The organism is Nonomuraea rosea (genome assembly GCF_039539705.1).
GTDB classification, from domain to species: domain Bacteria; phylum Actinomycetota; class Actinomycetes; order Streptosporangiales; family Streptosporangiaceae; genus Nonomuraea; species Nonomuraea rosea.
The window spans coordinates 184,543-238,705 of record NZ_BAABDQ010000006.1 but is presented as its reverse complement, the minus strand read 5'-3'; the positions used below and the strand labels follow the sequence as shown (position 1 = coordinate 238,705).

The window sequence follows — 54,163 nt, the reverse complement described above, 5'->3', positions numbered from 1 at the left end:
CGACAACCGCGACGCCGGCCTGTCCACGCACTTCCACGACGCAGGCGTCCCCACGACGGGGGCGCCGTCGTCGTATCTGCTGGACGACCTGGCGGACGACGCCGCCGCGCTGATGGACGCCCTCGGCTGGCCGGCCGCGCACGTGGTGGGCGCCTCCATGGGCGGGATGGTCGCCCAGACGCTCGCCATCCGGCATCCGGCACGCGTGCTGACCCTGACCTCGATCATGTCCACCCCCGGCCCGTCGATCGCCCCGCCGACCGAGGCCGCGACCGCCGTGCTGATGACCAGGCCGCCCGCCGACCGCGCGGCCGTGCTGGCGCAGGCGGTGAAGACCTGGTCCATCATCGGCTCACCCGGCTACGACCTGGACCACGAGCGGATCTCCGCGCTGGCCGGGCTGGCCTACGACCGGTGCTTCGACCCGGCGGGCACCGCCAGGCAGCTGGCCGCCATCATGGCCTCGGGCGACCGTACGGCGATGCTGGCCGGCGTGGCCGTGCCCACCCTGGTCCTGCACGGGGAGGCCGACCAGCTCGTCCCGATCGCGGGCGGCCGGGCCACGGCGGCGGCCGTTCCTGGCGCCCGGCTGGTCACCTATCCGGGCATGGGGCACGATCTGCCGCGCCAGCTCTGGCCGGACTTCGTCGCCGAGATCACCAAGCTCACCAGCCCCTGATCCTGTGCCGTGGCCGCCCCGATCGGGGCGGCCACGCCGCGGTCAAACCTCCAGCTTCTCCTCGATGCCGCGTAGCTGGTGCCTGGCCAGCGCCAGGTTCGCGCGCGATCGATCGAGCGCCAGGTAGAGGAACAGCCCCTTGCCGCTGCGCCCGGTGATGGGCCGGATGATGTGGTACTGCTGGCCCAGCGTGATCAGGATGTCCTCGATGTTCTCCTTGAGGCCCAGCGAGTCCATCGTGCGGAGCTTGGCCTTGACCACCTCCGTGTTGCCCGCGGCGGCGACCTGGAGGTCCAGATCCTTGGAGCCGCCGAGCGCGCCCAGCGCCATGCCGCTGCCGTGATCGACGATCGCGGCTCCGATCGAGCCGTCGATCGTCATCATCTCCTTGAGGGATACGTCCATGCCCGCCATGTCTCCTGCCTTTCTGTCGGGGATGGTCAGTGCTTGCGTGCTGCGACGGCGGCCACTCCGGCAGCCGTCTTCCTGCCCTCCAGCCGCAGCAGCCCGACGTTCGTGCCGGGCCCGGCCAGGACTGTGAGGACGATGGTGGGGCCGGCGGCGTAGAAGGCCACGAAGCCGGCGGTGCCGGAGACGAGCGTCTCTTCCAGCGCGCCCTGTCCGGTCATGGTCAGCATCCGCCGGCTCATCGCGAGCAGCGCCGCCGACAGCGCCGCGGCCTGCTCGCCGCCTTCTGCGCCGAGGTCGCAGGCGATCGGCAGGCCGTCGACGGTGCAGGCGACGCTCCCGGTCACGTCCGGCGTGCGTTCGCGCAGGAGCGACATCTCCTCCAGAACTTCTTTCCGTAGCTCCATCGATGGCCTCCTCCTGAGCGAGAGGAACCTCACGACAGCTCCTCGAGAGCCTTCTTCAGCCGCAGTAGCAGCGCGATATCGGATGGGTCGCCCGTCATGGCCGGGCTGAATCCCGGCCGGGCGGCACCGGGTTCGTGCGGCGGATGCGCGTACGCCCGTCGCTCCCGCTGGGGCAGGATCTCTCCCGCCGCAGCGCCGTCCTGGTCCTGCGCGGGGTTCTTCCCGTCCGGTGCGGCGGCGTTCGAGTACGGCGCAGGGCCCCTCTTGCCCGGGACGCCGGCGTTCGGGTCCGGCGGCGGTCCTTTTCTGCCCGGGGCTGCGGTGCTCGGGTCCGGCGGCGCGAGCAGCCCGGCCGCGGCCAGCCGCCGCACGGCCAGCAGGACCGAGTACGCGGACCGGCCGATCAGCTTGGCCAGCTCCAGCGGCGTGGCCTTGTGGTCGGCCTGGATCAGGACCTCCCACTGGATCCGGCTCAGCGTCACCCCGTGCCCGGGCAGCCGCGGCGCCGGCCGTACCGGCAGCGTGTCCATGTCGGCCGACGGCCAGACCTGGGCGAGCTGGGCCCGCCGCCGCGCGCACTCCCGCACCAGCCCAGGTACGTCGAAGAACCAGTGCCCGCCCAGCCAGTGCTGCTCGCCGGGCCGGAACTTGGGCCGCGTCCCGCTCAACGGCAGCAGGAAGAAGGCCGCGTCCAGCACCACGCCGAGCACCGCGTACTGGAGCTCGCCCGCCGTGATGGGCCCGTCGGCGAGCAGCCGGTCGGAGCCGCCGTCGGCCTGCAGCTCGCGCAGGGCCGCCTCGGTCATCAGGCCCCTGGCCGTGAGGAGGCGTTCGACACTCGGGGTCTGGGCGCACTCCATGTACGTCACGCGCCCCTCGGACAGGAAGATCGTGCCGTTCCTGCCGAGACGGAGCGCGCCCGTGGACTGCTCTCGGGCGAGCCCGGCCAGGAGTGTGTCGAGCCTGGTCATGGGTCACGTCGTCAGGCGGCTGGAGATGGACTGCAGGCGGTGCCGCGCCAGGGCGAGGTTAGATCGTTCCAGGTCCAGGCGGACGTAGATGACCAGCGGCCCCTCGAAGACCGTCTCCAGCGGCCTGAGCAGATGATGGCCCTTGTCGGTGGTGACGAGCATGTCGTCGATGCGTACGACGTCGCCGGGGCACGATCGGGCCAGGCTGTCGGTGGTGGCGCGCAGCGCTTCCGTCAGGGCCGCGGCCGACCGGTCGGCGTCCACGCCGGAGGAGCTGCTGAAGGCCACCGCCATGCCGCTGGTGTGATCCACCAGCATCGCGTCGAGCGCGCCTGGTATGGACATCACCTCGGCCAAGCAGGTGTCAATTCCGAGCACGTGCCCTCCCTCGCCGTCCTGGACGGAGCAAGCGTAAGAGGAAGGAGTGGAGCAGAATTGATGGATTGCTCGCGCGTTAAGCTTTTATACGGCTGCGTCGGAGAAAAACACCACCGCTGCGGATAAACGTACGATTCATGAGGATTTTTCGCGGCAGCGTAGGATTTCGCCGACATTTTCCTCGGCCCATCGGGCCACCACCGAGACCGGGTCGTGCAGCGATCGGCCGAGCTCCGTCAGCGTGTACTCCACCCGCGGCGGCACCTCCGCGAACACCTTCCGCGTCACCAGCCCGTCATACTCCAGCGCGCGCAACGTCTGCGTGAGCACCTTGGGCGTGACCCCGCCGATCCGGGTCCGCAACTGGGTGAAGCGCATCGGCCCGCCGTCGAGGCTGAGCAACACCAGCACCGACCATTTGTCCCCGATCCGGTCCAGGACCAGCCTGGTCGGGCAGTTGGGGTCGAAGGCATCACCAGTATCCACAAGGTACTTATAGCACGATGAAGTAACCAGTATCTGTTGGATACTGTTGGGCTATGAAGATCCTCGTCTTTGGCGCGACCGGCATGGTCGGGCAGCGCATCGCCACAGAGCTGAGCAACCGCGGGCACGAGGTGACCGGGGTGAGCCGCTCAGGTCCCGTCAAGGGAGACGTCCACGACTCCGCCACGCTGGCCAAGGGTTACGACGCCGTCGTCTCCGCCATCGCGCCGCCGCGCGACGGCACCGAGCCCGAGGCGCCCTTCGTGGCCGCCAACCGCGCTCTCATCGACGGCCTGCGCGCCGCAGGGGTGCGCAGGCTGATCGTCGTGGGCGGCGCGGGCAGCCTCCAGGTCGCGCCCGGCCTCGACCTGGTCGACACGCCCGACTTCCCGGAGCTCTACAAGAAGGAGTCGCTGGCCGGGCGGGCCATCCTCGGCCTCTACCGCGCGGTCGACGACCTCGACTGGACCTTCGTCTCGCCGGCCGCCGAGATCGCGCCGGGGGAGCGTACCGGCGTCTACCGGATCGGCGGCGACACGCTGCTGACCGACGACGAGGGCCGCAGCTTCATCTCCGCCGAGGACTACGCGGTGGCGATCGCCGACGAGCTGGAGAAGGACACGCACCCGCGCCGGCGCATCACCGTCGCCTACTGACCGGTCTCCTCCGAAGGCTCGTCGGGCAGCAGCGCCTTCTCGTCGGGCTTGTGGATCAGAACGTTGTCCACGTACGACTTCACGGCCTCGGCGACGCCCACGTCGGCGCCCGCCTCCTCCGACAGGTACCAGCGGTGGTCGAGGATCTCGTGGAAGAGCTGCGCGGGCTCCAGCTTGCCGCGCAGCTCGGCGGGGATGGCCTCGACCGTGGGCTGGAACACCTCGGCCAGCCACTTGTGCGCCACGATGGCCTCGTCCTCGTGGCGCAGCCCGTTGGCCACCCGGTAGCCGTCGAGGTCGTTCAGCAGCCGCCGCGCCTGGTTCTCCTCCACGTCGAGCCCGGTCAGCCTGAGCAGCCGCCGCTGGTGGTGCCCGGAGTCCACCACCTTCGGCCGGACGATCAGCCGGCCGGTGCCGACCTTGCGCCGCACCATCATCTCGGCCACGTCGAAGCCCAGCAGGTTGAGCCGCCTGATCCGCTGCTCCACCCGGTGCCAGTCCACCTCTTCGATGATCTCGCTCTGGGTGATCTCGTCCCACAGGCGGTGGTAGCGGGCGACGATGTCCTCGGCGGTGTCCATGGGGTCGATCGACGGGTGCAGCAGCCCGCCGGCCTCCAGGTCGAGCATCTCGCCGAAGATGTTCGTGTGCGCGGTGTCGATGTCGCCGAGCCGCTGGCCCTCGCTGATCATCGGGTGCATCTCGCCGGTCTCGGCGTCCACCAGGTAGGCCGCGAACGCCCCCGCGTCCCTGCGGAAGAGCGTGTTCGACAGCGAGCAGTCGCCCCAGTAGAAGCCGTTCAGGTGCAGCCGCACCAGCAGCACGGCCAGCGCGTCCAGCAAACGGGTGAGGGTGTCGGGCCGCAGCGTGCCCGACATGACCGCGCGATAGGGGAGCGAGAACTGCAGATGCCTGGTGATCAGTGCCGCGTCCAGCTCGTTCTCGCGGCCGGTGACGTACGCGACGGGCTCCACGGAAGGCGCGTCGAGCCGGGCGAGGTCCCACAACAGCTGGTATTCACGTTTGGCGAAGCGCTCGCTGATCTCCTTGATCGCGTACACCTTGCCGGAGAGCCGCGCGAACCTCACCACGTGCCGGGAAATACCGCGCGGCAGATCGACCAGGTGATATTGCGGCCAGTCTTGAAGCGGGACCTCCCACGGGAGGCGGATCAGGTCAGGGTCGCCTAGCGCGCCGGTGATCTGCAAGGGCATTTGCTCAGGATAAGGTGCATTGGTGGACGAGTTTCTCAAGTGGTACTTTTCCGACCGTCCCGTCGCAGCCAGCTCCTTGGGGGCCGACGGTTACGATCACACCCTCGGCGACTTCACCGCCTCCGCCTGGACCGCCCGCGCGCGGGAGGAGGAACGCTGGCTCGAACGGCTGTCCGCCACCGAGACCACATCACTCGACGACGCGATCGACAGAGATCTCGTCCGCTCCCAGCTGAGAGGCTCCATCGCGCTCGCGTCCTGGCCCGAGTGGCGCCGCGACCCGGCCGTCTACCTCTCCGCGATCTTCGCCTCGATGTACACCCCGTTCCAGCGGCGGCTCAAGCCGGAGCCCGAGCTGGTCTCCTCCGCCGTCTCCAGGCTGGCCGAGGTGCCCGGCGTGCTGGCCGCCTGCCGGACGAACCTGGACCCGGAGCTGGCCGCGCCGCTGCTGGTCACGCGCGGGCTCGGCCAGGCGCGCACCGGCCGCAACTTCCTCACCCGCACGATCCCGTCCATGGTCGAGGATCCCGGCCTGCGCGCGAAGCTGGCCGAGGCCGCCGAGCCCGCCGCGCGGGCCTTCGACGAGCTCGTCGCGTTCCTGGAGGGCTTTCAGTGCGGCGGCACCTGGCGGATGGGGGAGCGGCTCTACTCCACGCTGCTGCGCGAGCGCGAGCTGCTCGGGTACGGCGCCGCCGAGCTGCACGAGAAGGGCAAGGCCGCCTGGGCGGAGCTGGACGGGCGGATGCGCGGAGTGGCGCGCCAGGTCAACGGCACCGAGGACTGGCGGGCCGCCATGGAATCCCTCATGGACGACCATCCGCCGACCCTGGCCGACATGCGGGCCGAGTACGACGCGGAGACCCAGCGGGCCCGCGCGTTCGTACGGGAGCGGGACCTGGTCACGTTCGCCGACGGCGAGGAGTGCCAGGTGCTGCCGTCGGCCGAGTACACCCGCCCGGTGCTGTCCGTGGCCCACTACCTCGCGCCGCCGCCGCTGACGAGCTCCAGGACCGGCATCTTCTTCGTCCCGTACACACCTGACGACTTCACCCCCGAGCAGGTACGCCAGCGCCTGCGGACGAACTCGCGGGCCCAGATGCCCTCGATCGCCGTCCACGAGGCGTACCCGGGGCACCACTGGCATCTGTCGTACATGGCGGGCAATCCCCGTACGGTGCGGAAGGTCTTCAGGACGCCGTACTTCACCGAGGGCTGGGCCCTGTACGTCGAGAAGCTGCTGCACGAGCAGGGTTACTTCGACACCCCGGCCACCGAGCTCGCGCACCTGGACTGCCGGATCTTCCGCGCCGCCAGGATCGTCGTGGACACCGCGCTGCACTGCGAGGACATGACCATCGAGGAGGCCGAGACGTTCATGGCCACCAAGGCGTCGCTCTCGCCGGGCACGGCCCAGGGCGAGGTGAACCGCTACTGCGCGTGGCCCACCCAGGCGCCCTCCTACCTCACGGGCGCGATCGAGATCGACCGCATCCGAAACTCATTCCAGGGCTCGCTCAAAGGCTCGCTCAAGGAGTTCCACGACCGGATCGCCGGCTCGGGCGGCCTGCCCCTGGGGCTGGCCGAGCAGGCGGCGCTCGCCTAGCGTGGCCGCCGGGGGAACACCGGCGGGTGGAGCGCCCGCTCGACGACGGCGGTGAGCTGGTCTTCCGTGAGGACGGCCGGCTTGCCGACGCCGAGTCCTCTGACGTAGACCTCGCACAGCCATTCCAGCAGCCGGGTCGCCTCGAACGCCTGATCGAGCGAGCCCCCGATGGTCACCCCGCCGTGGTTGGCCATCAGCGTGGCCTGCTTGCCCTCCAGGGCGGCGCGGACGTTCGCGGCCAGCTCGGGGGTGCCGTACGTGGCGTACTCGGCCACCTTGACCACCCCGCCGAGCAGCAGCGCGTTGTAGTGCACGGGGGGCAGCTCGGTCATCGTGGTGGCCACCACCGTCCCGAACACCGAGTGCGTGTGCACGATCGCCGTGGTGCCGGTGGCCGCGTACACGGCCAGGTGCATGGGGGTCTCGCTGGAGGGCTGCAGGTCGCCCTCCACCAGGTTGCCCTCCAGGTCCACGATCGGGCACATCTCGGGCGTCAGCCGGTCGAGCGCGACCCCCGAGGGCGTGACCCCGACCAGCTCGCCCTCGCGCACGCTCAGGTTGCCCGACGTGCCGATGACCAGGCCGAGCTCGATCGCGCGCCGCCCGTACTCGCACAACTGGTCACGAAGGCTCATGTGCTGGGAATGTAGTCGGTCGTCCGAAATGCGGCAATCACAGGCGGTCGAGGGCGCGGAGCATGAGGCGTTCGAGGTCCGCGCGGGTGCGGCTGTCAGGGTAGAGGAGCAGGTGCAGGCTGAGGCCGTCGACCAGGGCCAGCAGGTGCTCGGCGAGGTCGTCCAGGTCGTCGTCCGTACGCAGCTCGCCGGCCGCGCGGGCCTGCCCGAGCAGGTCGCGTACGGCGGTGCGCAGCTCGCCCGCCTCCGTCCGCTGCACCTCGGCCAGCCGCTCCGAGGCCAGGCTCCGGCTCCAGAAGCTGACCTCCAGCCGGGTCTCCTCCGTGCGCTCGGCGTCCAGCGGCAGATTGTCCAGCAGCAGCTCCCGCAGCGCCGCCAGGCCGGTGACGCCCTCGACCTTGCCGCTCAGCCTGGCGCGGATCCGCTGGTGCGACTGGCGCAGCGCGGAGAGCAGGATCTCGTCCTTGTCGGCGAAGTAGTGGGCGAGCACGCCGTTGGAGTAGCCGGCCTCCTTGGCGATGGCCCGCGTGGTGGCGGCGTCGATGCCGTCCCTGACGATCACCCGGCTGGCCGCTGACAGGACCTCGCGCCTGCGTTCGTCGTGATCGACGATCTTGGGCATCGGCTGCCTCCCCTTGGCATTGACTTTTTATTCGGACGTCTGTCTATTTAGACTATGACCGTCGTCACCGTCGGCGTCCACATCGTCGACATACTCGCCAGGCCCGTCGAGCACATCCCCGAGGGCCAGGACACCGTGCTGGTCGATCAGATCCGCCTCACCGCCGCGGGGGCCGCCGCGGGCACGGCGGTGGACCTGGTCAAGCTGGGCCACGACGTGGTCACCATGGGCGCGGTCGGCGACGACGAGCTGGCCGACTTCCTGCTCGCCCTGCTGGCCAAGCGCGGTGTGGACATCTCCCGCCTGGTGCGCAGGACGGGGGAGCAGACGGCCGCCTCGATCCTGCCCATCAGGCCCGACGGCGGGCGCCCCAGCTTCCACGTACCGGGGGCGAACCTCGGGGTGACCTACGCCGACCTCGACCCCGGCGTGCTGCGCGGGGCGCGGGCGATCCACCTGGGCGGCATGGACGTCACGTTCGGGCTCGGCGACCCGGCATTCTTCGAGCTGCTGGACTCCGTGCGCGCGGCGGGGACCATCGTCACGATGGACCTGCTGTCGGAGCTGCCCGACCTGCTGGGCATGGCCCGCGCGTTCCTGCCGCACGTGGACTACGTCCTGCCGAACGAGTCCCAGGCCCTGCTCATGACCGGCGCGTCCGGCGTCGAGGAGGCCGCCGCCGCGCTGCTGGCGGACGGGCCGCGCGGCGTGCTCGTCACCCTCGGCGCGTCGGGCAGCCTCGTGGTGACGCCCGACGGGACGGAACGCGTTCCCGCCCTCAAGACGGACGTCTCCGACACCACCGGGTGCGGCGACGCGTACTGCGCGGGGTTCATCACGGGCCTGCTGCACGGCCAGGACGTGCTGACCGCCGCCAGGTGGGGCACGGCCGCCGCGGCCCGCGTCGCCACCGGGCTCGGCTCCGACGCCGGCCTCACCGACCTCGAATCCACCCTCGCCCTCCTCTAAGGACTCTTTCCGATGACCGACGCAGATCTCCGCCGGCGGGCCTCGCTGGTCGTCCCCGGCGGCATGTACGGGCACCTCAACGCCGCGCTGTTCGCCCCCGGCTTCCCGCAGTTCTTCGAGCGCGGCGAGGGCTGCCGCCAGTGGGACGTGGACGGCCGCGAGTACATCGACTTCATGTGCAGCTGGGGCCCCGTCGTGCTCGGGCACCGGCACCCGCGCGTGGAGGCGGCCGCCGCCAGGCAGGCCGCGCTCGGCGACTGCCTCAACGGCCCTGGCCCGATCATGGTCGAGCTGGCCGAGCTGCTCGTGGACACCGTGCCGAGCGCGGACTGGGCGATGTTCTCCAAGAACGGCACCGACGCCACCACGCAGGCGCTCATGGTCGCCAGAGCCGCGACGGGGCGGACCAAGGTGCTGATGGCGCACGGGGCCTACCACGGCGCCGACCCGTGGTGCACGCCCTCGCTCTCCGGCACGACGCCGAACGAGCGGGCCGACCTGGTCGAGTTCGCCTACAACTCGCTGGAGTCCCTGGAGGCCGCGGCGGCGACCGTGGAGGGGGACGTGGCGGCGATCATCGTGACGCCGTTCAAGCACGACTCGTTCGAGGACCAGGAGCTCGTGGAGCCGGAGTTCGCGCGCGGCGCCCGCGCGCTGGCCGACCGGCTCGGGGCGGCGCTGGTGATCGACGACGTGCGCGCGGGTTTCCGCGTCGACCTGCGGGGATCGTGGGAGCCCTACGGGGTGCGGCCCGACCTGACGGCCTGGTCCAAGGCCATGGCGAACGGCTACCCGATCGCCGCCGTGACCGGCACCGACGCGTTGCGCGGGCCCGCGCAGACGCTGTACTCGACGGGCTCGTTCTGGTTCTCCGCGGTGGCCATGGCGGCGGCCAAGGCGACCATCGAGACGCTGCGCGACACCGACGGCATCGGGGCCATGGAGCGGGCCGGCACCCAGCTCCGCGAAGGGCTGTACGAGCAGGCGAAGTCACACGGGTTCGTGGTGAACCAGACCGGGCCCGTGACGATCCCGTGGCTCAGCTTCGACGGCGACGCGGATCTGTCCACCGCCATGCACTGGAGCGACGCCTGCCTGCGGCACGGCGTGTACCTGCACCCCTGGCACAACTGGTTCATGTCGGCCGCCCACACGGAGGCCGACGTGGCCAAGGCGCTGGAGGGCACGGACCAGGCGTTCGCCGAAACCCGCGCTCATTTCGGCTGACCTGTAATGCATCCGGCCATCCGGACATGGGTGGGACGTAACCGACCCACCTAAGGAGACCGGATGGGAGTCGACCCAGAGAGTCGATTCGAGGAGATCTACGGATCTTCGTACGGCGCGCTCCTCGGATACGCGTTGCGCCGGTGCCCCGACCCCGACGACGCGGCCGATGTGGTGGCCGAGACCTTCACCGTCGCCTGGCGGCGGATGGCGGAGGTCCCCGAGGGGGACGAGGCCCGGCTGTGGCTGTTCGGCGTGGCCAGGAACGTGCTGGCCAACCAGCGGCGCGGCGAGCGCAGGCACGAGCGGCGCACCGCGGCCCTGCGCGCGGAGCTGGCCGCCTCGCCCGTGGTCGCCTCGTCCCTGGCCGCCGAGCTGCCCGGCGAGGATCTCTCGCCGATGGGGCGCGTGTTCCGCTCCCTGTCGGACGACGACAGGGAGTTGCTCGCGCTGGTCGCGTGGGAGCGGCTGGACCCCGGGCAGATCGCCAGAACGCTCGGCATATCCCGCAACGCGGCAAGAGTCAGGCTTTATCGCGCCCGCAAGCGCTTCGCCCGGGGCTTGGACGAGGCCGGGATCGAGCGTCCGCGGGCTGTCGTGATCGAAGGGAGCGCCCTGTGAACATCGCCGATCTCGCCCGCGTACGGGACGAGGACCTGGCCGGGGACCCGGTGGGACAGCCGTCCGGCGCGGGGGCGCGGGCGCTGATGGACTCGATCATGAGGGAGGAGCCGCCGCCCGCCCGCCGGGCCGGCCGGCTGACGCTGCGGCGCGGCCTCGGGCTCGGAGCGCTGACGGCCGGGCTGGCCGCCGCCCTCGTCGTCGGCGTGCCCTTCGTCACCCCCGTCACCGAGTACGCCAACGCGGCCGTCTCCGTCAAAAGCGGCGAGGACTTCATCGACGTCGTCATCAACGATCCCGAGGCCGACGCGGCGACGTTCACGGAGGCGTTCCGCGCCGTGGGGTTCGACGCCGAGGTGAAGAAGGTCCCGGTGGCGCCGCACCAGGTGGGCGAGCTGATCGGCCCCGCCACGACGGGGCAGTTCCCGCCGGGCACGGGCATGACGGTCTCCTACGCGGAGCACTGTGCCTCCGCCTGGTGCGGCAAGGTCTCCATGCCGGTCCACTACACCGGGAAGATCATTTTCGGGATCGGGCGGCTCGCCGCCCCCGGCGAGCGATACGCCAAGTCCGTGCAGCTCATCCCCACGCCGCCGCCGGGGACCCCCGACGCCGTCGAAGGCGTCGAGGGCTTCGACGGCTATCGCAAGCCGGTCTCCGAGGCCCGCGCGGAGATGGAGCGGCGCGGCATGAAGATCACCTACGTTCTGGGGTGGTTCGCGCCCGACGGGAGCGGCAGCGGCTATCAGGTGGACGCCGGCCAGATCAAGGACGACTGGCTGGTCGAGTCGGGCCGCATGGTGGCCTCCGACGCCGTCATGCTGACCGTCGCCGCCCCTGCGGACGTGCCCCAGGACTCCGTCCCCCGGGCCGATGTCCCGCCTCCCCAGGGATGGTGGGAGAACTGAGCTCATGAGCGCCGCCTGGACTCGGCGGCGGCCCAGCTGAAAATGCCCTTCGCCATGAGCGACAGCTCATTGGCCGCCCTGGCGGAAAAGACTTCCGCGCGTACGCGGTGCACCCCCGCGTCGTCGGGAGCCGCCTGGGCGGCCATTTCCGCCAGTTGCCCGGCCAGCCGTTCGTCGCCTGCTGAAAGCGCTTTGAGTGCGGCGTCCGCGAGGGCCGTGGCGCCGCCCGCGAGTTCGGCGACCGAGCGCGCGAGAACCGCTTCGGGGGCGGGCTTCAAATGCGCGGGATTGCCGTCGTACCAGCCGCCGTAGAGCCGCCACAGATTGCGTACGACGAATTCCGGCTCGTCGTAACGGGCACGCAGGTAGGGGCGGTCCGAAAGGCCCTCGGGCGGCCGCACGGAATGCACGATCTCGTCGAGCCGGGCGCCCGCGTTGAGCAGGTCGAGTGTCTGCGCGATGAGCGATTCGAGCCATCGCGCGGTTTCCAGCAGCGCGGTGCGGATGCGGTCGCGGCCGAAGATGGGCGCGCCATGGCTGGGCAGCATGATCTCGGCGTCCATGGCGGCCATCCGGTGCAGCGCCTGCACCCATTCCCGGGGATAGCGCTGCACTTTCTGCGGGTTGCCGCAATTGGGCGTCACCCAGATGAACAGGTCGCCGGGCATCAGCAGTTTGTGCTCGGGGACATAGCCGATGGTCGCGTCGTCGGTCTCGCCCTTGGCGTGCACGAGGTCGAACGTCAGCCCGCCCCGCCGCACGGTCAGGCTGGAGGTGTAGGTGACGTCCGGGTGCCGGTAGTGGGTCGGCCAGCGCAGATTCGGACTCTGGAACTGGCGCTGGTTGATCACCGCGTTGTAGCCATTTGTCAGCAGATAGCGCTCAAACCGGTCAACTACCGCTTTATGGGCATAAACCGTGGCGCGCTGTCCCTCCTCCTCGAACGGCCCCAGCCCGGACACGTGGTCGATGTGCCCGTGCGAATAGACGGCGGTCGTCAGCGGCGCCCGGCTCCAGCGGCGGACGTCTTCGTGCAGGCTCGCCGCCGAGAACGGACTGCTCGTGTCGAACAGCAGCAATTCGCCCTCGGTCTCGAAGGCGATCACGTTTCCGAACCCTGACCACCAGCCCAGTCCGTCCGTTATTGTCTGAACGCCCTTGCCGTCCATGCCCGCGTCCACGATGCTGTCGTCTGATTCACCGCGCCACACGCGGTCGGCGTACTCGACAATCATGTGCCCCACTGTGCTTCTAGAACGGCGTTCTAGGCAAGGGATCACGGCAAGGTCACGTCTCGATTGCGCCCCCTTGACGCGTGTCGGCGGCCATTCGTACGTTGCGGGCAAACGTTTAGGAAACTTTCCTAATTTACGGGAGCCCCCCATGACCCACCCGGGCGAGATCACTCGGCGGCAGCTGCTCCGCCGTATCGGCATCACCGCGTTCGCCGCCGGTCCCGGCGCGGGCCTGCTGAGCGCCTGCGCCACCGCGGGGACCGGGGGCGAGCCCTCGGCCGCGCCCTCGACCTCGATCGCGGCCTCCACCAGCCCCCAGAACCCGTTCGGCGTCGATGCGAAGAAGCCGCTCGAGGTGGTCATCTTCAGCGGCGGATACGGCGACGCCTACGCCAAGGACCTGCACGAGGAGCTCTACAAGAAGGCGTTCCCCAGCGTCACGATCAAGCACAACGCGACGCAGCAGATCGGCACCCAGCTCCGCCCGCGCTTCGTCGGCGGGGACGTCCCCGACGTCCTCAACAACTCGGGCCCGGAGTCCCTGGACCTGGCCGCGCTGGCCGCCGAGGGGCACCTGGCCGACCTGAGCGTGCTGTTCGACGCGCCGTCCGTGGACGACCCGGCCAAGAAGGTGCGTGACACCGTCACGCCCGCCGTGCTCGACAACGCCCTGATCAACGGCAAGGACCTGGTGCTCAACTACACCGTGTCCCACCGCGCGCTCTGGTACAACGCCAAGCTGTTCGCGTCCATGAAGTGGACGGTGCCGGCGACGTGGGCCGAGTTCACGGCGCTGGGGGAGGCGGCCAAGAAGGAGGGCATGCTGCTCTTCGCGTACCCGGGGCAGAAGGGGCCGTACTACCAGCTCTGGAACGTCCTCTACACGGCCGCGAAGATCGGCGGCAACCAGGTCATCATCGACATCGACAACCTGGTCGACAACGCCTGGAACGCCGAGCCGGTGAAGCAGGCGGTCGCCGTTTGGGCGGACATCCAGGCGAAATATGGCGACAAAGCGTACTTCGGCCTCGACCACACCCAGACCCAGGTCAAGCAGCTGCAGAACAAGCTGCTGTTCTACCCCGTCGGGTCCTGGGTCGAGAACGAGATGGTCAAGGACAAGCCGATGGACTTCGAATACGCCATCGCCCCCATTCCCGACGTCACCGCCACCGACAAGATGCCGTACGGCGCCATCCAGGTCGGCGTCGGCGAGAACTTCGTGGTCGGCGCGAAGGGCAAGAATCCGCAGGGCGGCCTCGAATACCTGCGCATCATGCTGTCGAAGGAAGGCGCCCGCGGATTCACCGAGAAGACCCAGAACCTCACCGTCGTGAACGGCGCCGCCGAGGGCCTGAACCTGCCCGCCGGACTGATGAGCGCGGCCCGCGCCCAGGACAAGGCCGGCCAGAACATCATTACCGACGCGCGTTTCGAAGGCTGGTACAAGGAGCTCTTCGACTACGGCACCGAGCAGATCAACGTGGTCATGGCCGGGCGCATCACCCCGGAGAAGTTCTGCGCCAACATGCAGAAGAAGGCCGACGGCGTCAAGAAGGACGACTCCGTCGCCAAGCAGACGCGGAACCAGTAAGCACATGGAGCGGTTGCGCAAGTACGGGTTCGTCGCCGGATTTCTCATCGTCCCGCTCACGCTTTACTCGGTCTTCGTCATCAGCCCCTATGTCCAGGCGTTCCAGCTCGCCCTGACGAGCTGGAACGGATACAGCTCGATCGTCCGATACGTGGGGCTGGACAATTTCCGCCGGCTGCTCGACGACGAGGTGTTCTGGCAGGCACTGCGTAATCACGCGATCCTGCTGCTCGTGCTGCCGCTCGCGACGATCGTCATCGCGTTGTTCCTGGCTTTCCTGCTGAACCTGGGCGGCGGCGCGCGCGGCGCGGGCATGCGGGGCGTCTGGGGGTCGAAGTTCTACCGCGTGGTGTTCTTCTTCCCCCAGGTGCTCGCCGTGGCCGTGGTCGGGGTGCTCTTCCAGGCCGTCTACCGCCCGGACGCCGAGGGCGTCATCAACGGGGTGCTCGCCAGGTTCGGCGTCGATCCCGTCGGCTGGCTCATCGAGCCCAGCCTGGCCCTGTGGTCCGTCCTGGCCGTGATGGTCTGGCAGGGGGTCGGCTTCTACGTGGTGCTGTTCTCGGCGGGCATGGCCGCCATCCCCAAGGACTATTTCGAGGCGGCGGCGCTCGACGGGGCCGGGCGCATGCGCCTGTTCTTCTCGATCACGCTGCCGCTGCTGCGGGACACCGTCCAGGTCGGCTGGATCTATCTGGGGATCGCGGCCTTCGACGGGTTCGCGCTGATCCAGGTGCTGGCGGGGGACAAGGGTGAGCCCGACGGCGCCACCACCATCCTGCCGGTGACCATCTACAAGACGGCCTTCTCCTACCAGAAGGTCGGATACGCGTCCGCCATGGGCGTGGCGCTGTTCTTCCTCACCGTGACGTTCGCGGTGCTGACCTTGCGTACGACCAGGCGTGAGAGGGTTGAGCTCTAGAGATGGCCTCGCGTGACATGGGCCGGCCCCGGCCCAGCGTGCTCAGTGGGCTTTCGCATGTGGCGCTGGTGGTCTGGGCGCTGCTGATCATCGCGCCGCTGCTGTGGACGTTCCTGGCCTCGTTCAAGAACAACACGGAGATCTTCGGCGATCCGCTGCAACTGCCGGGGGCGTTGCGGCTCGACTCGTGGGGCCGGGCGTGGGACAAGGCGCACATCGGCCAGTACATGCTCAACACGGTCGTCGTCGTCTTCTTCGGTACGGCGGGCACGATGCTGTTCGGGTCGATGGCGGCGTACGTGCTGGCTCGCTACCGGTTCGTCGGCAACAAGCTGATCTACTACTTCTTCGTGGCGGGGCTGGCGTTCCCGGTCTTCCTGGCGCTGGGGCCGCTCTTCTTCGTCGTCAAGCAGTTCGACCTGCTCAATTCGCATGTCGGCTTGGTGCTCGTCTACATCGCGTACTCGCTGCCGTTCACGGTGTTCTTCTTGGCTGCATTTTTCCGGACATTGCCGGAAACCGTCGCCGAGGCGGCCAAGATCGACGGCGCCTCCCATACGCGGACGTTCTTCCAGATCATGGTGCCGATGGCCAAGCCGGGCCTGATCAGTATCACGATCTTCAACGTCCTGGGCCAGTGGAACCAGTACCTGCTGCCGCTGGTGCTCCTCGCCGGCGACCCGGACAAATGGGTCCTCACGCAGGGCATCGCCACGATCTCCACCTTGGCCGGGTACGAGGCGGACTGGCCGGGCCTGTTCGCCGCCCTGAGCATGACGATCCTGCCGGTCATGATCATCTACATCATCTTCCAGCGGCAGATCCAGTCGGGGCTCAGCTCCGGGGCGCTGAAGTAACGTGGACCGGGAGCACCGGACCCGGGAGGTGTCATGGACATCGAAAGCAAGCTCAACGACCTGCCCGCATGGCGGCGCGAGGGCGACGAGATCCGCCGCACGGTGACCGCGCCCGACTTCCCCGCCGCCATCCGCATCGTCGACGAGATCGCGGTCAAGGCCGAGGAGCTCAACCACCATCCCGACATCGACATCCGCTGGCGCTCCCTCCACCTGGCCCTCACCACCCACGACCAGGGCGGCCTCACCGACCTCGACTTCACCCTGGCAGCCCTGATCGACACCATCGCCACGAAGCACGGCGCCTGACTCGGCCGTGCGGCGCGGGGCTCGGTCGCAGGGCTGCGGGCAGCGTTCGGCGGGCGCGTGGCTGAATACGCACCGTAATAGACTGATCACTCGTTAGAGTGGGTGCCCTCTCCGAGCCCCCATCCCGCCGGGGCTCGACCGATGGGGGGTCCCATGCGCGTGCCCGCGCTCCTGCTCGCTCTGCTCACCGCGACCGTCGCCGGCGCTTCCGGCTGCGCGGGCCCGCCCGCCCCGCTCCAGGACGCGTCCGGTCCCGGCAAGCCGGCCGCCACCCCGACGACCGGCGCGGTCACGCTGTCCGGCGGCGGCGAATTCATCTCCGCGAAGGCCTCCCCGGGTACGTCCCCGGACGCCTCCGACGGGGCCTCTCCCGACGCCTCCCGGGGCGGCTCCGGTAACGCGGCCATCGTCTACGACCGCAAGCTGGCCCCCGAGGGCGCCCAGGCGAGCCTCACCGCCGAGTCCACCGGCGGCAAGACCCGTACCTCGCTCGTCGTCGAGGGCCTCCTGCCCGACCGCCGCTACGGCGCCCATCTGCACACCAAGCCCTGCGGCGCGAAGCCCGACGAGTCGGGCCCCCACTATCAGCACCACCCCGGTCAGATCGACGCGGCCAGCGAGGTGTGGCTCGACTTCATGACCGACGGCGAAGGCGGCGGCCGCTCGACGGCCCGCAACGACTGGGCCCTGGACCCCGCCGACCTGCCGCGCTCACTCGTGCTCCACTCCCAGGCCACCAAGACCTCAGGCCCGCAGGTGGGGACGGCCGGCGACCGCGTGGCCTGCCTGACCCTGAAAAAGGTGCCGTAAACCCCTGACTAGGGGCATAATTACACAATTACATAGCGAAGGTGGGAGCGACATTGACCAGCCGCCAGTGGCAGCCGCCCCGATTACGGCTGTTCGAAGACGCGCACCGCCGGGCGACCTGGCTGGAGCTCCTGTACGACCTGGTCTTCGTGGTGGCCGTCGCGGAGCTGGCCGCCGTGCTGGCCGATGGCGCCGACCTCGCCAGCGTGCTCACCTTCGTCGGCCTCTTCGTACCGGTCTGGTGGGCCTGGGCGGGATACGTCTTCTACGCCAACAGATTCGACACCGACGACGTCAGCCACAGACTCCTCGCGTTGCCGCAGATCCTCGCCGTCGCGACCATGGCGGCGAGCGTCGGCGACATCGCCGAGCGCTCCGGGCTCTTCGCCGTCTCGTACGTCGCGGCCAGAGTCCTGCTCATCGTGGCCTACGTCCGCGTCGGGCGGCACGTCCCCGAGGCCAAAGCGCTGACCGTCCGCTACGCCGCCGGGTTCACGATCGCCGCGCTCATCTGGCTGGCCTCGCTCGCCGTGGACCCGCCGCAGCGCTATGCGTTCTGGGCCGTCGCCCTCGTGATCGACCTGGCCACGCCGCTGCTGGCCAGGCGGCACCAGGGCAAGCTGCCGCCGCAGAGCGAGCACCTGCCGGAACGCTTCGGGCTCTTCGTGGTGATCGTGCTCGGGGAGGTCGTCGCGGCGGTCGTCATCGGGCTGAAGGGCCACGACGTCACACCGGGCACGCTGCTCATCGCCCTGGCCGGGGTGGCGATCGCGATGGCCTTCTGGTGGCTGTACTTCGGTCACATCGACGAGTCCGTCGTTCTTCGCACCCAGCTCGCGGGGCAGATCTGGGTCTACTCGCATCTGCCGCTCTCGCTGGGCCTGGTGGCGTTCGGGGTCGGGATCGAGCACGCGATCGAGCACCCGTCCGCCACGAGCTGGTCCGTCGGGATCCCCGCCGCTTTGGTGCTGGCCGTGCTCGGGGTGCAGCACCTGTGCTCGCGCGACCGGCGCGCGGGCGGCATCCGGCTGGCCGCCGCCGCGCTCACCCTCGCCGCCTCCGCGTTGCCCGTCGCGGCGGCGCTCCCGCTCATCCTGCTGCTCGGAGCGGCCCAGGTCGCCTACGACCTGTCCCGCCCGCTGCCGGAAGCCGCCGCATGACCGTTCCCGGGAGGCAGCACACGCCGCGCGACCGCTCTCAGCAGCCGCCGCACGACCGTCGTGAACGGGTGCCCATGACGACCACACCCCCGGAAGGTGCCGGATGACCACCAGAGACCTGTTCGATCGCCAGCTCGCCGCCATCGCCGCCCAAGACCTGGAGGCCCTGCTCGCCCAGTATCACGAGGACGCGACGGTCGTCCGCTTCGACCGCGTCGCCAGCGGCCCCGCCGAGATCAGAGAGCTGTTCTCCGGCTACCTCTCCGCGAAGCCCCAGGTGGACGAGATCGTCTCGCTCCAGGCGACCGACGACGTGATCTTCTACAACGCGCGGATGACCATCGGTGGCAACCACGTGAGCACGTACGGGACCCTGGTGGTCAGGGACGGACGGATCTGGCGGCAGACCGCCGCCGCCCTGCCCGTCACCTGATCACGAGACCTGAAGGGCCAGGTCACACGTGCCCGGCGGGAACGGTGCCGAGCCTGCCCGCCTGGAAGTCCTCGAAGGCCTGGGCCAGCTCCGCCTTGGTGTTCATGACGAACGGCCCGTAGTGCGCCACCGGCTCGCCGATGGGCTCGCCGCCCAGGACGATCACTTCGAGCGTGTCCTTGGCCGTGATCGTGAGGCTCTCGCCGGAGGCGGCCAGCCCCGGCCGGTTGCCGAAGCCGTCGAACACGGCGAGCTGCCCCGAGTGGAACGGCCGCCGCTCGCCCCCCACCGTCCCCCGCCCCGACAGGGCGTAGGCGAGCGCGTTGAAGTCCTTGCGCCACGGCAGGACCAGCCGCGCACCGGGCGAGACGGTGGCGTGCAGCAGCGTGATGGGCGTCTGCGTGCTCCCCGGCCCGGCGTTCCCGGCCAGCTCGCCCGCGATGAGCCGGACCAGCGCACCACCGTCGTGGCTGCTCAGCAGCGCGACACTGGAGCTCCCGATGTCCTGATATTTCGGTGCGATCATCTTCTTCGCGCCGGGCAGGTTCACCCAGAGCTGGATCCCGTGGAACAGCCCGCCCTGCTGGACGAGCCACTCGGGCGGCGCCTCCTTGTGCAGGATCCCGGACCCGGCGGTCATCCATTGCGTGTCGCCGTTCGTGATCGTGCCCCCGCCCCCGTTGGAGTCGAGGTGGTCCATCACGCCGTCGATCATGTAGGTGACCGTCTCGAACCCGCGATGCGGATGCCACGGGGTCCCCTTCGGCTCACCCGCCGCGTAATCGACCTCGCCCATCTGATCCATCATCACGAACGGGTCCAGGTACGCGGGCTTGATGGCCGCCAGCGCCCGGCGTACGGGGAATCCCTCACCCTCGAACCCGCTGGGCGCGGTCTCGACGGCGAGCACTTTACGCTCCTGGCCCCCGGCGGGCGGCTCGGGCAGGCGCGGGAGGCTGAGCGGGTTCTCTACGGTCACGGCAGGCATGTCGCGCTCCTTCCAGCGGATCTGCCCGGCTCAACCCAATTTAGTTTTCAACTATTCCGCGCGATCCCGAAAGGAAGGGACTCAGGAGGACTTGACGAGGGTGAACGCGCCCCGGGCCAGCGCGACGAGCTCCATTGTGGCCTGCTCGCCGATCGGCGCGCCCGGATCGACCGACATCGAGGTCACGACGTACGTCCTGCCCTTCGCCGTACGGGCGAGGAAGCTCATGTCCACCAGGCCCAGCTCCGAGCCGCCCTTGTACCAGACCACCGGCCACTCTCCCCCGTCCAGGCCGAGCCCGGCGTCGTTGATGGACAGCGCCTCGCCCACCCGCTTGTCACGCAGCTTCGCCAGCCCCGCGTACGCCTCGCAGACGTCGGCGGGCGAGCCGAACCACTCCAGCGTGTCCAGCTCGCGCGGCGCGGTCCACGGCGCGATGCTCGACAGCGGGACCTTGGCGACGACCCCGTCCAGGTACGCCCGCCGCTCCCGCACGTTCATCGGCAGGTAGCGCTTGGCGTGACGGGGATACTCCGCGCCCTTGAGCACGAACAGCTCCCGCGTCGTCAGGAACGGCACGTTGCGCTTGTCGTCATTGCCCCACACGCGCATCGTGCGCTCGACGGCCTTGCGCCCCGCCTTGTGGATCAGCAGGTCGGTGGCCGTGTTGTCGCTGATGGAGATCATCATCTTGGCCGCCTCCAGCACGGACACCTTGCTGCCGTCGGGCCGGTCCTGGAGCTGCCCGCCGGGCAGGCTCTTGAGCTCCGGCGTGATCGTGAGCTGGGTGTCCCAGCCGAACGCGCCGCTCTTGATGCGCTCGGCCACCGCGCCCAGGACGTACAGCTTGAACATGGAGCCGAGCGGCTGCGCCTTGCCGGCGGCCACGGCGTGCGCGGGCCGGCAGTCGCCGCCCTTGGTCACCTCGGCCGCCAGGAAGGACGTTCTGGACGCGGTCTTGCCCAGCCGCTGGTCCAGCTCGGCCCAGCTCTTCGCCGCGGGCGGCTGGAACCGCAGGCCGTTGATCAGACCCGTGCCGTCCACCGACAGCGCGATCTCCATCGCCGTGCCGCCGGTCCTCCCCAGGGCGAGCAGTGCCGTGTGCTGCGACGTGACGACCTCCTCCAGCCGCATGCCCTTGAACGTCGCGAACACCTGGTTGAGCTGGGCGGCGGGGATGCTCTTCAGGAAGCCGGCGGCGAAGTGGGCGCTCAGCTCGGTCTCCGCGACGGGCGGCCGGGAGAGCGCGTCCAGCAGCCAGCGCAACTGAGCGCCCGCGGGCGTGCCGGGGATCTCCGGCGCGCTGCTGACGGCCGACGCCGTGGCCTGCACGGGAGCCGGCTGGCCCGCACAGGCCGACATGGTGACCGCCACCGCGGCCGCCGCCAGGATCCGCACCGGTTTCGACGGAGTGTTCATAGGATCTCCTTCAGATCGCGGAACGTGCTGACTCCCAGCCAACCGGGGCGCGAGCGCGGAGCCCACCAGGCAGGCCACCGTTCGCGCAGGTGAGGCTGGCCGTACGAAATATGCGGATAACCTCATAGACGCCCTCCTGATGTCTCATGACGATGGGTTCTTATGAGTTCGAGGCTGGTGGCCGGGCTGCTGGCCGCGATCGGGGTCGTCGGCATCGTGGCCGGCACGCTGATCGTGAACGACTGGCCGCCCCCGCTGTCCGAGTGGGTGTTCGCGGCACTCGGCCTCACCCTGTCCGCGCTGGGCTGGCTGCTGACGTCGCGGCGGCCCGAGATTCGTTTCGGCTGGCTCCTCCTGGTCTGCGCCCTGTGCTTGGGGCTCGGCGTGACCGGCATCGGGTTGTCCTACCGCGGCAGCTCCGGCCTGCTCGTCTCCCTCCTCTACGCGGCCACCGCCGGGTTCTACGGCCTGATCTGGATCTTCGTGCCGCTGCTCTTTCCCGATGGGCGGCTGCCCTCGCCGCGGTGGCGGATCGTCGCGTGGATCTCGGGGGTCGCGATCGCCCTGCACGCCATCGGGATCGGGCTGACCCTGCACAACGGGTACGACCTGGCGAACACCCAGTTGTCCGCCGGGAAGCTGACCGCGGTGGCGATGGCCGGCGGCGGGCAGTTCGTCACGTGGATCATGGCCGTGGTCGTGTTCTGCGGGCTCGTCGCCCGCTGGCGGCGCAGCCCCAGGACCGAGCGCGGGCAGTACGCCTGGATGGTCGGCGGCATGGTCGCGACCATGGCCGGCGGCGTGCTGATCATTGTCGACGCCGCCGGCGGCGAGGCGTCGGCGTTCGGAGCGGTCGGGGCGCTGGCCCTGATCGGGTCGCTGCCCGCCGCCATCGGGGTGGCGATCGTCCGGCACCGCCTGCTCGACATCCGGTTCGGCATCAGGGGCTCGCGCCTGCACCTGGTGTTCGACGTGCGGCCCACGGTGGACGAGGTGCTCTCCGACCTCGGCACGGCGCTCGACGACACGCCCGAGCCGGTGGAGCAGCTCGGCCGGGTGGCCGCGGCCGTGCGTACCGTGCTCGACACCAGGTGGGCGGCCGTGACGCTGGAGGACGGCAGGCGCGTGGTGGTGGGCAAGGAGGAGGGCGCCGCGGCGCTCGCGGTGCCGGTGCGCGGCGGCCTCGGGCGGATCGAGTGCGGCCCCAGGGAGACGGGCCGGCTGACGCGCGTGGACCGCAGGCTCCTGGAGGCGCTGGCCGTCCCCGCGGGGCTGGCCATCCAGAGCGCCGGCCTGGTCACCCGGCTGGTCAACGCCCAGGAGGCCGAGCGCAGGCGCATCGAGCGCAACATCCACGACGGCGTGCAGCAGCAGCTCGTCGCGCTCATCGCCGGGCTGGAGCTGGCCCGCGCCACGGGCGCGGGGCCCGAGTTGCTCGCCCAGTTGCGCGAGCAGGCCCGCCAGACGCTCGCCGACCTGCGCGAGCTGGCGGCCGGCATCCACCCGTCCGCTCTCGGTCAGGGCGGCTTGGTGGAGGCCGTCGAGGAGCGCTGCTCGCGCTTGCCCGTGCGCACGACGGTCGCCTCGGCCCCCGCGCTGCGGGCCAGCCGCTTCTCCGACGAGATCGAGGGCGCGATGTACTTCACCGTGAGCGAGGCCGTGGCCAACGCGCTCAAGCACGCGGGCGCCGCTGCCATCGAGGTAAGCCTGTCGCACGCGGACGGCCGCCTGCGCGCCACGGTCACCGACGACGGAACGGGCTTCGACCCGCGGACCACCGAACGCAGAGGGCTGGCCAGGCTGTCGGACCGGCTGGACGCCCTCGGCGGCGGCCTGGACGTCCGCAGCGAGCCGGGAAAGGGGACACGGATGAACGCGTGGGTGCCGGTCGATGGCTGAGCCGATGTCTGGGTCGACGTCTGGGTCGACGTCTGGGCGGATCCGCACGGTGGTGGCCGACGACCACTATCTGGTACGCGAGGGCGCCCGCCAGCTCCTGGAGATGTCCGGCGAGGTGACGGTGGTGGGCGCGGTCGGCAACGCCGACGAGCTCCTCGACGCCGTCCAGAGGCTGGGCCCCGACGTCGTGGTCACCGACATCAGGATGCCGGGAGGGGAGTGGCGGCAGGGCTTCGAGGGCATCGACGCGGCCCACCGCATCCGCTCCGAACATCCCGCGGTCGGGGTCGTGGTGCTGTCGCAGTTCTCGGACGCGCTGTTCGCGTTCGAGCTGTTCAAGCACGGGACCGAGGGGTACGCGTACCTGCTCAAGGACCGGGTGGGCGACCTGGACGAGCTGCTCGGCGCGATCAGGGCGGTGGTCGCCGGCGGCTCGGTCATCGACCCGAAGGTGGTCGAAGGGCTGCTGGCCAGGCGCGACGTACGCGGTCAGCACGAGGCCCTGACGGCTCGCGAGCGGGACGTGCTGCGCGAGATGGCGCACGGCCGGTCGAACGCGGGCATCGCCAGGGCCCTGCACCTGTCGATCTCGTCTGTGGAGAAGAACGTCAACGCCATCTTCACCAAGCTCGGCCTGGAGAACAGCGGCGACGTGCACCGCAGGGTGGCCGCGGTGCTCGCCTATCTAGGCCCGGACCCGGCTTAGGCGCTCGCCTGTCCGGCCCGGACCGGCCCGGACCCGGCTTAGGCGCTCGCCTGGTCCGCTCGCGAGGTCTGGCTGCGGTAGGAGTGGCCGAGCTCCCTGCCCAGGCCGAAGTAGTGGCGGAAGTTGTAGATGAGCGGGCTCCAGGCGGCCGGGTCCACGTGCTGCGTCCCTGGGACGACGATGCGCGGGTCCGCGTGCACCTTGCCGACGACCGCCTCGGCGATGACGAACGACCCGGAGACGTCCCGCCGCACGCTCTGGGCCCGTGCCTCCAGTTGCAGGGGGCACTCGCGCACGCGCGGCGGGCGTACCGTGTCGGAGGGCTCGGCGCGCAGCCCGGCCGCCCCGAACTTGTCCGGCTCGAACCGGCACCCGTCCGGCTTGCTCGCCGGCACCGGGTCGCGCCCGGTGAGCGGGGCCAGCCGCTCCACCGCCGCCCATTGGTCCGGCGCCGGCAGATTGATCACCAGCTCCGGCCGCTCGGCCAGGTTCCTGGCGGTCTGTCCCTCGGCGCCCAGCCCGAGCACGACGATCTGGCCGAGGGCCCAGGCCGAGGACATGGGGGCGAGGTTGTACGAGCCGTCCGGGTTCTCGGTCGACAGCAGCACGACCGGGGTGCCGAAGTACAGGATGCTGGGCTCGATGGCCAGGGTTGCGGACTCCATGCCGTGGAGCCTAGGAACGGGACGTTCAAGCGGCGGACGAACTGTCGGCGCACTCCTCCCGAGGCCGGCAGGCAGCGCCCGCCCGGCCGGCAGGCGTCAGCCGGCCGAAGCCGCCGCCGCCGCGTTCGCCGCGTCCACGCTCTTGCGCAACGCGGTGGTCACCGGCCGGACGGGCCCGGCCAGCTCGTCGAGCCTGCCTTTGCGCTCGCGCAGCTCACGTCCGGACACGACCGTCTTGAGCCTGACCGCCGCCGCCAGCGCGGCCAGCGCGCGGACGTCCTGGTCCACCCGGCCCACGGGCTGGCCGCCGCGGATCGCCCGCCCGACGCGCTCGGCGAGCTTGCGCGACAGGTACAGCCGCCGCGGCTTGATCCGTTCGTACCGGAACACCAGGAACCGGTGGTGCTCCACCTCGACGAGCCGTGCGGCCGCCAGCTCGTCGCGGATCAGGCGGTAGGCATTTTTGCGATCCCGGTCGATCCACCGCTGCCACGTGCGGGGCGGCGAGCTCGTGATCTGCTCCCAGACGGCCGCCTGCAGCGGGCCGGGACGGGCGGGCGCGGTCACCGCGCGCGCCTTGCCGGATTCGTCGGCCAGGTTGCCGTTCATGACGAGCTCGGCCAGCACCGCCGCGCGCATGAGGCGGCCGAGGTCGCGGCGGACCGTCAGCCGCTCCTTGCGCGGGTCGAAGGCCAGCAGGAAGGCCGACGCGGGCAGGGATTCACCCGGCTCCACCGGTGTTCGCATCTCCATCCGAGGTCTCCTCCTCGTCCAGGTCTCCAGGTCCTTCGTGCTCATCTGCCGGCTCCTTCCTCGGCCGTCCGCGCGGGCGCATCCGCCCCACCCCGTCGGGCAGTCGCCCGGCCTCGGTGAGTGCCCTGCGCAGCAGGAACTCGATCTGTGAGTTCGTGCTGCGCAGCTCGTCGGCCGCCCATCGAGCCAGCGCGTCGTGCACCACCGGGTCGAGCCGCAGAAGGAGCTTCTTCCTCTCCACAGCGGGTTACTGGTAGAGCGTGCCGGCGTTGACGACCGGCTGGGTGTCGCGGTCGCCGACCAGCACCACGAGCAGGTTGCTGACCATCGCCGCCTTGCGCTCCTCGTCCAGCTCGACCACGTCGTGCTCGGCGAGCTTGGCCAGGGCCATCTCCACCATGCCGACCGCCCCTTCGACGATCCGCTGCCTGGCCGCCACCACCGCCCCGGCCTGCTGGCGGCGCAGCATCGCGTGGGCGATCTCCGGCGCGTACGCCAGGTGGATGATGCGCGACTCGATGATCTTCACTCCGGCCGCGGCCACCCTGATCGCGATCTCCGCGGACAGCCGCTCGTTGATCTCCTCGGCGTTGTCGCGCAGCGACAGCCTGGGCTCGCCGTGCGCGTCGTACGGATACGCCCCCGCGATGTGCCGTACGGCGGTCTCCGCCTGGATGGCGACGAACTCCACGAAGTCGTCCACCTCGAAGATCGCCTGCGCCGTGTCCTGCACCTGCCAGACCACCACGGTCGCGATCTGGATCGGGTTGCCGTCCGCGTCGTTGACCTTCGTCACGTCCGTCTCGTGGTTGCGGATCCTCGTGGACACCCGCCGCCGCGCCGTGAACGGGTTGACCCACTGCAGGCCGGGCGTGCGCAGGGTGCCGACGTAGCGGCCGAGCAGCTGCACGACCCTGGCCTCGCCCGGCGCCACCGCCGTGAGGCCGAAGACCAGCGTGATGCCGGTGAGGAGGACGAGCACGCCGGCCACGAGCAGCCAGGCGCCGCTCTGCCCGCCGTCCGTGGCGAGCATGGCGATCCCGGCCACTATCAGCGCGATCCCGGCCAGGTCCAGCAGCGTCGCCAGGCCCAGCATGACGAACCCGTTGCCCGCCCGCACGGGGTGCTCGCTCGTGTTCGGCTCCGGCATGTCCACGACGGGCGCGTCGAGCGCGACGCCGTCTGAAGTGTCCTTCATCGTCCGTCCCCTTCCCTCGTCTCGATGTGTGCTATCAAAGTGATATCACTTTTCCGAGAAGGCGGGAAGGGCCTGATTCCGGGCAGCACAAAAAGGCCGCCGGGCTGCCGGCGGCTGGGTCAGGTGGGGTCAGCCGAAGACGGCCGGCGGGGGGACGGGGGCCAGGACCGGGTCGCCGTCATTGATCGGGTACGCACCCGCGACGAAGTTCGTCAGCGCCTCGCCGTGCACGCACCGCGCCTGCGTCAGCCCGCCCGCCGCGCGCCGCGCGAGCTGATCCAGCGGCAGCTCCGCACGGGAGGCCGCGACGATCAGGTTGCCGAACCGCCTGCCCCGCATGATCCCCGGCTCGGCCAGCAGCGCCACGTGCCTGAACGTGCCCGTCACCGTGGCCAGCAGCCGCTTGGCGAACGCCAGCCCCTTGCCGTCGGCCATGTTGATCAGCAGGGTGCCGCCCGGCCGCAGGATCCGCGCGATGTCGCCCATGTACTCGGTCGTGGCCAGCTCCACCGGCATCGTCGCGCCGGTGAAGGCGTCCAGCACCACCAGGTCGGCCGTGGCGTCCCAGACCTTGGCGGTCCCGGCCCTGCCGCCCTCGATGATGACCTTCAGCTTGGGCACCGAGCGCAGGTCGAGCTGCTCGCGTACGAGGTTGACCAGCAGGCCGTCGGGCTCGATCACGATGTGCCTGGAGCCTGGACGGGTGGCGGCGACGTAGCGGGGGATCGTGCAGCCGCCGCCGCCCACGTGAACGCAGCTCAGCGGCCCTTCTTGGAGAAGGTCGATCACGTCCGCCATGAGTCGTACATACTCGAATTCCAGAAATGTCGGGTCTTGTAGATCTACATACGACTGAGGTACGCCTTCCTTGGACAGCACCCAGCCGTCCTGCCTGTCGAGATCCCGGAGCAGTTCGATCTCACCGAACGTCACCGGATACCGGCCGGGCATCGGTTCTCGCTGTCCACGGGCCAACTTGATCCCCTCCCTGGGAGAAACCGTATGCGACGACGAAGGCTGATTGTGCTCGTTATCGCGCTTGTCGCGGTAGTTGGGGCGGGTGCTTTCGCTGTTCTGGCGTCGAGCGGGGTGAAGGGCAGCGCCGCCCAGACCGCGACGGCCTACTTCGCGGCGTGGCGCAAGGGCGACGTGCAGGCCATGGCCCGTTTGGTCTACCAGCCGCCGCCCAACTTCGTCGTCCTGCATCGCGAGCTGAGCGACGCGTTGCACGTCGATTCCATCCAGCTCACCTCGGGGCAGCTCAAGGGCACGGGGGAGGAGAGCGCCGAGGTGCCGTTCGCGGGGGTGCGGCTGCTCACCGAGTTCGGGGCGTGGCCGTTCGACGGGACGTTGCGGCTGGGCGTACGCGATCGGGCCTGGAAGGTGTTATGGGCGCCCGAAACGCTGCACCCGCTGCTCAAGGGCGGCGGCACGCTGGAGCTGAGCGAGATCGACTCGTCCGCGGCCGAGCTGGTCACCAGCGAGGGCGACAAGATCCCGAACGACAGCTACGCCGACTCCTACCTGAAGCAGCTCGAGCCCGAGTTCGAGCGGGCCAACCACGGCTGGGCCCTGGTGTCGAAGGTCCCGGGGCAGCCCGACCGGCAGCTCATGGCCCGCCAGCCGGAGGCGAACGTCGAACGCACCACCCTGTCGCGCCCGGTCCAGGCGGCGGCCGCCCGCGCGCTGGACGGGGTCGAGGACTCCGCGATCATCGTCATCCGGCCGAGCACCGGCGAGATCCTCGCGCTGGCCGACCGGCTCAAGGAGAACCACAGCGCCGTGCAGGACGTCTTCCCGCCGGGCTCCACCTTCAAGACGATCACGGCGGCGGCGCTGCTCGAATCGGGGCTGACCCCGTCGGACCAGCTCCCGTGCCCCAGTACGTACACCATCCCGTCCTACCGGCCCTTCGAGAACGACGGCGAGGTGGACCGCGGGCTGGTCAGCTTCACCGACGCGTTCGCCTACTCGTGCAACACGACGTTCGTCGAGCAGGCCACCACCAGGCTCACCGTGGAGGACCTGCGTGAGACGGCGAACGAGTGGGGTTTCGGCCGCCCGATCGCCACCGGCATCGGCGGGACCTGCGGCACCGTGCCGGAGACCGACGACCAGAACATGTTCGGGGCCGACGCGATCGGCCAGGGCGAGGTGGTCGCCACCCCGCTCTGCATGGCCGCACTGGCCGCCGCGGTGCAGAGCGGCACCTGGCGCTCGCCCCGGCTGCTGTCGGAGAAGCAGGTGCGCCGCATCGACGGTGAGCCGTATCGCGACGTGCAGCTCGACGCGGGGGTCGCCGGCGCGCTGCGGGAGATGATGGCCGCCGTGGTCGATCACGGCACGGCCAGCGAGGCGGGGCTGCCGGACGGCGTGGCGGGCAAGACGGGCACGGCCGAGGTGCCTGACGCGGTGTCGCACGGCTGGTTCATCGGCTATCGCGACGATCTGGCCTTCTGCGTCTTCGTGCGGCACGGCGGCTCCGGCGGGTCCGTCGCCGTGCCCGTGGCGGTCCGTTTCCTGAAGGGGCTGTGACGGACGTCGCAGAGAAGCATTCGCGTAACCTACGGTACCGTAGGTTATATGACGACCATCACCGTTAAGCCCAGGCTGCGAGGCTGGTTGCACACCGGAGCACTGCCTGTGACGCTTGTCGCCGGGTTCGTGCTGGTGGCGCTCGGCCCGACTCTTCAGGCCCGCCTCGCCTCCGTCATTTACGCAGTCACCTCGGCGTTGTTGTTCGGCATCTCGGCCACCTATCACCGCAGCACGCTCGGCCCCAAGCTGGCCGATTTCCTGCGCAGGCTGGATCACGCCAACATCTACTTGATCATCGCGGGCACCTACACGCCCTTCGCCCTGCTGGCCCTCGACGGCGCCGCGAGGGTGGTGATGCTCGCCGTCGTCTGGGGCGGCGCCCTGTCCGGGGTGTTGTTCCGGGTGTTCTGGATGGGCGCGCCGCGCTGGCTCTACACCGTCCTCTACCTCGCGCTCGGCTGGGCCGCGATCTTCGTGATGCCGCAGCTGCTGGAAGGCGCGGGCGTGGCCGCCGTCGTGCTGGTGGCCGTGGGCGGCCTGTTCTACTCGGCGGGAGCGATCGTGTACGGGCTGCGCCGCCCGGATCCCTCGCCCCGCTGGTTCGGCTTCCACGAGGTGTTCCACGCGTTCACCGTCGCGGCGTACCTGGTGCAGTACATCGCGGTGTCCCTTGTGGTCTACTCGCACGTGTGAATCTCGGTGCGGAGCAGTACATCTCGGTGACCACCTACCGCAGGGACGGCCGGCCGGTCGCGACTCCCGTGTGGGCGGCGCAGGACGGCGACGCGGTGGTCTTCTGGACCCCCGCCGACTCCTGGAAGATCAAGCGCATCAGGCACAACCCCGAGGTGAGCGTGGCCGGCTGCGACTTGCGCGGCAAGCTCAGGACCGAGCAGGTCAAGGGCAGGGCCGAGGTGCTGGACGCGGCGGAGACCGAGCGGGTGCGCGGGCTGCTGCGGCGTAAATACGGGCTCATGGGGCGCATCACGCTGCTCGGCAGCAAGCTGCGCAGGGGGAGCACCGGCACCGTGGGCGTGCGGATCACCGACATTTGACCCGATGCTGGTCTGTTTTCGGGCGGCGCCCGGAAAGCAAGACCAGCATGGGAGAACTCTCTCGATCGTGGTGGCTGCTGCTCCTCAGGGGCCTGCTGGCGATCATCTTCGGCATCCTGGCGCTGATCTGGCCGGGCATCACGCTGCTCGTGCTGGTGATCTTCTTTGGCGCGTACGCGCTGGTCGGCGGAATCTTCGCGTCGATCGCCGGGTTCCGGCACGGGGCCAGATCGAGAGCCTGGCTCATTACTTCCGGAATCATCGGGATCCTGGCCGGTATCGCGGCACTCGTCTGGCCGGGGATCACCTCCCTGGCCCTGCTCTACCTCGTGGCCTTCTGGGCCATCTTCACCGGCATCGCGGAGATCGTGGCCGGGGTCCAGCTCCGCAAGGTCATCGACAACGAGTGGATGTTCATCGTGGGCGGCGTCCTGTCGGTGATCTTCGGCGTCCTGCTCCTCATCTGGCCGGCGGCGGGCATGCTCAGCCTCGTCTGGCTGATCGGCGTCTTCGCCATCCTGTACGGAATCGCGATGATCGCACTATCGCTGCGCGTGAAGAACTTCACTCCAGGGGCAGGCATACCGTAAATTTTATGTAGATGTCGGCGTTCCCCAATAGGAACGTGCGGCCCAGTCTGACTGTGGAGGCGACATGGACGTACACACCCGACTTGCCCGCCACCTTCTCGTCGACGGATACCGCTTGGTGCTCGATCTCGAGCTCAGCCGGGGCTCCTGGCTCGTCGATGCCCGAAACGGCCGCCGCTATCTGGACTTCTACACGTTCTTCGCCTCCGCGCCGCTCGGCGTGAACCCGCCCTTCGACTCCGACTTCGCCCAGCTCCTCGGCCAGGTGGCCAGGAACAAGCCGGCGAACCCCGACATCTACACCGAGCACCTGGCGGACTTCGTCGACACCTTCGCCCGTGTGCTCGGCGACCCCGAGCTGCCGCACCTGTTCTTCGTCGAGGGGGGCGCGCTCGCCGTCGAGAACGCGCTCAAGACCGCCTTCGACTGGAAGAGCCGCCGCAACGAGGCCGCCGGCCGGTCGCGCGACCTGGGCACCCAGGTCCTGCACCTGACCAAGGCCTTCCACGGCCGCAGCGGCTACACGCTGAGCCTGACCAACACCGAGCCGGGCAAGACCGACCGCTTCCCGAAGTTCGGCTGGCCGCGCATCGACGTGCCCGCCATCCACTTCGGCGACGTCGAGGCCGCCGAGGAGCGGGCGCTCGCTCAGGCGCGGGAGGCTTTCGAGCGCAATCCGCACGACATCGCCTGCTTCATCGCCGAGCCGATCCAGGGGGAGGGCGGCGACAACCACATGCGGCCCGGGTTCCTGCAGGCCATGCAGCACCTCTGCCACGAGTACGACGCCCTGTTCATCCTCGACGAGGTCCAGACGGGCGGCGGGACGACCGGGACGCCCTGGGCGTACCAGCAGCTCGGGCTGGCTCCCGATGTGGTGGCGTTCGCGAAGAAGGTCCAGGTCGGCGGGATCATGGCGGGCCGCAGGGTGGACCAGGTGCCGGACAACGTGTTCCAGCAGAGCGGGCGGATCAACTCCACGTGGGGCGGCGGCCTGGTGGACATGGTCCGCAGCCGGGGCATCCTGGAGATCATCGAGCGCGACGGCCTGATCGAGCGCGCCGGCACGCTGGGGACCGTGCTGCTCGAACGTCTCGTCAAGCTGGAGGCCGAGCGTCCCGAGTCGCTGTCCAACGTCCGCGGCCGGGGCATGATGTGCGCGTTCGACCTGCCCGACCAGGCCGCCCGCGACGCCCTGGTGACCAGGCTCAGGGAGGACCAGGGCGTGCTGGTGCTGCCCTGCGGCCCCCGCTCCGTACGCATGCGTCCCGCGCTGAACATCCCGGAGAGCGACCTCGACCACGGCCTGAAGGCCCTGTCGGAAGCGCTCTGAGCGTGCTCACTGCGTGACGCTGGCCGCGCTGCGCCGCGGCCCGAAGTACCGCCAGAAGAAGTTGAGCAGCACGCTCGCCCGGTTGCGCCCGCCCAGCAGGTACGCCACATGGATGAAGATCCACACCAGCCAGGCGGGCAGGCCGTGCATGGTCATCCCGTTGGCGAGCTGCAGCACGGCCTCCGCCTTGCCCACGGTCGCCATGATCCCGGGGTCGTCATAGGAGAACGGCCGCAGCGGCTTCCCGTGCGCGGCCGCGATGATCTCCTTGCCCACGTGCTTGCCCATCTGGATCGCCGGCTGGGCGAGCTGGGGCAGCGGGTGGGGCGACCCGGCCAGGTCGCCGATCACGAAGATCTCGCGATGCCCGGGGACGTTCAGCGTCTCCGTGACCGTGATCCGGCCGCCCTTGCCCTGCGGCAGCCCCCAGTGGGACACGTCGTCCGGCGCGGTGACGCCCAGCGCCCACACGGTCACGTCGCTCGGCAGCCGCGTGCCGTCGGCCAGCACCACCGCGTCCGGATCGACCGAGGCCACGGTGGAGCCCAGGCGCAGGCGCACCCCTCTCCTGCGCAGCGCCTTGGCCGCCTGGTCGCGCAGCCGCCGCTTGTAGGGCGACAGCACGAAGTCGAACCGCTCCACCAGCGTCACGCTCGTCTGGTCCGGCCTGATCTCGGGATGCGTCAGCGGTATCGTGTGCCGGCGCAGCTCGGCCAGCGTGCCGGCCATCTCGACCCCGGTCGCGCCCGCGCCGACCACCACGACGTGGGTGCTCTTGCGCCGGCCCGCCGCCGTGTCCTCCAGGTAGTGCTGCAGCCGCCGCCGCAGCCCGGCCGCGTCGCCCAGCGAATAGATCGGCAGCGCGTTCTCCGGCGCGCCCGCCACGTTGAGCCAGTTGGTGGTGACGCCGGTGGCCAGCACGAGGTAGTCGTAGTCGAGGACGCCGCCGTCGTCGAGCTCGACCCGCCGCTCGTCGGGCAGCACCTTGCTCAGCCCGGCCCGCCGCGCCCGCACATTGGGCCACCTGGCGGCGAAGGTCCTGATCGGGTACGACACGTCGGACGTGCCCATCCCGGCCGTGGCGACCTGGTAGAGCAAGGGCTGGAAGGTCGAGTACGGGTTGCGGTCGACGAGCGTCACCAACGCCCCGCCCTTGGCCAGCTCCCGGGTCGCGGCCAGCCCCGCGAAGCCCGCTCCCACGACCACGACACGCGCTCTTTGCACCATGACCAGGTCCCTCCCCAGAACACCGTCTTCGATGTCTATGGCACCAAGAGCATCACTTAAACCATTCAGCCGCCAAGCCCCCATTTCTCCACAGACCTACGCGTCATACCCTCCGGGGAATCGCCGCCAGCGGGGAGCGTCGGCTAGAAAGGGCACGTGGAAGCATTCGCGACCGAGCTGCGGCGCTGGCGGAGCAGCCGCAGGGTGAGCCAGCTGGAGCTGGCGAACCGGGCCGGCACCACCCAGCGCCACCTCAGTTTCATGGAGCAGGGCCGCAGCCGGCCGGGCCGCGGCATCGTGGTGCGCCTGGCCGAGTCGCTGGAGCTGTCGCTGCGGGAGCGCAACAGCCTCCTGCTGGCCGCCGGATATGCCCCGCTATTTCCGGAGTCGCCGTTGGATGAGCCCATGCTCCGCCCGATCCGGGACGCCCTGGACGACATCCTCCAGGGGCACATGCCGTACCCGGCGGTCGTGGTGCGCCCCTATGGCGAGCTGGTGGCCGCGAACGCGGCTCTGGACCTTCTGACCGAAGGCGCCGCTCCCGAGCTCCTGGAGCCGCCTCTCAACGTCCTGCGGCTGGCGCTCCACCCCAAGGGGCTGGCGCCCAGGGTGCTCAACCTCCCCGAGTGGGGGCGGCACATCGTGGAGAGCCTGCGCGGACGCCTCGTACGCAGCCCCGACCCGCGGCTGGACGCGTTCGTGGCCGAGCTGGAGTCTTATGTGCCCGACGCCGTCCCCGGGCCCGGCCACCTGGGGTTCGCCGTGCCGCTCCGGCTGCGGTGCGGCGAGACGGAGCTGCGCCTGCTGACCACGCTGACGTCCTTCGCGACCGCCGTGGACGTCACGCTCGCCGAGCTCCAGCTCGAAGCGTTCCTGCCCGCCGACGAGAGCACCGCCGCCTACCTCCGCGCCCGCTTCCGATAGCCGGCGCGGCCGGCCGGGGCGCGGCTACTGCTGGCGCGAGCGCCACAGGCCGATGGCGGTGACCCTGGAGTCGACGCCGAGCTTGGCGTAGATGCGGTTGACGTGGTTTTTCACCGTCTTCTCGCTGAGGAACAGCAACTGCGCGATCTGGCCGTTGGACTGACCTGTGGCGATCAGATCCATGACCTCGGCCTCGCGTTTGCTCAGCGCCGTGAACACGCTATCGAACGCTGCGTCGTCGACTCTCATCCGGCCTCCGGGGGCGCGCAGACGGTCAGATCGCCGATGGCCCCCGTGCTTCCGGCGTTAGCGGTAGACAGCGAGCATAACTCGCAATGTCATGATTTGGGGCCGTTGTCGGGAGAAAACGACAACGGCCGATCCCGAAGGACCGGCCGTTCGCGTTGGGGTGAGTGAAGGGACTTGAACCCTCGGCATCCAGGACCACAACCTGGCGCTCTACCAACTGAGCTACACCCACCATGGCCACCGCTGTGTGGTGGCACAAGAAAAGTGTAGCGGGATTCGGGACTCTTTACGCCACTCTTTTAGCCGCTGACACGCTCTGCCAGGGATCTCGCGGTCGCAGAGTCGGGTCCTGGCTGCCCCACGAAGATCGCCGCGCGGTAGTAGCGGAGCTCCCTGATGCTCTCCGTGATGTCGGCCAGAGCCCGGTGTCCGCCCTGCTTCTCCGGCGCGGCGAAGTAGACCCGCGGATACCACCGCCGGACCAGCTCCTTGATCGACGAGACGTCGATCATCCGGTAGTGCAGATAGGAGTCGACCCCGGGCATGTCCCGGGAGATGAACGTCCGGTCCGTGCCGATCGAGTTGCCGCACAGCGGCGCCTTCTTCGGCTCGGGAATGTGGCGGCGGATGTAGTCGAGCACAAGCGACTCGGCCTCCGCCAGCGTCACGCCGCCGGCCAGCTCAGGCAGCAGCCCCGAGGCCGTGTGCATCTCGCGCACGACCTGCGACATCTGCTCCAGGGACTCGGGCGGCGGCTTGATGACCACGTCCACGCCTTCGTCCACCTGATTGAGCTCGCTGTCGGTGATGACGCACGCCACCTCGACGAGCGCGTCACGACCAAGGTCGAGCCCGGTCATCTCGCAGTCGATCCAGACCAGCAAGTCACTCATGAGATCTCCTCGCCCAGCGGCTCGGAGCAATCCGCCCGCTTGTTACCCCACCAGCCTAGTGCCACGGCTTATGAGGACTTGAGCGAGCCGAGAACCTGACTGACCACGTCGGTGCCCAGGTTGTCGGGAACGGAGACGTACAGGATGGCCGGTCGCTCACCCTGCCCGCGATCCATGAGGACGACCGCGCCGTTCTCCTTCTTCCACTTGTAGCCCTTCTCCTCCGACACCTTGGTGAAGTCGAGCTCGAACTGCAGCACCCACGCGTCGCGGTCGCCAACCTTGATGGCCTTGTCCTGCACGACCTTGCTCTCGTGCGCGATCGCGTAGTACTTGGTGGAGAAGTCGACGAAGACGGCCTTGGCCGTGTCGCCCAGGCCCGAGGCCCCGGTGTAGGGGTAGAGCTCGTTGAGCACGCCCGTGTAGACGTTGCCGATCCAGTCGGACTCGCCCTCGTAGTTCTCCTGGGAGGTGGCCTGCACCCCGCTCGACCACGCCTGCTCGGTCGGGTCCGTGCCGTTGACCTGGTTGGCCGGGGGCACCGTCCAGTCCTTCGGCACCGCGAAGGAGATGCCGCTCGACGGGTCCGCGACCCGCCCGTCCACCGGCTGCGGCAGCTCGCTCGCGCCCTGGCTGGGCGGCGGCTCACTGGAGGGCGGCTCGTTGGAGGGCGGCTCCTGCGACTCGAACGTGTCGGTCGGCGTCGGGGCCGACACGACCCCCGTGGTTCTGTTGATGAAGAAGATCCCGGCGACCACGATCAGCGCGAGCACCACCAGCGCCGCCAGCCCGCCGAACACCCACGGCAGCGGATTGCCCTGCTTCGGCGGCGGGCCGTAGCCGGGGCCGGGGAGCTGCGCCCCGCCCCACTGCTGGGTGGGCGGCGTGGGCTGGCCGTAGGCCGACTGGCCGGACGTGGGCTGGCCGTACTGGAGCGTGGGGTTCGCCGGCATGCTCGCCCAGTTCGGCCCCGTCGGGCCGGACGGCTGGCCGCCCGGTGCCTGGCCCGGCGGTGATTGGCCCGGTGATTGGCCCGGTGATTGGCCCGGTGATTGGCCCAGTGATTGGCCGGGTGCCTGGCCGGGCGGCTGGGGCTGCGTCTGCGGCCCGGAGGAGGGCTGCTGGGGCCGGCCGCCCGGCCCCTGCTCCTGCGCGTGCGTGGCGTCGGTCCACTGGCTGCCGTCCCACCAGCGGAGCTGGGGCTCTCCGTACGGGTCCGGGTACCAGCCCGCGGGGGTCTGCGTGGTCATGCTGGCCAGATTAGTAAGAACCGCTTTGATATGCATTGCTGGGCGAGCATCAACACTTGTAAGTGAAGCTCGCCTTGTCGGTGCGCACCGGGCCCGGCGTGAGGATCCGCAGCGTGGCCGTGGCCTTGACGCTGCTCTTTCCCTGCAGCGTCCACCGCAGCGGCACGGTGTACGACGTCTGATCGGAGTTTGTGCGCAATGTTCCCTTGACGACTTGCTTGTCGAGGTTCTTGCGCCATTCGTACGTCACCTCGCCGGCCGCCCCGTTGGTCACCACCGTGCCGGTGATCACGACCGCGCTGCCGCAGCCCTGCGTCTTCTTCGGCGCCACCACGTTGATCGACTTGACCGCCAGGTCCGGGGTGTCGCCCAGCTTGAACCAGGCCAGGATCGCCCCCGCCATGATGGCCGCGAACACGGCCGTGGCCAGGATCGTCCGCCGCCGCCGCCGCCGCGCCCGCGTGGCCTTGGCGATGCGGCCGGGGCGCTGCTCGGTGGCGGCCTCGCCGCGCCCGGCCCGCCAGATCCGCTCGGCCGTCGTCTCCGGCCGCTGCTCCTGCGTGCCGACGCCGGGACCGAAGTGCAACGGCCCCGCCGACCTGCCCGGCACGTGCAGAAGCGTGACGATGTCGCCCTCGTCCGGCGGCGTGACGGGCGGGACGGGCGCCTGCGCGTACGAGCGGGGCTGCGCGAACGCCGACCTGCCGCGCGCCGCCCGCGCCAGCCCGTCCCTGCTGATGGAGCCGCCGGGCAGCGCGGCGCGCTCGCTGATCAGGGTGCTCCGCGCGGCCCCCAGGCCCAGGGTGCCGGCCGCGGCCGCGGCGCGGTCGAACAGCGCGGCGGCCCGCGGCGCGCTCTGGCCGAAGGAGGCGGCCAGCCCGCGGGCCAGCGACGCCCAGCCCGCCGCGTCCCGCTCGCGCCCGGAGATCTGGCCGCGGATGGCGTCGGACAGGCCGCGTTCCGACAGCAGTGCGGCGCCCTCGCCGGTGATCACCACGGTGCCCGGGTGCACGGAGCCGTGCGTGACGCCGGCCCCGTGCAGCGCGAGCAGCGTCTGCGCGGTCTCCACCAGCGCCGCGGCCGCGCCGCCCGGGTCGATCGGCCCGTCGGCGAGCAGATCGGCCAGGGTGGGGCTGACCGCCTGCGCGGTGAGCAGCCACACCTGACGGCCCGCCGCGACCACGTCGGCCACGGGGATCAGCCCGGTCAGCCCGGCCAGCACGAGCCGCTGGTCGGTCATGACCGTCTGCACCACGCGGTCGCGCACGCCGGGCAGACCGATGATCTTGGGATCGAACAGGAGCGCCCCCGCCCTGCGGCCATCGGGTGAGATGGCGTCGATCCAGTTGCCGAGCTCCGTGATCCAGGTGTGCTCAGTGAGCCGGAACCCGGCGATGTCGTTTTCGGGGTTGTTCATCGCCGTCGCCCCCCCGGCGCCGTCTAGCGCTTCCTTCTGTGGCGTCCTGCCATCCGGCGCCTCACCGCAAGTGTGACGGGAAGCACGCCCGACGTCACGAGGCCGAGAGCGATCAATGCGGACTGCGCCTTGCCCACGCTGTCGAGCCTGGGCTCCTGCGGCGTCGTCTCGTCGCCAGGGGTCCCGTCGTCACCGGTGGGCGATGGCTGCGCGGTCGTCGGAGCGGTGCTCGGAGTCCTGGTCGTAGGGGCGGTGGTGGGCGTGATCGAGGCGGTCGGGGTGGCCGAGGTGGGCGGCGGGTTGCCTTCGGGGTCGCCGACCTTGCCGGAGAGCTCGGGCTCGGGCGTCGGCGACGTGGTCGGCTTCTTGGTCTTGACCGGCGGCTTGGTCGGCTTCTTGGTGGGCGTCTTGGTCTTGGACGCGGTCGGCGTCGGCGTCGTGGCGGGCGGGTTGCTCGTCGGCACGGCGGGCGGCGGCGCGTCGCTCAAGGTGTCCGTCGGCGTCGGCTCGTCGGTGACGGGCTCCTCGGTGGCCGGCGGCGGCTCCTCGTCCGTCTCCGCCGGCTCGGGCGTGCCGGGCGCGCTCGTCGTCGGCGCGACCGTGCTGGTCTCCGCCTGGAGCACCGGCTCGCCCTTGGATGCGTTCGCGATGATCACGACCGCGGCCACCAGCACGCCCACGGCGGTCGCGCCGATGGCGATCTTGGCGGGCAGCTTGCTCAGGATGCGGGACGGCTCGCGGAAGCGGGTCTCGGCGAGCGAGGTCTGCGTCTCGACCGGCTCGTCGAGCGCGCTCGGGAAGAGCAGGACCAGCAGCCCCGCGAGCGCGGCCAGGCGGCGGCGCCCGCGCTCCTCCCAGTCGGGCCCGTAGCCTTCGGCCGCCACGGCCTCCAGCTCGGTCAGGAACGCCTCGGCCGACGGCGGGCGCCCCGCCGGGTCCTTGGCCAGGCCGCGTTCGATCAGGCCGCGCAGCGGACCGGGCACCTCGTCCACGGGCGGTGGCGCGCTCTGGTGCTGGCGGGCCAGCGCGGCGATGTTCCCGGCCCGGTAGGGGCGGGTGCCGGTCAGGCACTCGAAGAACACGACGGTGGCCGCGTACACGTCGGTGGCGGGCCCAGGGGACCCGCCCGACCACTGCTCGGGCGCCATGTACGGCGGAGTGCCCGCGGCGCTCGCCTCCTCGCCCGCCCTGACCGCGATGCCGAAGTCCACGAGCTTGCTGGTGCCGTCGCCCTGGACCATCACGTTCTCGGGCTTGAAGTCGCGGTGCACGACCCCGATCGCGTGCGCGGAGGCCAGGCCCTGGAGCGAGCCCTTGAGCACCGTCAGCGCCGCCTCAGGCCCCGTGGGCCCCTCCGACCTGAGGACCTCGCGTAACGAGATGCCGTTGATCAGCTCCATGACGATCGCCGCGCCCTGGCCCGTCTCGACGTAGTCGATCAGGCGGGCGTGGTGCACGCTCTGGAGCGTGCCGAGCAACCGGGCCTCGTGCCGGAAGCGGGCGACGAATCCCACATCGGCTCTCAGCTCGTCGCTGAGGTACTTGATGGCCACCTCGGCGTCGTCGTAGTCGCGCCTGGCCAGCACCACGCGCCCGGCCGCCCCTGCGCCGAGCTGGCGGACCTCGGTGTAGCCAGGGACCCCCCACTGCCCATCACCGTGCATAACGGTCTCCTCTGGAGTTGTCTGGGCCCCCACCCTCATCAGACGGTCCGTAGCTTAACCAGAGGGAACCGCTTTCCCGCTACTGATATGCCAAGGTGTCAGGATTATCACTCAATGGTGCCGGGTGATTCAGTGCTCGGTGTCTCACTGGGCTTCGGGTCTTTTGTCTGTTCGGTCGGCGGATCCTTGGGCGGATCCGACGGCGGGTCCTTCGGCGGGCACGCCTGCGTGCTGCCGCTGCTGCTGTCGCTCCCGCCGGCCGCCGCGGGGACGGTGGCGGCGGTCACGGACCACTTCGTGCCGCAGGGCAGCTTGACGGGCAGGCTCAGGGTCTCGGTGTAGGAGGTGCCGCCCGACAGGGTGACCGACCGCGTGCCGCCCCCCTCGCCACCGGTGGAGAACGAGACGTTGAGCCGTACCGGCTGGGTGCTGGACGTGGTGACCCTGACGGTCGCGCTGAGCCCGCCCCTGCCCGGACCGGCCTCGACGATCGACACCTGCCGCACCTGCGGCGGGCACGGCACGGAGGTTCGCGCGGTGGCGGTCCTGCCGCCCGCGCGCACCGTCACCGACAGCGTCGCGCCGCACGGGCGGGACTTGAAGGTGTGGGTGAGCGTGCGCGAGTAGGACGTACGTCCTGACAGGCTCGCCGTCTGGGTGCCGGCGCCGTCGCCGTTGATCGCGAACCGCGCCTCCACGGGGATCTCCCCGGTGCCGCTCGCCGTCACCCTGATCCGGGCCGCCGCCGTACGTCCCGGCGCGGCCGGCATCCCGAGGCTGACGCGCAGCCCGGTCACCCTGGTCGGGCAGGGCGGCACGGACACCGACGTCGTCCGCGCACCGCCGGAGGCCGCCGGTGACGTGGTGAGGGTCAGCGTGACCGTGCTGCCGCACGGGCGCTCGCCCATCGACCAGGTGAGGGTGCGGCTGTAGAACCTGGCGCCGGCCAGGCGCACCCGCTGGAGGTGGCCGCCGGTGCCGGGCGCGGCCCAGGTCGCGGTGGCGAACACGGGAGCGGTGCCGTCGGTGCGCACGGTGACCGTGGCGCTCGCGGTCGCGCCCTCGCCGAGCGTGAGCCCGTCCAGGCTCACCCCGAGCACCGAGGTGACCGGCGGCGGCGGATCGGCCGTCGGAGTCTGGGTGGTCGGCGTGGGCGTGGGCGTCGGCGTCGGCGTCGGCGTGGGGGTCGTCGGGGTGGAGGTCGGGGTCTTCGTCGGTGTCGGAGTGGCCTTCTTGGTCGGCTTCTTGGACGTCTGCGGCGTCTTCGACGGTTTGGTGACGACCGGGGGCGGCGCGAGCGACCTGGTGGGCCGCGCCTCCGGCACGATCGCCTCGGGCGACGTCTGCGGCGTGGCCTCAGGCGTCTCCCCGGGCGTCTCCCCGGGTGTCTCTTCTGGCGTGCTCTCCGGCTCGGGCTCGGGCGTGGTCGGTAAGATCGCGGCCGGTTCGGTCGTGGCCTGGGACGGCGGCACGGCCGCCGCCGCGCCGATCGGCTGGGCGGGCGGCGTCTGCCTGTTGGCCAGCACGACCACGACCGTCGCCGCCACCACCACGGCGGCCACGGCGCTGCCCATGGCCACGCGCGTGATGTTCGAGCGCACGCCGCGGAACACCGTCCTGGCCAGCGAGGTGGTGACCTCGGGGGCAGGCGTCTGGGGCATCGGCAGCAGCAGCGCGAGCAGGGCCACGAGCGCGGCCAGCCGCCGCCTGCCGCGCTCCTCCCAGTCCTCGCCGTACGCCGCCCTGGCCGCCGCCTCCAGCTCCGCCACGAACGCCTGCGCGGTCGGCGGACGCTGCGACGGATCCTTGGCCAGCCCGCGCCTGATCAGCCCGCGCATCGGCTCAGGCGCGTCGTGGAAGGGCACGGGCGCGTGCATGTGCTGGTAGCCCAGGACGCTCGGCTCGGTCGATCGGTACGGCCGGTGCCCGGTCAGGCACTCGAAGAAGACGGCCGTGGCCGCGTACACGTCGGTCGCCGGCGAGGCGGGCTGCCGGTCCCACAGCTCCGGCGCCATGTACGGGGGCGTGCCCTCGGGATGGGCGATCGTGCCCTGGCTCACCGCGATGCCGAAGTCGACGAGCTTGCTGACCCCGTCGTCCCTGACGAGCACGTTCTCGGGCTTGTAGTCCCGGTGGACGAGGCCGGCCCCGTGCGCCCTCGCCAGGCCCAGCAGCGAGCCCTTCAGCACGACCAGCGCCGCCTCAGGCTCGGTCGTGCCGTGCTCACGCAGCAGCGCGCGCAACGAGACGCCGTTGACCAGCTCCATCACGATGGCCGCGCCGCCGGGATCCTGGATGTACTCCCACATCGTGGCGATGTTGGGATCGCGCAGCGTGGTCAGCAGCCGCGCCTCCGACTGGAACCTGGCCAGGGAGGCAGGACTGTGCCGCAACTCCTCGGACAAGTACTTGATCGCGACCTTGACCCCGGTCTCGTCATGTACCGCCAGCACCACCCGTCCGCTGGCGCCTGTCCCGAGCTGCTTTATTTCGGTGTATCCGGGAGCAATCCACTCCATTTGCCCTCTCCCATCAGGAGCCGGCCCACCTGATGAGACGTGCGATCAAGAAGATAGGTTGGCCAGGTGGTTCCGGATTCATGGAACTACTCCCGATGGAGGATGTGAACAGGCGCACCGATACCTTCTGGGAGCATCGGATCTGGCTCTGGTTCGCCCCATGACGTGACCAGGGGCAGCACTCCCGCCCAAACCGGCAGCGCGTAGTCCTCTTCCTCGTCCTTGGGCGCCCCGCGCCGGATCTTGACCGACGCCTCCTCCAGCGACAGCGCCAGCACCGCCGTGGCGGCCAGCTCCTTGCGCGACGGACGCCGCACGTAGTCCCACTGACCGGGCGCGAGCTGCTCGGACAGGGCCCGCAGCCCCTCCATGCGCTCGTCGGGGTCGGTCACGAGCCTGGCCCGCCCGTAGATGACGGCCGAGCGGTAGTTGACGGAGTGGTGGAAGATCGAGCGGGCCAGCACGATCCCGTCCACGTGCGTGACCGTGACGCACACGTCGCCGCCCTCTCCCGTGCGCAGCGTCGTGGCGCCGGTGGAGCCGTGCAGGTAGAGGGTCTCGCCGATGCGCCCGTAGCCGGTGGGCACGACCATGGGGTGGCCGTTCACGACCACGCCCAGGTGGCAGACCAGGCCGGTGTCGAGCACCTCGTAGAGATCGTTCCTGTCGGTGCTGCCGCGTTGCTTCTCGCGGCCGAGCGTGGTGCGGGGTGTGGTGGAGAGCATGATTCGACGGTAATGACGAAGTGGACCTATCCTGTAGGGCCACTATCCAGCCCTTCGTAGAGACCACTTTTATGCGTACCCATGTTGACCTGCCGGTTTCCCTTTCGCGGGAGTCGGTGGCCCCGCTCACCGCCCAGCTCGCGGACTGGCTGCGCCGCGCCATGCTGGACGGCACGCTGGCCCCCGGCGAGCGGCTGCCGTCCACCCGGGCGCTGGCGGCCCAGCTCGTGGTGAGCAGGACCGTGGTCACGGAGGCGTACCAGCAGCTCTACGCGGAGGGCTGGCTGGACGGGCGGCACGGCTCCGGCACGTTCGTGGCCGACATGGAGCGGCCGCGCCCGGCGGGCGGGCCGCCCAGGGAGAGCCCGCACACCCCCGTCCCGCCGCCGCCCCCGGCGAGCTGGATCGACCTGACGCCGGGCCAGCCGTGGGTGCGCGACTACGACCGCGCGGCGTGGAAGCGGGCCTGGCGCAAGGCCGCCGACCTGCCGCCGGGGGCCGAGCCCGACCCGTACGGCCTGCCGCACCTCAGAGAGCTGCTCGCCGACCATCTCCGGCGGGCCAGAGGCATGGCCGTCGGCCCGGAGAACATCCTCGTCACCAGAGGCACCGGCAACGGGCTCGACCTGTGCGCGCTCGCCCTGCTCGGCACGGGCGCCAGGGCCGGCGTCGAGGAGCCCGGCTACCACGTGGCCCGCACCGTGTTCGCGGCCAGGGGCGCCGAGGTCGTGCCGTGCCCGGTGGACGAGGACGGCGTGATCGTGGACGGGCTCCCGCGCGATCTGCGGGTGCTCTACACGACGCCCGCGCACCAGTATCCGCTGGGCGGCCGGCTGCCGATCCCGCGCAGGGAGCGGCTGCTGGCCTGGGCCAGGAGCACCGGCGCGACGATCGTGGAGGACGACTACGACGCCGAGTTCCGCTACGACGTCGCGCCGCTGCCCGCCCTCTACGGACTCGACCCCTCCCGGGTGGTGCTCCTCGGCACGCTGTCCAAGATCCTCGCGCCCGACGTGGGCGTCGGCTGGCTGGTCGGCGAGCCCGAGCTGGTCGGCAGGATCGCCGGGCTGCGCCGCGCGCTCGCCGACCGCACCAGCGGCCCTGTGCAGCAGGCCGTGGCGACCCTGCTGGAGCGCGGCGACCTGGACCGGCACCTGCGCAGGATGCGGCTGGAATACGCGCGCCGCCGCGCCGCCGTCGTCGAGCTGCTCGGGCCCGTGTGCCGGCTGCGGGGCGACACGGCCGGGCTGCACGTCCTGGCGGAGCTGCCCGCCGGCGCGGTGCCCGCCGTGGTCGAGGGGGCCAGGGAGCGCGGCGTCCTGCTCGACTCCATCGAGCGTCACCACCACGCCCGCGGCCGCCTGCACGGCCTCGTGATCGGGTACGGCTCCGCCTCGCTCGCCGACGTCAGACGCGGCTGCCGCATCCTGGCGGGCCTGATCCCAGGTGCTCAGGACGGAACTGAGTAGCCGGGCTCTCGCGCCGGGACCCCCGGGCACAGCAGGCTGAAACGCATGAAATGGTGGCTACTCCTCGCTTCCCTGCTCGTCACGCTGCTCACCGCCTGGCTGATCCTCTACGCCGGCGTGCCCCTGTCCACCCTCCTGTCGCTGGGCGCGGGTGCGATCGCCCTGCTCTGGCTGATCGTCGTCCTGACCGTCCCCTGGAACCTGTGCTTCGCCGCCCGCCACGTCGTCCACGAGATCGAGGCGTCCAGGGAGGCCGGGATCGAGGTGACCCAGCGCCGCGAGGACGAGGCCAGAGGCATCGCCCGCCGCATGCTCGCGCTGGCGATCTCCGGTCACATCGTCTCGGCCGCGGTCATCGCGGTCGTCACGTACTTCTCCGGGGCGCAGGTGGGCTACTACTTCTCCGCCTTCTACCTGCTGGCCACCTGCTTCCGCCCGGTCGGCGCCTACACCTCGCACCTGCGCGACCGGGTCAGGACGCTGGGGCAGGAGGTCCGCTACCCGCGCGTGGACGTGATCGAGCTGCGCGAGCGGGTGCTCGCGCTGGACGCCGCGGCCGATCAGCTCCGGCGGGACGTCACCGAGATCGCGGCCGGCCTGGACACGACCAGGCGGGAGCTGGAGTCGGCCGACCACGACCTGGGGCGCAGGATGACGCTCATGACCCGCCGCTTCGACGAGACGGTGGACGGGCTGGGCGACAACCAGGAGGTCATCACGGGGCTGAAGGCGTTCTTGCGGCTGGTCAGGTCGGACCCTGCGTAGGGGGCTCCAGGCGGCGCAGCAGGGGCAGGGAGCGGTCGGCGTACACGGGATCGACCGGGAGCACGTGCCGCGCCCACCAGCGCGCGGGCCGCGGATCGGGGGAGGCCTCGGTGAAGGCGGGGGCGTAGTCGTCGTACGGCGGGTCGTACAGGTAGCCGGTCGCCACCCCGTGCCGCTCCAGCTCGGCGATGGCCGCGTCCCGGTCGCGCACCAGCAGCGGCACCCGGAAGAGTGGCCGGGTGAGGTCGTCGCGCACGGCCGGGGCGACGGTGGGCAGCTCCGCCAGGCGGCGGACGCCCGCCAGCCGGCGGGCCCGGTCGGCGGGGACCTTGGCCAGGCGCCTGGAGTGGTACCAGCGGGCCACCGCGCCGCGGCGCGCGCGATAGTCGTGCAGGTCGGCGCGGACCCACGGGTCGAAGGGCGGCAGCGCGGGCACGTGCTTGAGCGCCAGCTCCAGCCCGTCGGGGTCGAGGGCGATCCGGTAGCCCTCGCGTTCCTCCTGGAGGCCGAGCGTGCGCATGAGGGCGAGCGCCGGGCGTACGAGGCCGAGCTTGAGCGCCGCCTGGCGGGCCATCGAGGTGGCCACGCCGGTCAGGTCGGACCGCAGCGAGCCGGGGGCCATGAGGTCGTCGCGGGCGTGTTCGAGCGCGCGCAAGTCGGACTCGCGCTCCACGGCCAGCACGCCGCCCGAGCCCGCTCCCGGGTGCTTGGAGAGGCTGAAGACCCCCGCCTGGCCGAACGTCCCCAGCGGGCGCCCGCCGACGCTGGTCTCCATGGCGTGGGCGACGTCCTCGATCAGGATCTTCCCGGCGAAGGCGGCGACCTGGTCGGGGAGGCCGTACAGGTTGGTCGTCAGGACGGCGTCCACCGTGCCGAGGTCGACCCGGGAGACGTCGATGTTGCCGTCACGGGGGGAGAGCGGCGCGATGACCGGGCGCAGACCGGCCGCGAGCACCAGGAAGAGGATCTCGTCCGCCGAGATCGGCGACATGAGGATCCGCTGCCCGGGGACGCACCAATGGCGTAACGCCAGGTAGAGGCCGAGCCGGTTGGACGGAAGCGACAGACAGTGACGGCCTGTGCGCTGCGCGATGAGCTTCACCCTTGTAGGACAGTACGGAGCCGCCCGTAGGTTTTCAATGCCTTGTCGGCGGTTTTCAGCAGGAAGGGGCTGGCCATCACGGTCGCGCGGGTCTTGCGCACCGGCACGCGCAGCATCCAGTGGACTCCCGACGCCGGCCCCACCCTGGCCACGCGGCCTTCGGCCACCTCAAGCTCGCCGTTCTTGAGCTTGTCCTTGTACTCCTTCTGGCCCCGGCCCATGTCGATCACCTGGATCCCGGACGCGGCGGCCCGCTCGGCCATCGCGAGGTGGTGGATCAGGCCGGGGGAGTATTTCGCGAACCGGGTGTCGTAGGCGGGGAACCAGCCGGCCAGCGTCGTGGCGGTGCGGATCCCGAAGTGCCCGGCCACCGGCTCGTCGTCCACGTAGATCATGTCGAGCACGCCGGCGAAGCTCTCCGACTGGGTGGCCAGCAGCCGCTCGACGAGCTCCACGATCCACCGGTGCGCGAACCTGTCGGTGCGCCCGGTGCGGCGATATTGGTCGGTCTTCCAGCCGAGCAGCGTGCGCAGCGGCGCCAGGTCAGTGGTGGCGTAGTCGTGGCGCAGCGTCCCCGCCTCGCGCTGGAGCTTGCGCTCCTTGGCCAGCGTGGATTTGTAGGTCTTGCCGGAGTGTTCCCTGAGCGAGGCGGTATAGCGCTCGTAGCCGTCACGCAGGTCGATGATCGGCGACGGGTGCCTCTCGTGCCGCGCGCCCAGCATCGGCTGCCCCGCCACGAGGTGGTCGAACTCGTAGACCGACAGCCCGCATTCCCTGAGCAGCCGGTGCGGATTGACGTCGAAGTCCTTGGCGTGGACCAGGCCCTGCGCGTCGGTGAGGCCCGCGGCGACGGGCTTGCCGATGCCCATCGGATGGCGCTCGAAGGGGAAGAAGCCGACGATCTCCTGGCCGTCGTAGAGCACGGCCACGCGGACGAGATCGCGGAGCTCGCCCACCGTGATCGTGAACTCAGGGGACAGGAAAGGGTTGTCGAAGGCGGCGTCCGACTCCTGCAGAGCCCGCCATCGGCTCACTTCTTCTGGTCCCAGCTCGCGAGGGTGGGCAAGGGTGACGTGCATGGGCTCCTACTGTCGGCAAACCGCTGCTGCCCAGCATCTGGGCAACCGCGTACAGCCAGGGTAAAGGATCTCGCCTGATGCTTATCTACGCAGGTCCGGAACGTTACATAACTGCCAGCTGGTTTTCAGGACCGAGTGACGTTCTAATGTGTGTCCATGACCGTACCTGGCATCGACCACTCCCGCCTGGTCGCGTGGATGGGCCGGAATGTGCCCGACGCGGGCGAGCCCCTGTCCGTATCCCTGATTTCGGGGGGCCGGTCGAACCTGACCTATCTGGTCGAGGCCCGCGAACGCCGCCTGGTGCTGCGCCGCCCGCCGCTCGGTCACGTGCTGCCCACCGCCCACGACATGAGGCGCGAGTGGCGGGTCATCTCGGCCCTGGCGCCGACGCCGGTCCCGGTGCCAGAGCCGGTCGCGTTCTGCGCCGACGAGGACGTGGTCGGGGCGCCGTTCTACCTCATGGGGTACGTGACCGGCGCCGCCGTGCGGACCAGGGAGGACCTGGAGCGGCTGGGCGAGCCCGCGGCGGAGCGGACGCGGCGGCTGTCGGAGCGGCTGGCCGAGGTGCTGGCCGCCATCCACGCCGTGGACTACCACGAGGTGGGGCTGGGGGACTTCGGGCGGCCGGAAGGGTACATGGCCCGGCAGCTCGACCGGTGGTGCCAGCAGTGGGAGCGCTCGAAGACGGCTGATCTGCCCGACTACTACCGGCTGGTGGAACGGCTGCGCGAGCGGCTGCCCGCCGGGTCGGCCAGCACGCTGGTGCACGGCGACTACCGGCTCGACAACACCCTGGTCACGCCCGGTGACCTGGAGATCCAGGCGGTCGTGGACTGGGAGATGTCCACGCTCGGGGATCCGCTGGCGGACCTGGGGCTGACGCTGACGTACTGGCACGACAGGGGGGACGAGGAGCGGGCCGGGATCCCGGTGGCGGGGGACGTGACGGTGGCGCCCGGGTTCATGAACGCGGCGGAGTTCGCGGGGCACTACACCAAGGTGTCTGGGCGTGATATTTCGGATCTTGGGTTCTATGTCGCATTTGGCAACTTCAAACTCGCGGTCATCGTGGAGGGTATCCACGCTCGGTTCCGGCAAGGTAAGACCGTTGGGGAGGGATTCGACCGCATCGGCTCCGCGGTGCCCACGCTGATCTCCCGCGCGCACCGCATGCTCGACCAGCCCTGACCGCCGTACGAAGCCGGCTCTTATGAGACCGGCCCCGCACCAAGCCGCCCCGGACCCCCGCAAGGAGCGTCATGAGCACAGTTGCATTGATCACAGGAGCGGCGAGCGGTATCGGCGCCGCCGTGGCGCGGCGCCTGTCGACGGGCGGCGTCAGGTGCGTCCTCGTCGACCTTGACGGCGAAGGCGTCGAGCGGCTGGCGAAGGAGGTCGACGGCGCGTGGCTGGCCGCCGACGTCTCCAGCGAGGAGGCCTCGCTGGAGGCGGTCGCGCTGGCCGAGCGCCGTTACGGGCGGCTCGACCTGGTCCACCTCAACGCCGGGATCACCGGGCGGGTGGACTTGGCGGAGTTCGACCTGGCGCGCTACCGCAAGGTGGTCGGGGTGAACGTGGACGGCGTCGTCTTCGGCGTCCAGGCCAGCGTCCCGCTGCTCGCCCGCTCCGGCGGCGGCGCCATCGTGGCCACCGCGTCGCTCGCCGGGCTCGTCGCGTTCGCCGGCGACCCGATCTACACCATGACCAAGCACGCGGTCGTCGGCCTGGTCAGGGCGCTGGCCGAACCCCTCGCCGCCCAGAACATCCGCATCGGCGCCGTCTGCCCCGGCTTCACCGACACACCGCTGGTGGCCGAGGCGCGCGAGATGTTCGTCAACGCCGGATTCCCCCTGCTCACGGCCGAGGACGTGGCCGCCGCGGTCGAATCCGCCTTCTACGCGGACACTCCCGGCACCCTCCTGATCGTGCAGCCCGGCAGGCAGCCGGTGCCCTACCGTTATTCCGGGGTCCCCGGCCCCGCTGGAGGCCAGCGGCCGCCGAGCGAAGATTAACCGCAAGTCTCTCGCAAGTGGGACGATTAGCGTGTTGAGGGCTGGGCCATGCCCAGCCCTTCATACGTTCGCGAGACGAGGAGCGTCCAGTGATACCGAGCGACGGCCGACACGCGCGCCGACGATCGCCATGGCCGATCGCACTGGGGGCAGGCGTCCTCGCGATCGTACTCGTGGCCGGCATCATGGTGTATGCCGCTCTTCGCTCGAAGTCGCGCAGTGAGTTCAAGGGCGCGGACGTGGCCACGACGGCGCCCGCCGAGCCCGCGCCCAAGCTGGAGGAGCCGCCCGCGCTCTCCAACTGGCCGCGCTGGGGCATCACCCACACGCAGTTCAGTGCGGACAACGAGCCACGGGACGTGGTCGAGCAGGCCAGGGGCGTCCTCGGCCGGGTGCCGATGCTGCAGAACCAGCACATCATGGGCTGGGGGGTGGGCAACCCCGAGCCGAGCCCCGGCCAGTACAACTTCCGTGACCTGGACCGGCGGCTGCAGTTCATGGCGTCCTCGCGGGCGGTGCCGGTCATCACGCTGTGCTGCGCGCCCGACTGGATGAAGGGCGGGCAGGCCGGGCGTACGGACTGGAGCAAGAACCACACGGTCGCGCCGAAGCGGGAGCACTTCGACGACTACGCGAAACTGGCGGTCAGGGTCGCCAGGCAGTACCCGACGGTCAAGCACTACATGGTGTGGAACGAGTTCAAGGGCTTCTGGGATCCGTCCACGAACCGGTGGGACGCCGAGGGCTACACCGAGATGTACAACAAGATCTACACGGCCCTGAAGAAGGTCAACAAGGAGATCAAGGTCGGCGGGCCGTACATGCCGATCGAGAGCAACGCGCGCGGCGGCCCGTCGGAGCTCACCGGCCCGTGGGGGACGGTCGACCAGCGGGCGCTGGACGCGATCGCATACTGGATCGAGCACAAGAAGGGCGCCGACTTCATCGTGGTGGACGGGGCCTCCATGACGAACGACAAGGGCAACACGCCCAACGACTTCGCCGCCCAGGCCAAGTTCGGCGCGATCACCACGTGGCTGCGGCAGAAGAGCGACGACCTGCCCGTGTGGTGGGCCGAATGGTACGTCGAGCCGGAGAACTCGGGCTGGACCGAGGAGAAGCGGACGGCGGTGCAGGCGGCGGCGCTGATGGAGTTCGCCAAGAGCGGCGTGACGACGGCCCTCTACTGGAACCCGCAGCAGAAGGACGCGGGGGAGTGCGGCGGCTGCCTGTGGTCCCCGAAGGTGGGCGGCGAGCAGCCGATGGCGGGCCTGCTGAGCGGCTTCACGAAGTGGTTCCCCTCGGGGGTGCGGGCGCAGGCGGCGCAGTCGTCGGACCCGAAGATCCTGGCGCTGGCCCAGGAGCGGCAGGTGGTCATGGTGAACACCTCGGACGAGAGCGTGACGGCGACGGTGGACGGCAAGCAGGTGACGCTGGCCCCGCACGAGATCAAGTGGTCGGGACGCGGCACCGCCTGAACACCGGGGTCCCCGCACCGTCTGAGCGCCGGGTGGCCGCTCCCGGCCCCGCTTGAGGGCCGGGTGGCCGCTTCCGGCCCCGCTTGAGGGCCGGGTGGCCGCTCCCGGCCCCGTCTGAGCGCCCGGGTCCCCTTGGCGACCGGCCTGGACGCCCGGTCGCCGCTACCGGCACCGCTCTCGAAGGGTCGCGACCCCGTCCCCTTCCAGGTCGTCGCAGTAGGCCGCGCGCCCGGTCATGGCCATCGTCAGCGCCGTCGTGGCGCCCGTCACGAGCGGTCCCGAGCCGGCGGCGAAGGGGCCGTCGTTCGCGGCGAGGCGCAGCCCGGCGATCCGCCCCTTGGCGAGGACGACCTGGTCGGAGCCGCTGTAGTACGCGGCGACCCGGGTGATCGTCTCGATCGGGTAGGCGCGGCGCAGGCCCAGCGGACGCCTGATGTCCTCGCCGTGCACGATCGTCTCCCCGAGCATCGCCACGACGGGCAGCGGCGGCTTGGTGGTGCTGGTGACGACGCGCTGGAAGCCGCCGAGCGTCTCGGCAGGGGTGGCGCCCAGCTGCTCGGACAGCCGCATGGCCACCTGCCGGTCGAAGTCGAACCGGCAGCGGATCACGCCCGCCAGCCACCGTACGGCGTTGAGGCTCGCGCCGGCGGTCAGGTGCGCGAGCACCTCGCGAACCGTCAGGCCGGCGCACAAGGACGGGGTCGCCCACTGCTCGTCCGTCAGCTTGTCGAGATCGGCGGCCAGCGCGGCCCGCTCGGCGTGGACCAGCGGCCAGAGGGCGGCTTTCTGCGCTTGGTGCGGCATGTCGGGTAGGTCTCCTCTTTCCGGCGAAGTAGTCGGGTGGTCGAAAGAGGTGACTCCGGGTGTGGGGCAGAATCGTCGCTTGTGAGCGAAAATTCGCCAACCCACAACCTCAGCTTGTCGCAGGACGTCGGCCGGCCGCTGGACCCGGGCATGGATGGGGGCCTCGGCTTGGAGCTGGACCCGGGCATGGATGGGGGCCTCGGCTTGGAGCTGGACCCGGGCATGGATGGGGGTCTCGGCTTGGAGCTGGACCGGGGGCTCGATCTGGAGCTGGCCCGTGACGGGGACGGTGAGGCGTTCTCGCGCCTGGTCGAGCCGTTGCGCCGGGAGCTGCACGCCCACTGCTACCGCATGCTCGGCCACGCCCACGACGCGGACGACGCCCTCCAGGAGGCCATGCTGCGGGCGTGGCGGGGGCTGCGCGGCTTCGAGGGCCGCGGTTCGCTGCGTTCGTGGCTGTACACCGTGGCCACCCGCACCTGCCTGGACGCCGCGGAAGCCCGTGGCAGGCGGGCGTTGCCCGTCGATCTCGGCCCGTCCAGCGCCGGCGCCGTCATCGACACCGCCCCGGTGACGGACGTCGCCTGGCTGGGGCCGTACTCGGACGCGGGGCTCGTCGCGCCGAGCACCCACGCGCGCTACGAGCAGCGCGAAGCCGTCGAGCTGGCCTTCGTCGCGGCCCTGCAGCACCTGCCCGGCAACCAGCGGGCGGCGCTGCTGCTGTTCGAGGTGCTCGGGTTCGCCGCCGCCGAGATCGCCGCCATCATGGACACCTCGCTCACGTCGGTGAACTCCGCGCTGGCACGAGCGCGCCGGGTCGTCGCGGAGAAGGTCCCGGAGATCAGTCAGCAGCGGACGCTGCGCAAGGCCGGCGACGCCCGCGCGCGGGAGATCGTCACCGGGTACGCCGACGCGCTCGAACGCGGCGACGCCGGCGCGCTGGTCGCCCTGCTGACCGAGGACGTCACCTGGTCGATGCCACCGCTGCGGCACTGGTACCAGGGCGTGGCGGCCGTGATCGACTTCGCCCGGCGGGTCCCGCTGACCTCCTGCGGCTCCTGGCGGCACCGTACGACCTCGGCGAACGGCCAGCCCGCCGCCGCCTCCTACCTCTGGAACGAGGCGGCCGGCGCCCACCTGGCCTGGTCGATCAACGTGCTGACCCTGCGCGGCGAGCGCGTCGCCGGGATCACCACGTTCATCGGTGCGGAGCACTTCCCGGCCTTCGGCCTGCCCGCTTCAATGGCCTGACGTCAACGAGGGTCGTGCCGGGCCAGAAACAGCATGCTGGTGCTGATCTCGGCAGCGGATTCGGCGCGACCGGAATTCGGGTCCTGATGCGCACAGGTCCTGGCCAGCCGCTTTTTCAGATCTTCCATCCGGATGAGCGCCTGCTCGATCCGTTCTTTCCTGGTCGCCATTTCCCGGGCGATCTCAGAAACGGTCAGCCCCTGATGTCGCAGACTCGCGATTCGCAGCAGCGCGGCATTGGTCATTCTCATGGTAGAAACCCCCTCCAGCCTCTTCCCCGCCTGGAACATTACGGGGTCCGGCCGTCCGCAGGCGGCACTTCCGGCCTGTTCGGGGGCGTCCATACTTTGGCGGAAGAGCGCCTTGACGGGCCGCCAGCGGGCGGCCACGGCCTGAACAGCGGCTCTCGCCGTGCGTAATGCGGGAAGAGGCGGCAGGACGCTCTCGAAACGCACGGAACATTCGCATCCGCGCGCCGCGCCCCGCTGCTCCGGCGAGCCCCGCGCGCATTTTCGGCCGGCGCTCGGAGTGAATTGGAGCCGCGCTCTTTTCAATCCGGACTAATGGCCCGGCGGTCAGGGCTGCGGCGGCTCCGGACGCCAGGTGAGCGTCACTTCGAAATTGCCTTCGGTGGCGGCCTTGGCGACCAGCCAGTTCATCGTCCCGGTCACTTTGATGCCGAACTTGACCTGCAACTCGTCGGGACGGGCCTGGCGCGCCTGGTCGAGGACCACACTGGCGGCCTCCACCGCCGGGCCGATGGCCTTCCTGACCCGGCCGATGATCTCATCAGGACCTCCGGCGGGCTGGTAGCCGGGTGTCAGCTCGATCTCGAACTGGACCTCTGTGGCGTCGTCGAGCTCATAGGTGACCACCTGCGAGGGCAACGTCCGGCTCCTTCCGTGGGGGAGACGCTCCGGGCCCCCGCCCGGCTCGTCGTGCGCGGAGCTTAACACCGCCTCAACAGCCGGCTCAGCGGGACCGCTGTCCTGGTCTGCGCCAGTACGTGAGGAAGCGCAGCAGCCACTCCACGGGCCCGTACCGGTGGTTCTTGAGCCAGCGATGGCTGTAGAGGACCTGGGCGACG

58 protein-coding genes and 1 tRNA gene (2 of these 59 running past the window's edge) are annotated in these 54,163 nt (G+C 70.5%); 28 read left to right on the top strand and 31 right to left on the bottom strand.

Annotated elements, in window-relative coordinates:
* Positions 1 to 679: the 3' portion of an alpha/beta fold hydrolase gene (locus ABEA43_RS17595; RefSeq protein WP_345563023.1), read on the top strand. 167 nt of this gene lie to the left of the window's left edge; the window shows 679 of its 846 coding nt (coding positions 168-846); its start codon lies beyond the left edge, outside the window; its stop codon occupies positions 677 to 679.
* 42 nt (positions 680 to 721) lie between these two features.
* Here ABEA43_RS17595 and ABEA43_RS17590 read toward each other — a convergent pair whose 3' ends face one another.
* The 5 genes from ABEA43_RS17590 to ABEA43_RS17570 form a co-directional block, all read right to left on the bottom strand.
* The gene (locus ABEA43_RS17590) at positions 722 to 1,093 is read right to left on the bottom strand and encodes a hypothetical protein (protein ID WP_345563022.1); all 372 of its coding nucleotides are present in this window, start codon (positions 1,091 to 1,093) and stop codon (positions 722 to 724) included.
* Positions 1,094 to 1,119: 26 nt separating this feature from the next.
* Positions 1,120 to 1,494 (bottom strand): roadblock/LC7 domain-containing protein, encoded by a 375-nt coding sequence (locus ABEA43_RS17585; RefSeq protein ID WP_345563020.1) that lies wholly within the window; start codon positions 1,492 to 1,494, stop codon positions 1,120 to 1,122.
* 29 nt (positions 1,495 to 1,523) lie between these two features.
* Positions 1,524 to 2,465, bottom strand: coding sequence for a hypothetical protein (locus ABEA43_RS17580; protein WP_345563018.1), 942 nt, complete (start codon positions 2,463 to 2,465; stop codon positions 1,524 to 1,526).
* Positions 2,466 to 2,468: 3 nt separating this feature from the next.
* The gene (locus ABEA43_RS17575; protein WP_345563016.1) at positions 2,469 to 2,843 is read right to left on the bottom strand and encodes a roadblock/LC7 domain-containing protein; all 375 of its coding nucleotides are present in this window, start codon (positions 2,841 to 2,843) and stop codon (positions 2,469 to 2,471) included.
* A gap of 135 nt (positions 2,844 to 2,978) precedes the next feature.
* The gene (locus ABEA43_RS17570; protein WP_345563015.1) at positions 2,979 to 3,329 is read right to left on the bottom strand and encodes a winged helix-turn-helix transcriptional regulator; all 351 of its coding nucleotides are present in this window, start codon (positions 3,327 to 3,329) and stop codon (positions 2,979 to 2,981) included.
* A 53-nt stretch (positions 3,330 to 3,382) separates the two neighbouring features.
* Between ABEA43_RS17570 and ABEA43_RS17565 the strand changes: the two genes are divergently transcribed.
* A complete protein-coding gene (locus tag ABEA43_RS17565) occupies positions 3,383 to 3,985 on the top strand; it encodes an NAD(P)-dependent oxidoreductase (protein ID WP_345563013.1) in 603 nt (200 codons plus the stop codon).
* Here the strand turns inward: ABEA43_RS17565 and ABEA43_RS17560 are convergent.
* Complete coding sequence (locus tag ABEA43_RS17560; protein WP_345563011.1) at positions 3,979 to 5,199, bottom strand: DUF4032 domain-containing protein; 1,221 nt, start codon at positions 5,197 to 5,199, stop codon at positions 3,979 to 3,981. The genes ABEA43_RS17565 and ABEA43_RS17560 overlap by 7 nt on opposite strands.
* A gap of 22 nt (positions 5,200 to 5,221) precedes the next feature.
* On the opposite strand from ABEA43_RS17560, the gene ABEA43_RS17555 reads away from it, so the two are divergent.
* Positions 5,222 to 6,802, top strand: coding sequence for a DUF885 domain-containing protein (locus ABEA43_RS17555; protein WP_345563009.1), 1,581 nt, complete (start codon positions 5,222 to 5,224; stop codon positions 6,800 to 6,802).
* On the opposite strand, the gene ABEA43_RS17550 is transcribed toward ABEA43_RS17555, so the two are convergent.
* Both ABEA43_RS17550 and ABEA43_RS17545 read right to left on the bottom strand, forming a co-directional pair.
* Positions 6,799 to 7,437 (bottom strand): class II aldolase/adducin family protein, encoded by a 639-nt coding sequence (locus ABEA43_RS17550; protein WP_345563008.1) that lies wholly within the window; start codon positions 7,435 to 7,437, stop codon positions 6,799 to 6,801. The two genes, ABEA43_RS17555 and ABEA43_RS17550, sit on opposite strands and share 4 nt — an antisense overlap.
* A gap of 37 nt (positions 7,438 to 7,474) precedes the next feature.
* Entirely contained in the window at positions 7,475 to 8,059 is a 585-nt protein-coding gene (locus tag ABEA43_RS17545; protein ID WP_345563007.1) for a TetR/AcrR family transcriptional regulator, read from the bottom strand.
* A 54-nt stretch (positions 8,060 to 8,113) separates the two neighbouring features.
* On the opposite strand from ABEA43_RS17545, the gene ABEA43_RS17540 reads away from it, so the two are divergent.
* From ABEA43_RS17540 to ABEA43_RS17525, 4 genes are all read left to right on the top strand, one after another.
* Positions 8,114 to 9,028: a carbohydrate kinase family protein gene (locus ABEA43_RS17540; protein WP_345563005.1), complete on the top strand. Its 915-nt coding sequence runs from the start codon at positions 8,114 to 8,116 to the stop codon at positions 9,026 to 9,028.
* A gap of 12 nt (positions 9,029 to 9,040) precedes the next feature.
* Positions 9,041 to 10,255 carry an aminotransferase class III-fold pyridoxal phosphate-dependent enzyme gene (locus tag ABEA43_RS17535; RefSeq protein WP_345563004.1) on the top strand — a complete coding sequence of 405 codons (1,215 nt, stop codon included), beginning with the start codon at positions 9,041 to 9,043 and terminating at the stop codon, positions 10,253 to 10,255.
* 63 nt (positions 10,256 to 10,318) lie between these two features.
* Positions 10,319 to 10,876 carry an RNA polymerase sigma factor gene (locus ABEA43_RS17530; protein WP_345563003.1) on the top strand — a complete coding sequence of 186 codons (558 nt, stop codon included), beginning with the start codon at positions 10,319 to 10,321 and terminating at the stop codon, positions 10,874 to 10,876.
* Positions 10,873 to 11,784 carry a hypothetical protein gene (locus tag ABEA43_RS17525; protein ID WP_345563001.1) on the top strand — a complete coding sequence of 304 codons (912 nt, stop codon included), beginning with the start codon at positions 10,873 to 10,875 and terminating at the stop codon, positions 11,782 to 11,784. The genes ABEA43_RS17530 and ABEA43_RS17525 overlap by 4 nt, the downstream gene beginning before the upstream one ends.
* 2 nt (positions 11,785 to 11,786) lie before the next feature.
* On the opposite strand, the gene ABEA43_RS17520 is transcribed toward ABEA43_RS17525, so the two are convergent.
* Positions 11,787 to 13,019, bottom strand: a complete 1,233-nt coding sequence (locus ABEA43_RS17520; RefSeq protein ID WP_345562999.1) for an alkyl sulfatase dimerization domain-containing protein — start codon at positions 13,017 to 13,019, stop codon at positions 11,787 to 11,789.
* A 148-nt stretch (positions 13,020 to 13,167) separates the two neighbouring features.
* Here ABEA43_RS17520 and ngcE point away from each other — a divergent pair, with 148 nt between their 5' ends.
* The 7 genes from ngcE (at position 13,168) to ABEA43_RS17485 (ending at position 19,101) form a co-directional block, all read left to right on the top strand.
* Positions 13,168 to 14,613, top strand: a complete 1,446-nt coding sequence (gene ngcE, locus ABEA43_RS17515) for an N-acetylglucosamine/diacetylchitobiose ABC transporter substrate-binding protein (RefSeq protein ID WP_345562997.1) — start codon at positions 13,168 to 13,170, stop codon at positions 14,611 to 14,613.
* Positions 14,614 to 14,617: 4 nt separating this feature from the next.
* A complete protein-coding gene (locus tag ABEA43_RS17510; RefSeq protein WP_345562995.1) occupies positions 14,618 to 15,532 on the top strand; it encodes a carbohydrate ABC transporter permease in 915 nt (304 codons plus the stop codon).
* A 2-nt stretch (positions 15,533 to 15,534) separates the two neighbouring features.
* Positions 15,535 to 16,389 carry a carbohydrate ABC transporter permease gene (locus ABEA43_RS17505; protein WP_345562993.1) on the top strand — a complete coding sequence of 285 codons (855 nt, stop codon included), beginning with the start codon at positions 15,535 to 15,537 and terminating at the stop codon, positions 16,387 to 16,389.
* A 33-nt stretch (positions 16,390 to 16,422) separates the two neighbouring features.
* Positions 16,423 to 16,698: a 4a-hydroxytetrahydrobiopterin dehydratase gene (locus tag ABEA43_RS17500; RefSeq protein WP_345562991.1), complete on the top strand. Its 276-nt coding sequence runs from the start codon at positions 16,423 to 16,425 to the stop codon at positions 16,696 to 16,698.
* A gap of 153 nt (positions 16,699 to 16,851) precedes the next feature.
* A complete protein-coding gene (locus ABEA43_RS17495) occupies positions 16,852 to 17,508 on the top strand; it encodes a hypothetical protein (RefSeq protein WP_345562990.1) in 657 nt (218 codons plus the stop codon).
* Between the two features lie 41 nt (positions 17,509 to 17,549).
* On the top strand, positions 17,550 to 18,668 hold the full coding sequence (locus ABEA43_RS17490) for a low temperature requirement protein A (RefSeq protein ID WP_345562989.1): 1,119 nt from the start codon (positions 17,550 to 17,552) through the stop codon (positions 18,666 to 18,668).
* 103 nt (positions 18,669 to 18,771) lie between these two features.
* Entirely contained in the window at positions 18,772 to 19,101 is a 330-nt protein-coding gene (locus ABEA43_RS17485; protein WP_345562988.1) for a nuclear transport factor 2 family protein, read from the top strand.
* Between the two features lie 22 nt (positions 19,102 to 19,123).
* Here ABEA43_RS17485 and ABEA43_RS17480 read toward each other — a convergent pair whose 3' ends face one another.
* Positions 19,124 to 20,089 carry a pirin family protein gene (locus tag ABEA43_RS17480; RefSeq protein ID WP_345562986.1) on the bottom strand — a complete coding sequence of 322 codons (966 nt, stop codon included), beginning with the start codon at positions 20,087 to 20,089 and terminating at the stop codon, positions 19,124 to 19,126.
* 81 nt (positions 20,090 to 20,170) lie between these two features.
* Positions 20,171 to 21,508, bottom strand: coding sequence for a serine hydrolase (locus tag ABEA43_RS17475; protein ID WP_345562985.1), 1,338 nt, complete (start codon positions 21,506 to 21,508; stop codon positions 20,171 to 20,173).
* 162 nt (positions 21,509 to 21,670) lie between these two features.
* Here ABEA43_RS17475 and ABEA43_RS17470 point away from each other — a divergent pair, with 162 nt between their 5' ends.
* Both ABEA43_RS17470 and ABEA43_RS17465 read left to right on the top strand, forming a co-directional pair.
* The gene (locus ABEA43_RS17470) at positions 21,671 to 23,407 is read left to right on the top strand and encodes a sensor histidine kinase (RefSeq protein WP_345562984.1); all 1,737 of its coding nucleotides are present in this window, start codon (positions 21,671 to 21,673) and stop codon (positions 23,405 to 23,407) included.
* Positions 23,400 to 24,113, top strand: coding sequence for a response regulator transcription factor (locus ABEA43_RS17465; RefSeq protein WP_345562983.1), 714 nt, complete (start codon positions 23,400 to 23,402; stop codon positions 24,111 to 24,113). The genes ABEA43_RS17470 and ABEA43_RS17465 overlap by 8 nt, the downstream gene beginning before the upstream one ends.
* Positions 24,114 to 24,151: 38 nt before the next feature.
* Here the strand turns inward: ABEA43_RS17465 and ABEA43_RS17460 are convergent, their stop codons facing one another.
* The 5 genes from ABEA43_RS17460 to ABEA43_RS17440 all read right to left on the bottom strand — a co-directional run bounded on the left by ABEA43_RS17460 (position 24,152) and on the right by ABEA43_RS17440 (position 27,680).
* A complete protein-coding gene (locus ABEA43_RS17460; RefSeq protein ID WP_345562981.1) occupies positions 24,152 to 24,778 on the bottom strand; it encodes a flavin reductase family protein in 627 nt (208 codons plus the stop codon).
* 96 nt (positions 24,779 to 24,874) lie between these two features.
* Positions 24,875 to 25,531 carry a GOLPH3/VPS74 family protein gene (locus tag ABEA43_RS17455; RefSeq protein ID WP_345562979.1) on the bottom strand — a complete coding sequence of 219 codons (657 nt, stop codon included), beginning with the start codon at positions 25,529 to 25,531 and terminating at the stop codon, positions 24,875 to 24,877.
* Entirely contained in the window at positions 25,500 to 25,772 is a 273-nt protein-coding gene (locus ABEA43_RS17450) for a type II toxin-antitoxin system antitoxin (RefSeq protein WP_345562978.1), read from the bottom strand. The genes ABEA43_RS17455 and ABEA43_RS17450 overlap by 32 nt, the downstream gene beginning before the upstream one ends.
* 6 nt (positions 25,773 to 25,778) lie before the next feature.
* Positions 25,779 to 26,729 (bottom strand): SPFH domain-containing protein, encoded by a 951-nt coding sequence (locus ABEA43_RS17445; RefSeq protein ID WP_345562975.1) that lies wholly within the window; start codon positions 26,727 to 26,729, stop codon positions 25,779 to 25,781.
* 129 nt (positions 26,730 to 26,858) lie between these two features.
* Positions 26,859 to 27,680 (bottom strand): spermidine synthase, encoded by an 822-nt coding sequence (locus tag ABEA43_RS17440; RefSeq protein WP_345562974.1) that lies wholly within the window; start codon positions 27,678 to 27,680, stop codon positions 26,859 to 26,861.
* Between the two features lie 138 nt (positions 27,681 to 27,818).
* Here ABEA43_RS17440 and ABEA43_RS17435 point away from each other — a divergent pair, with 138 nt between their 5' ends.
* The 5 genes from ABEA43_RS17435 to lat all read left to right on the top strand — a co-directional run bounded on the left by ABEA43_RS17435 (position 27,819) and on the right by lat (position 32,245).
* A complete protein-coding gene (locus tag ABEA43_RS17435) occupies positions 27,819 to 29,264 on the top strand; it encodes a penicillin-binding transpeptidase domain-containing protein (RefSeq protein WP_345562973.1) in 1,446 nt (481 codons plus the stop codon).
* Positions 29,265 to 29,312: 48 nt separating this feature from the next.
* Positions 29,313 to 29,960 carry a PAQR family membrane homeostasis protein TrhA gene (trhA, locus tag ABEA43_RS17430; protein WP_345562971.1) on the top strand — a complete coding sequence of 216 codons (648 nt, stop codon included), beginning with the start codon at positions 29,313 to 29,315 and terminating at the stop codon, positions 29,958 to 29,960.
* Positions 29,957 to 30,322, top strand: coding sequence for a PPOX class F420-dependent oxidoreductase (locus ABEA43_RS17425; RefSeq protein WP_345562970.1), 366 nt, complete (start codon positions 29,957 to 29,959; stop codon positions 30,320 to 30,322). Before trhA ends, ABEA43_RS17425 begins: the two co-directional genes overlap by 4 nt.
* 47 nt (positions 30,323 to 30,369) lie before the next feature.
* Positions 30,370 to 30,912, top strand: coding sequence for an HdeD family acid-resistance protein (locus ABEA43_RS17420; RefSeq protein ID WP_345562968.1), 543 nt, complete (start codon positions 30,370 to 30,372; stop codon positions 30,910 to 30,912).
* 64 nt (positions 30,913 to 30,976) lie between these two features.
* The gene (gene lat, locus ABEA43_RS17415; protein ID WP_345562966.1) at positions 30,977 to 32,245 is read left to right on the top strand and encodes an L-lysine 6-transaminase; all 1,269 of its coding nucleotides are present in this window, start codon (positions 30,977 to 30,979) and stop codon (positions 32,243 to 32,245) included.
* Between the two features lie 6 nt (positions 32,246 to 32,251).
* Here the strand turns inward: lat and ABEA43_RS17410 are convergent, their stop codons facing one another.
* On the bottom strand, positions 32,252 to 33,472 hold the full coding sequence (locus ABEA43_RS17410; protein ID WP_345562964.1) for an NAD(P)/FAD-dependent oxidoreductase: 1,221 nt from the start codon (positions 33,470 to 33,472) through the stop codon (positions 32,252 to 32,254).
* Between the two features lie 156 nt (positions 33,473 to 33,628).
* Between ABEA43_RS17410 and ABEA43_RS17405 the strand changes: the two genes are divergently transcribed.
* The gene (locus ABEA43_RS17405; RefSeq protein ID WP_345562963.1) at positions 33,629 to 34,396 is read left to right on the top strand and encodes a helix-turn-helix domain-containing protein; all 768 of its coding nucleotides are present in this window, start codon (positions 33,629 to 33,631) and stop codon (positions 34,394 to 34,396) included.
* Positions 34,397 to 34,420: 24 nt separating this feature from the next.
* On the opposite strand, the gene ABEA43_RS17400 is transcribed toward ABEA43_RS17405, so the two are convergent.
* The 8 genes from ABEA43_RS17400 to ABEA43_RS17365 form a co-directional block, all read right to left on the bottom strand.
* Complete coding sequence (locus ABEA43_RS17400) at positions 34,421 to 34,645, bottom strand: helix-turn-helix domain-containing protein (RefSeq protein ID WP_345562961.1); 225 nt, start codon at positions 34,643 to 34,645, stop codon at positions 34,421 to 34,423.
* 156 nt (positions 34,646 to 34,801) lie between these two features.
* A tRNA-His gene (locus tag ABEA43_RS17395) sits at positions 34,802 to 34,877 on the bottom strand.
* Between the two features lie 67 nt (positions 34,878 to 34,944).
* Positions 34,945 to 35,538, bottom strand: coding sequence for an oligoribonuclease (gene orn, locus ABEA43_RS17390; protein WP_345562959.1), 594 nt, complete (start codon positions 35,536 to 35,538; stop codon positions 34,945 to 34,947).
* Between the two features lie 68 nt (positions 35,539 to 35,606).
* On the bottom strand, positions 35,607 to 36,788 hold the full coding sequence (locus ABEA43_RS17385) for a DUF2510 domain-containing protein (RefSeq protein WP_345562958.1): 1,182 nt from the start codon (positions 36,786 to 36,788) through the stop codon (positions 35,607 to 35,609).
* A 49-nt stretch (positions 36,789 to 36,837) separates the two neighbouring features.
* On the bottom strand, positions 36,838 to 38,205 hold the full coding sequence (locus ABEA43_RS17380) for a protein kinase family protein (protein WP_345562956.1): 1,368 nt from the start codon (positions 38,203 to 38,205) through the stop codon (positions 36,838 to 36,840).
* Between the two features lie 23 nt (positions 38,206 to 38,228).
* Positions 38,229 to 39,869, bottom strand: coding sequence for a serine/threonine-protein kinase (locus ABEA43_RS17375; protein WP_345562954.1), 1,641 nt, complete (start codon positions 39,867 to 39,869; stop codon positions 38,229 to 38,231).
* A gap of 107 nt (positions 39,870 to 39,976) precedes the next feature.
* On the bottom strand, positions 39,977 to 42,388 hold the full coding sequence (locus ABEA43_RS17370) for a serine/threonine-protein kinase (protein ID WP_345562952.1): 2,412 nt from the start codon (positions 42,386 to 42,388) through the stop codon (positions 39,977 to 39,979).
* Positions 42,389 to 42,474: 86 nt separating this feature from the next.
* Positions 42,475 to 43,113, bottom strand: a complete 639-nt coding sequence (locus ABEA43_RS17365; protein WP_345562951.1) for a pyridoxamine 5'-phosphate oxidase family protein — start codon at positions 43,111 to 43,113, stop codon at positions 42,475 to 42,477.
* A gap of 71 nt (positions 43,114 to 43,184) precedes the next feature.
* Between ABEA43_RS17365 and pdxR the strand changes: the two genes are divergently transcribed.
* Both pdxR and ABEA43_RS17355 read left to right on the top strand, forming a co-directional pair.
* Positions 43,185 to 44,582, top strand: coding sequence for a MocR-like pyridoxine biosynthesis transcription factor PdxR (pdxR, locus tag ABEA43_RS17360; protein ID WP_345562950.1), 1,398 nt, complete (start codon positions 43,185 to 43,187; stop codon positions 44,580 to 44,582).
* Positions 44,583 to 44,627: 45 nt separating this feature from the next.
* Complete coding sequence (locus tag ABEA43_RS17355; protein ID WP_345562948.1) at positions 44,628 to 45,347, top strand: hypothetical protein; 720 nt, start codon at positions 44,628 to 44,630, stop codon at positions 45,345 to 45,347.
* Here the strand turns inward: ABEA43_RS17355 and ABEA43_RS17350 are convergent.
* Positions 45,328 to 46,449, bottom strand: coding sequence for a DegT/DnrJ/EryC1/StrS family aminotransferase (locus tag ABEA43_RS17350; RefSeq protein ID WP_345562946.1), 1,122 nt, complete (start codon positions 46,447 to 46,449; stop codon positions 45,328 to 45,330). The two genes, ABEA43_RS17355 and ABEA43_RS17350, sit on opposite strands and share 20 nt — an antisense overlap.
* Positions 46,446 to 47,528 (bottom strand): GNAT family N-acetyltransferase, encoded by a 1,083-nt coding sequence (locus tag ABEA43_RS17345; RefSeq protein ID WP_345562944.1) that lies wholly within the window; start codon positions 47,526 to 47,528, stop codon positions 46,446 to 46,448. Before ABEA43_RS17345 ends, ABEA43_RS17350 begins: the two co-directional genes overlap by 4 nt.
* A gap of 156 nt (positions 47,529 to 47,684) precedes the next feature.
* Here ABEA43_RS17345 and ABEA43_RS17340 point away from each other — a divergent pair, with 156 nt between their 5' ends.
* The 3 genes from ABEA43_RS17340 to ABEA43_RS17330 all read left to right on the top strand — a co-directional run bounded on the left by ABEA43_RS17340 (position 47,685) and on the right by ABEA43_RS17330 (position 51,021).
* Entirely contained in the window at positions 47,685 to 48,719 is a 1,035-nt protein-coding gene (locus ABEA43_RS17340) for a phosphotransferase family protein (RefSeq protein ID WP_345562942.1), read from the top strand.
* A gap of 71 nt (positions 48,720 to 48,790) precedes the next feature.
* Positions 48,791 to 49,543, top strand: coding sequence for an SDR family oxidoreductase (locus ABEA43_RS17335; protein ID WP_345562941.1), 753 nt, complete (start codon positions 48,791 to 48,793; stop codon positions 49,541 to 49,543).
* Positions 49,544 to 49,716: 173 nt separating this feature from the next.
* Complete coding sequence (locus ABEA43_RS17330; RefSeq protein WP_345562939.1) at positions 49,717 to 51,021, top strand: GH39 family glycosyl hydrolase; 1,305 nt, start codon at positions 49,717 to 49,719, stop codon at positions 51,019 to 51,021.
* 162 nt (positions 51,022 to 51,183) lie between these two features.
* On the opposite strand, the gene ABEA43_RS17325 is transcribed toward ABEA43_RS17330, so the two are convergent.
* On the bottom strand, positions 51,184 to 51,825 hold the full coding sequence (locus tag ABEA43_RS17325) for a maleylpyruvate isomerase family mycothiol-dependent enzyme (RefSeq protein ID WP_345562937.1): 642 nt from the start codon (positions 51,823 to 51,825) through the stop codon (positions 51,184 to 51,186).
* Between the two features lie 114 nt (positions 51,826 to 51,939).
* Between ABEA43_RS17325 and ABEA43_RS17320 the strand changes: the two genes are divergently transcribed.
* Positions 51,940 to 53,076 (top strand): sigma-70 family RNA polymerase sigma factor, encoded by a 1,137-nt coding sequence (locus tag ABEA43_RS17320; protein WP_345562936.1) that lies wholly within the window; start codon positions 51,940 to 51,942, stop codon positions 53,074 to 53,076.
* Between the two features lie 2 nt (positions 53,077 to 53,078).
* On the opposite strand, the gene ABEA43_RS17315 is transcribed toward ABEA43_RS17320, so the two are convergent.
* From ABEA43_RS17315 to ABEA43_RS17305, 3 genes are all read right to left on the bottom strand, one after another.
* The gene (locus ABEA43_RS17315; RefSeq protein WP_345562935.1) at positions 53,079 to 53,321 is read right to left on the bottom strand and encodes a hypothetical protein; all 243 of its coding nucleotides are present in this window, start codon (positions 53,319 to 53,321) and stop codon (positions 53,079 to 53,081) included.
* Between the two features lie 330 nt (positions 53,322 to 53,651).
* Positions 53,652 to 53,963 carry a CU044_2847 family protein gene (locus ABEA43_RS17310; protein ID WP_345562933.1) on the bottom strand — a complete coding sequence of 104 codons (312 nt, stop codon included), beginning with the start codon at positions 53,961 to 53,963 and terminating at the stop codon, positions 53,652 to 53,654.
* 85 nt (positions 53,964 to 54,048) lie between these two features.
* Positions 54,049 to 54,163, bottom strand: partial view of a DUF418 domain-containing protein gene (locus ABEA43_RS17305; RefSeq protein WP_345562931.1) — the 3' end only. Its footprint extends 1,016 nt past the window's final position; 115 of the gene's 1,131 nt are visible here — the last part of the coding sequence; its start codon lies beyond the right edge, outside the window — the gene reads right to left on this strand; its stop codon occupies positions 54,049 to 54,051.

Coding starts and splice junctions, on each gene's coding strand:
- ABEA43_RS17340 (WP_345562942.1), top strand. CDS start 47,685: ATGACCGTACCTGGCATCGACCACTCCCGCCTGGTCGCGTGGATGGGC.
- pdxR (WP_345562950.1), top strand. CDS start 43,185: ATGCGTACCCATGTTGACCTGCCGGTTTCCCTTTCGCGGGAGTCGGTG.
- ngcE (WP_345562997.1), top strand. CDS start 13,168: ATGACCCACCCGGGCGAGATCACTCGGCGGCAGCTGCTCCGCCGTATC.
- ABEA43_RS17500 (WP_345562991.1), top strand. CDS start 16,423: ATGGACATCGAAAGCAAGCTCAACGACCTGCCCGCATGGCGGCGCGAG.
- ABEA43_RS17325 (WP_345562937.1), bottom strand. CDS start 51,825: ATGCCGCACCAAGCGCAGAAAGCCGCCCTCTGGCCGCTGGTCCACGCC.
- ABEA43_RS17510 (WP_345562995.1), top strand. CDS start 14,618: ATGGAGCGGTTGCGCAAGTACGGGTTCGTCGCCGGATTTCTCATCGTC.
- ABEA43_RS17400 (WP_345562961.1), bottom strand. CDS start 34,645: ATGAGAGTCGACGACGCAGCGTTCGATAGCGTGTTCACGGCGCTGAGC.
- ABEA43_RS17385 (WP_345562958.1), bottom strand. CDS start 36,788: ATGACCACGCAGACCCCCGCGGGCTGGTACCCGGACCCGTACGGAGAG.
- ABEA43_RS17565 (WP_345563013.1), top strand. CDS start 3,383: ATGAAGATCCTCGTCTTTGGCGCGACCGGCATGGTCGGGCAGCGCATC.
- orn (WP_345562959.1), bottom strand. CDS start 35,538: ATGAGTGACTTGCTGGTCTGGATCGACTGCGAGATGACCGGGCTCGAC.
- trhA (WP_345562971.1), top strand. CDS start 29,313: ATGACGACCATCACCGTTAAGCCCAGGCTGCGAGGCTGGTTGCACACC.
- ABEA43_RS17540 (WP_345563005.1), top strand. CDS start 8,114: ATGACCGTCGTCACCGTCGGCGTCCACATCGTCGACATACTCGCCAGG.
- ABEA43_RS17380 (WP_345562956.1), bottom strand. CDS start 38,205: ATGAACAACCCCGAAAACGACATCGCCGGGTTCCGGCTCACTGAGCAC.
- ABEA43_RS17455 (WP_345562979.1), bottom strand. CDS start 25,531: ATGGAGATGCGAACACCGGTGGAGCCGGGTGAATCCCTGCCCGCGTCG.
- ABEA43_RS17585 (WP_345563020.1), bottom strand. CDS start 1,494: ATGGAGCTACGGAAAGAAGTTCTGGAGGAGATGTCGCTCCTGCGCGAA.
- ABEA43_RS17505 (WP_345562993.1), top strand. CDS start 15,535: ATGGCCTCGCGTGACATGGGCCGGCCCCGGCCCAGCGTGCTCAGTGGG.
- ABEA43_RS17475 (WP_345562985.1), bottom strand. CDS start 21,508: ATGAACACTCCGTCGAAACCGGTGCGGATCCTGGCGGCGGCCGCGGTG.
- ABEA43_RS17480 (WP_345562986.1), bottom strand. CDS start 20,089: ATGCCTGCCGTGACCGTAGAGAACCCGCTCAGCCTCCCGCGCCTGCCC.
- ABEA43_RS17370 (WP_345562952.1), bottom strand. CDS start 42,388: ATGGAGTGGATTGCTCCCGGATACACCGAAATAAAGCAGCTCGGGACA.
- ABEA43_RS17355 (WP_345562948.1), top strand. CDS start 44,628: ATGAAATGGTGGCTACTCCTCGCTTCCCTGCTCGTCACGCTGCTCACC.
- ABEA43_RS17335 (WP_345562941.1), top strand. CDS start 48,791: ATGAGCACAGTTGCATTGATCACAGGAGCGGCGAGCGGTATCGGCGCC.
- lat (WP_345562966.1), top strand. CDS start 30,977: ATGGACGTACACACCCGACTTGCCCGCCACCTTCTCGTCGACGGATAC.
- ABEA43_RS17560 (WP_345563011.1), bottom strand. CDS start 5,199: ATGCCCTTGCAGATCACCGGCGCGCTAGGCGACCCTGACCTGATCCGC.
- ABEA43_RS17420 (WP_345562968.1), top strand. CDS start 30,370: ATGGGAGAACTCTCTCGATCGTGGTGGCTGCTGCTCCTCAGGGGCCTG.
- ABEA43_RS17590 (WP_345563022.1), bottom strand. CDS start 1,093: ATGGCGGGCATGGACGTATCCCTCAAGGAGATGATGACGATCGACGGC.
- ABEA43_RS17315 (WP_345562935.1), bottom strand. CDS start 53,321: ATGACCAATGCCGCGCTGCTGCGAATCGCGAGTCTGCGACATCAGGGG.
- ABEA43_RS17530 (WP_345563003.1), top strand. CDS start 10,319: ATGGGAGTCGACCCAGAGAGTCGATTCGAGGAGATCTACGGATCTTCG.
- ABEA43_RS17485 (WP_345562988.1), top strand. CDS start 18,772: ATGACCACCAGAGACCTGTTCGATCGCCAGCTCGCCGCCATCGCCGCC.
- ABEA43_RS17410 (WP_345562964.1), bottom strand. CDS start 33,472: ATGGTGCAAAGAGCGCGTGTCGTGGTCGTGGGAGCGGGCTTCGCGGGG.
- ABEA43_RS17470 (WP_345562984.1), top strand. CDS start 21,671: ATGAGTTCGAGGCTGGTGGCCGGGCTGCTGGCCGCGATCGGGGTCGTC.
- ABEA43_RS17445 (WP_345562975.1), bottom strand. CDS start 26,729: ATGAAGGACACTTCAGACGGCGTCGCGCTCGACGCGCCCGTCGTGGAC.
- ABEA43_RS17365 (WP_345562951.1), bottom strand. CDS start 43,113: ATGCTCTCCACCACACCCCGCACCACGCTCGGCCGCGAGAAGCAACGC.
- ABEA43_RS17550 (WP_345563008.1), bottom strand. CDS start 7,437: ATGAGCCTTCGTGACCAGTTGTGCGAGTACGGGCGGCGCGCGATCGAG.
- ABEA43_RS17465 (WP_345562983.1), top strand. CDS start 23,400: ATGGCTGAGCCGATGTCTGGGTCGACGTCTGGGTCGACGTCTGGGCGG.
- ABEA43_RS17520 (WP_345562999.1), bottom strand. CDS start 13,019: ATGATTGTCGAGTACGCCGACCGCGTGTGGCGCGGTGAATCAGACGAC.
- ABEA43_RS17580 (WP_345563018.1), bottom strand. CDS start 2,465: ATGACCAGGCTCGACACACTCCTGGCCGGGCTCGCCCGAGAGCAGTCC.
- ABEA43_RS17440 (WP_345562974.1), bottom strand. CDS start 27,680: ATGCCCGGCCGGTATCCGGTGACGTTCGGTGAGATCGAACTGCTCCGG.
- ABEA43_RS17495 (WP_345562990.1), top strand. CDS start 16,852: ATGCGCGTGCCCGCGCTCCTGCTCGCTCTGCTCACCGCGACCGTCGCC.
- ABEA43_RS17460 (WP_345562981.1), bottom strand. CDS start 24,778: ATGGAGTCCGCAACCCTGGCCATCGAGCCCAGCATCCTGTACTTCGGC.
- ABEA43_RS17345 (WP_345562944.1), bottom strand. CDS start 47,528: ATGCACGTCACCCTTGCCCACCCTCGCGAGCTGGGACCAGAAGAAGTG.
- ABEA43_RS17545 (WP_345563007.1), bottom strand. CDS start 8,059: ATGCCCAAGATCGTCGATCACGACGAACGCAGGCGCGAGGTCCTGTCA.
- ABEA43_RS17375 (WP_345562954.1), bottom strand. CDS start 39,869: ATGCACGGTGATGGGCAGTGGGGGGTCCCTGGCTACACCGAGGTCCGC.
- ABEA43_RS17535 (WP_345563004.1), top strand. CDS start 9,041: ATGACCGACGCAGATCTCCGCCGGCGGGCCTCGCTGGTCGTCCCCGGC.